51 protein-coding genes, 5 tRNA genes and 1 rRNA gene are annotated in these 57,671 nt (G+C 43.8%); 37 read left to right on the forward strand and 20 right to left on the reverse strand.

Annotated features, from left to right (window positions below; translation table 11 throughout):
• Nucleotides 1-104: ribosomal RNA gene (rrf, locus tag MHO82_RS18490) — 5S ribosomal RNA — on the forward strand; the annotation flags it as partial.
• A 56-nt stretch (nt 105-160) separates the two neighbouring features.
• Here the strand turns inward: rrf and ilvY are convergent.
• Nucleotides 161-1,051, reverse strand: coding sequence for an HTH-type transcriptional activator IlvY (ilvY, locus tag MHO82_RS18495; protein ID WP_239186228.1), 891 nt, complete (start codon nt 1,049-1,051; stop codon nt 161-163).
• 134 nt (nt 1,052-1,185) lie between these two features.
• Here ilvY and ilvC point away from each other — a divergent pair, with 134 nt between their 5' ends.
• A complete protein-coding gene (gene ilvC / locus MHO82_RS18500) occupies nt 1,186-2,670 on the forward strand; it encodes a ketol-acid reductoisomerase (RefSeq protein ID WP_239186230.1) in 1,485 nt (494 codons plus the stop codon).
• A gap of 136 nt (nt 2,671-2,806) precedes the next feature.
• Here the strand turns inward: ilvC and MHO82_RS18505 are convergent, their stop codons facing one another.
• The 4 genes from MHO82_RS18505 to MHO82_RS18520 form a co-directional block, all read right to left on the reverse strand.
• Complete coding sequence (locus tag MHO82_RS18505; RefSeq protein WP_239186232.1) at nt 2,807-3,058, reverse strand: accessory factor UbiK family protein; 252 nt, start codon at nt 3,056-3,058, stop codon at nt 2,807-2,809.
• Between the two features lie 113 nt (nt 3,059-3,171).
• Nucleotides 3,172-6,288 carry a multidrug efflux RND transporter permease subunit gene (locus MHO82_RS18510; RefSeq protein ID WP_239186234.1) on the reverse strand — a complete coding sequence of 1,039 codons (3,117 nt, stop codon included), beginning with the start codon at nt 6,286-6,288 and terminating at the stop codon, nt 3,172-3,174.
• Nucleotides 6,289-6,300: 12 nt separating this feature from the next.
• On the reverse strand, nt 6,301-7,407 hold the full coding sequence (locus MHO82_RS18515; protein ID WP_239186236.1) for an efflux RND transporter periplasmic adaptor subunit: 1,107 nt from the start codon (nt 7,405-7,407) through the stop codon (nt 6,301-6,303).
• 16 nt (nt 7,408-7,423) lie between these two features.
• On the reverse strand, nt 7,424-8,002 hold the full coding sequence (locus MHO82_RS18520) for a TetR/AcrR family transcriptional regulator (protein WP_239186238.1): 579 nt from the start codon (nt 8,000-8,002) through the stop codon (nt 7,424-7,426).
• 165 nt (nt 8,003-8,167) lie between these two features.
• On the opposite strand from MHO82_RS18520, the gene rep reads away from it, so the two are divergent.
• A complete protein-coding gene (gene rep / locus MHO82_RS18525) occupies nt 8,168-10,183 on the forward strand; it encodes a DNA helicase Rep (RefSeq protein ID WP_239186240.1) in 2,016 nt (671 codons plus the stop codon).
• Nucleotides 10,184-10,265: 82 nt separating this feature from the next.
• Here the strand turns inward: rep and MHO82_RS18530 are convergent, their stop codons facing one another.
• Nucleotides 10,266-10,673, reverse strand: a complete 408-nt coding sequence (locus MHO82_RS18530; protein ID WP_239186242.1) for a cytochrome c5 family protein — start codon at nt 10,671-10,673, stop codon at nt 10,266-10,268.
• A 305-nt stretch (nt 10,674-10,978) separates the two neighbouring features.
• On the opposite strand from MHO82_RS18530, the gene MHO82_RS18535 reads away from it, so the two are divergent.
• The 10 genes from MHO82_RS18535 (at nt 10,979) to MHO82_RS18580 (ending at nt 18,653) form a co-directional block, all read left to right on the forward strand.
• A tRNA-Arg gene (locus tag MHO82_RS18535) sits at nt 10,979-11,055 on the forward strand.
• A gap of 34 nt (nt 11,056-11,089) precedes the next feature.
• A tRNA-His gene (locus tag MHO82_RS18540) sits at nt 11,090-11,165 on the forward strand.
• A gap of 55 nt (nt 11,166-11,220) precedes the next feature.
• Nucleotides 11,221-11,297, forward strand: a tRNA-Pro gene (locus tag MHO82_RS18545).
• Between the two features lie 9 nt (nt 11,298-11,306).
• Nucleotides 11,307-11,382 (forward strand) — tRNA-His (locus MHO82_RS18550).
• 52 nt (nt 11,383-11,434) lie between these two features.
• Nucleotides 11,435-11,511 (forward strand) — tRNA-Pro (locus MHO82_RS18555).
• A 490-nt stretch (nt 11,512-12,001) separates the two neighbouring features.
• On the forward strand, nt 12,002-13,717 hold the full coding sequence (locus tag MHO82_RS18560) for an ABC transporter ATP-binding protein (RefSeq protein WP_239186244.1): 1,716 nt from the start codon (nt 12,002-12,004) through the stop codon (nt 13,715-13,717).
• Nucleotides 13,718-13,874: 157 nt separating this feature from the next.
• On the forward strand, nt 13,875-15,428 hold the full coding sequence (locus MHO82_RS18565; protein WP_239186379.1) for an ABC transporter substrate-binding protein: 1,554 nt from the start codon (nt 13,875-13,877) through the stop codon (nt 15,426-15,428).
• 92 nt (nt 15,429-15,520) lie between these two features.
• On the forward strand, nt 15,521-16,498 hold the full coding sequence (locus MHO82_RS18570) for an ABC transporter permease (RefSeq protein ID WP_239186246.1): 978 nt from the start codon (nt 15,521-15,523) through the stop codon (nt 16,496-16,498).
• 2 nt (nt 16,499-16,500) lie between these two features.
• Nucleotides 16,501-17,445, forward strand: a complete 945-nt coding sequence (locus tag MHO82_RS18575; RefSeq protein WP_239186248.1) for an ABC transporter permease — start codon at nt 16,501-16,503, stop codon at nt 17,443-17,445.
• 302 nt (nt 17,446-17,747) lie between these two features.
• Complete coding sequence (locus MHO82_RS18580) at nt 17,748-18,653, forward strand: SPOR domain-containing protein (protein ID WP_239186250.1); 906 nt, start codon at nt 17,748-17,750, stop codon at nt 18,651-18,653.
• 83 nt (nt 18,654-18,736) lie between these two features.
• Here the strand turns inward: MHO82_RS18580 and gorA are convergent, their stop codons facing one another.
• Nucleotides 18,737-20,092, reverse strand: coding sequence for a glutathione-disulfide reductase (gorA, locus tag MHO82_RS18585; protein WP_239186252.1), 1,356 nt, complete (start codon nt 20,090-20,092; stop codon nt 18,737-18,739).
• A 79-nt stretch (nt 20,093-20,171) separates the two neighbouring features.
• A complete protein-coding gene (locus tag MHO82_RS18590; protein WP_239186254.1) occupies nt 20,172-21,011 on the reverse strand; it encodes a 23S rRNA (adenine(2030)-N(6))-methyltransferase RlmJ in 840 nt (279 codons plus the stop codon).
• Between the two features lie 189 nt (nt 21,012-21,200).
• On the opposite strand from MHO82_RS18590, the gene prlC reads away from it, so the two are divergent.
• A complete protein-coding gene (gene prlC, locus MHO82_RS18595; protein ID WP_239186256.1) occupies nt 21,201-23,243 on the forward strand; it encodes an oligopeptidase A in 2,043 nt (680 codons plus the stop codon).
• Nucleotides 23,244-23,363: 120 nt separating this feature from the next.
• Here prlC and asnC read toward each other — a convergent pair whose 3' ends face one another.
• Entirely contained in the window at nt 23,364-23,825 is a 462-nt protein-coding gene (gene asnC, locus MHO82_RS18600) for a transcriptional regulator AsnC (protein ID WP_239186258.1), read from the reverse strand.
• A gap of 161 nt (nt 23,826-23,986) precedes the next feature.
• Between asnC and MHO82_RS18605 the strand changes: the two genes are divergently transcribed.
• The 3 genes from MHO82_RS18605 (at nt 23,987) to MHO82_RS18615 (ending at nt 28,581) form a co-directional block, all read left to right on the forward strand.
• On the forward strand, nt 23,987-27,175 hold the full coding sequence (locus tag MHO82_RS18605; RefSeq protein ID WP_239186260.1) for an ABC transporter substrate binding protein: 3,189 nt from the start codon (nt 23,987-23,989) through the stop codon (nt 27,173-27,175).
• 30 nt (nt 27,176-27,205) lie between these two features.
• Nucleotides 27,206-27,988 (forward strand): class I SAM-dependent methyltransferase, encoded by a 783-nt coding sequence (locus tag MHO82_RS18610; protein ID WP_239186262.1) that lies wholly within the window; start codon nt 27,206-27,208, stop codon nt 27,986-27,988.
• A 113-nt stretch (nt 27,989-28,101) separates the two neighbouring features.
• Nucleotides 28,102-28,581 carry a hypothetical protein gene (locus MHO82_RS18615; protein WP_239186264.1) on the forward strand — a complete coding sequence of 160 codons (480 nt, stop codon included), beginning with the start codon at nt 28,102-28,104 and terminating at the stop codon, nt 28,579-28,581.
• An 87-nt stretch (nt 28,582-28,668) separates the two neighbouring features.
• On the opposite strand, the gene MHO82_RS18620 is transcribed toward MHO82_RS18615, so the two are convergent.
• Together MHO82_RS18620 and uspA are read right to left on the reverse strand one after the other, a co-directional pair.
• The gene (locus MHO82_RS18620; protein WP_239186266.1) at nt 28,669-29,547 is read right to left on the reverse strand and encodes a carboxylate/amino acid/amine transporter; all 879 of its coding nucleotides are present in this window, start codon (nt 29,545-29,547) and stop codon (nt 28,669-28,671) included.
• A 122-nt stretch (nt 29,548-29,669) separates the two neighbouring features.
• Entirely contained in the window at nt 29,670-30,101 is a 432-nt protein-coding gene (gene uspA, locus MHO82_RS18625) for a universal stress protein UspA (RefSeq protein ID WP_239186268.1), read from the reverse strand.
• Between the two features lie 261 nt (nt 30,102-30,362).
• On the opposite strand from uspA, the gene ftnA reads away from it, so the two are divergent.
• The 4 genes from ftnA (at nt 30,363) to MHO82_RS18645 (ending at nt 35,629) form a co-directional block, all read left to right on the forward strand.
• Nucleotides 30,363-30,890 (forward strand): non-heme ferritin, encoded by a 528-nt coding sequence (ftnA, locus tag MHO82_RS18630; protein ID WP_239186270.1) that lies wholly within the window; start codon nt 30,363-30,365, stop codon nt 30,888-30,890.
• A gap of 77 nt (nt 30,891-30,967) precedes the next feature.
• Entirely contained in the window at nt 30,968-31,306 is a 339-nt protein-coding gene (uspB, locus tag MHO82_RS18635) for a universal stress protein UspB (RefSeq protein ID WP_239186272.1), read from the forward strand.
• Nucleotides 31,307-31,459: 153 nt separating this feature from the next.
• Nucleotides 31,460-32,647 (forward strand): NAD(P)/FAD-dependent oxidoreductase, encoded by a 1,188-nt coding sequence (locus MHO82_RS18640; protein WP_239186274.1) that lies wholly within the window; start codon nt 31,460-31,462, stop codon nt 32,645-32,647.
• 495 nt (nt 32,648-33,142) lie between these two features.
• The gene (locus MHO82_RS18645) at nt 33,143-35,629 is read left to right on the forward strand and encodes an EAL domain-containing protein (RefSeq protein ID WP_239186276.1); all 2,487 of its coding nucleotides are present in this window, start codon (nt 33,143-33,145) and stop codon (nt 35,627-35,629) included.
• On the opposite strand, the gene MHO82_RS18650 is transcribed toward MHO82_RS18645, so the two are convergent.
• The 3 genes from MHO82_RS18650 to MHO82_RS18660 all read right to left on the reverse strand — a co-directional run bounded on the left by MHO82_RS18650 (nt 35,626) and on the right by MHO82_RS18660 (nt 38,900).
• Nucleotides 35,626-37,053, reverse strand: coding sequence for a coniferyl aldehyde dehydrogenase (locus tag MHO82_RS18650; protein ID WP_239186278.1), 1,428 nt, complete (start codon nt 37,051-37,053; stop codon nt 35,626-35,628). The two genes, MHO82_RS18645 and MHO82_RS18650, sit on opposite strands and share 4 nt — an antisense overlap.
• A 62-nt stretch (nt 37,054-37,115) precedes the next feature.
• Nucleotides 37,116-37,724, reverse strand: coding sequence for a DTW domain-containing protein (locus tag MHO82_RS18655; RefSeq protein ID WP_239186280.1), 609 nt, complete (start codon nt 37,722-37,724; stop codon nt 37,116-37,118).
• A gap of 129 nt (nt 37,725-37,853) precedes the next feature.
• Nucleotides 37,854-38,900, reverse strand: a complete 1,047-nt coding sequence (locus tag MHO82_RS18660) for a copper resistance protein NlpE N-terminal domain-containing protein (protein ID WP_239186282.1) — start codon at nt 38,898-38,900, stop codon at nt 37,854-37,856.
• A 49-nt stretch (nt 38,901-38,949) separates the two neighbouring features.
• Here MHO82_RS18660 and MHO82_RS18665 point away from each other — a divergent pair, with 49 nt between their 5' ends.
• Nucleotides 38,950-39,420, forward strand: a complete 471-nt coding sequence (locus tag MHO82_RS18665) for an EVE domain-containing protein (RefSeq protein WP_239186284.1) — start codon at nt 38,950-38,952, stop codon at nt 39,418-39,420.
• A gap of 46 nt (nt 39,421-39,466) precedes the next feature.
• Here the strand turns inward: MHO82_RS18665 and MHO82_RS18670 are convergent, their stop codons facing one another.
• Together MHO82_RS18670 and MHO82_RS18675 are read right to left on the reverse strand one after the other, a co-directional pair.
• Nucleotides 39,467-40,267 carry a Cof-type HAD-IIB family hydrolase gene (locus tag MHO82_RS18670; RefSeq protein WP_239186286.1) on the reverse strand — a complete coding sequence of 267 codons (801 nt, stop codon included), beginning with the start codon at nt 40,265-40,267 and terminating at the stop codon, nt 39,467-39,469.
• A gap of 103 nt (nt 40,268-40,370) precedes the next feature.
• Nucleotides 40,371-41,411 carry an alpha/beta fold hydrolase gene (locus MHO82_RS18675; protein WP_239186288.1) on the reverse strand — a complete coding sequence of 347 codons (1,041 nt, stop codon included), beginning with the start codon at nt 41,409-41,411 and terminating at the stop codon, nt 40,371-40,373.
• 146 nt (nt 41,412-41,557) lie between these two features.
• Between MHO82_RS18675 and rhtB the strand changes: the two genes are divergently transcribed.
• From rhtB to MHO82_RS18710, 7 genes are all read left to right on the forward strand, one after another.
• Entirely contained in the window at nt 41,558-42,175 is a 618-nt protein-coding gene (gene rhtB / locus MHO82_RS18680) for a homoserine/homoserine lactone efflux protein (protein WP_239186290.1), read from the forward strand.
• Between the two features lie 155 nt (nt 42,176-42,330).
• On the forward strand, nt 42,331-43,548 hold the full coding sequence (locus MHO82_RS18685) for an HDOD domain-containing protein (protein WP_239186292.1): 1,218 nt from the start codon (nt 42,331-42,333) through the stop codon (nt 43,546-43,548).
• A 100-nt stretch (nt 43,549-43,648) separates the two neighbouring features.
• Nucleotides 43,649-43,996, forward strand: a complete 348-nt coding sequence (locus MHO82_RS18690) for a metalloregulator ArsR/SmtB family transcription factor (protein WP_239186294.1) — start codon at nt 43,649-43,651, stop codon at nt 43,994-43,996.
• Between the two features lie 35 nt (nt 43,997-44,031).
• Entirely contained in the window at nt 44,032-45,033 is a 1,002-nt protein-coding gene (locus MHO82_RS18695; RefSeq protein ID WP_239186296.1) for an ArsJ-associated glyceraldehyde-3-phosphate dehydrogenase, read from the forward strand.
• Nucleotides 45,034-45,045: 12 nt separating this feature from the next.
• A complete protein-coding gene (locus MHO82_RS18700; RefSeq protein ID WP_239186298.1) occupies nt 45,046-45,537 on the forward strand; it encodes a phosphatase in 492 nt (163 codons plus the stop codon).
• 74 nt (nt 45,538-45,611) lie between these two features.
• Entirely contained in the window at nt 45,612-46,829 is a 1,218-nt protein-coding gene (arsJ, locus tag MHO82_RS18705) for an organoarsenical effux MFS transporter ArsJ (RefSeq protein WP_239186300.1), read from the forward strand.
• Nucleotides 46,830-47,105: 276 nt separating this feature from the next.
• Nucleotides 47,106-48,119, forward strand: a complete 1,014-nt coding sequence (locus MHO82_RS18710; RefSeq protein ID WP_239186302.1) for an acyltransferase — start codon at nt 47,106-47,108, stop codon at nt 48,117-48,119.
• A gap of 27 nt (nt 48,120-48,146) precedes the next feature.
• Here MHO82_RS18710 and MHO82_RS18715 read toward each other — a convergent pair whose 3' ends face one another.
• Nucleotides 48,147-48,479 carry a DUF2500 domain-containing protein gene (locus MHO82_RS18715; protein WP_239186304.1) on the reverse strand — a complete coding sequence of 111 codons (333 nt, stop codon included), beginning with the start codon at nt 48,477-48,479 and terminating at the stop codon, nt 48,147-48,149.
• Nucleotides 48,480-48,565: 86 nt separating this feature from the next.
• The gene (locus tag MHO82_RS18720) at nt 48,566-49,435 is read right to left on the reverse strand and encodes a GGDEF domain-containing protein (protein ID WP_239186306.1); all 870 of its coding nucleotides are present in this window, start codon (nt 49,433-49,435) and stop codon (nt 48,566-48,568) included.
• Nucleotides 49,436-49,632: 197 nt separating this feature from the next.
• Between MHO82_RS18720 and MHO82_RS18725 the strand changes: the two genes are divergently transcribed.
• The 4 genes from MHO82_RS18725 (at nt 49,633) to MHO82_RS18740 (ending at nt 52,675) form a co-directional block, all read left to right on the forward strand.
• Complete coding sequence (locus MHO82_RS18725; RefSeq protein WP_239186308.1) at nt 49,633-49,992, forward strand: DUF4145 domain-containing protein; 360 nt, start codon at nt 49,633-49,635, stop codon at nt 49,990-49,992.
• A 978-nt stretch (nt 49,993-50,970) separates the two neighbouring features.
• Nucleotides 50,971-51,603 carry a lysoplasmalogenase gene (locus tag MHO82_RS18730; protein ID WP_239186310.1) on the forward strand — a complete coding sequence of 211 codons (633 nt, stop codon included), beginning with the start codon at nt 50,971-50,973 and terminating at the stop codon, nt 51,601-51,603.
• Nucleotides 51,604-51,702: 99 nt separating this feature from the next.
• A complete protein-coding gene (locus MHO82_RS18735) occupies nt 51,703-51,945 on the forward strand; it encodes a YecH family metal-binding protein (RefSeq protein WP_239186312.1) in 243 nt (80 codons plus the stop codon).
• Nucleotides 51,946-52,084: 139 nt separating this feature from the next.
• Nucleotides 52,085-52,675: a YhgN family NAAT transporter gene (locus MHO82_RS18740; protein ID WP_239186314.1), complete on the forward strand. Its 591-nt coding sequence runs from the start codon at nt 52,085-52,087 to the stop codon at nt 52,673-52,675.
• 49 nt (nt 52,676-52,724) lie between these two features.
• Here MHO82_RS18740 and MHO82_RS18745 read toward each other — a convergent pair whose 3' ends face one another.
• Both MHO82_RS18745 and rsmD read right to left on the reverse strand, forming a co-directional pair.
• Nucleotides 52,725-52,991 (reverse strand): DUF1145 domain-containing protein, encoded by a 267-nt coding sequence (locus tag MHO82_RS18745; RefSeq protein WP_239186316.1) that lies wholly within the window; start codon nt 52,989-52,991, stop codon nt 52,725-52,727.
• The gene (gene rsmD / locus MHO82_RS18750; protein WP_239186318.1) at nt 52,988-53,593 is read right to left on the reverse strand and encodes a 16S rRNA (guanine(966)-N(2))-methyltransferase RsmD; all 606 of its coding nucleotides are present in this window, start codon (nt 53,591-53,593) and stop codon (nt 52,988-52,990) included. The genes MHO82_RS18745 and rsmD overlap by 4 nt, the downstream gene beginning before the upstream one ends.
• An 82-nt stretch (nt 53,594-53,675) precedes the next feature.
• Between rsmD and ftsY the strand changes: the two genes are divergently transcribed.
• The 4 genes from ftsY to rpoH all read left to right on the forward strand — a co-directional run bounded on the left by ftsY (nt 53,676) and on the right by rpoH (nt 57,542).
• The gene (ftsY, locus tag MHO82_RS18755) at nt 53,676-54,965 is read left to right on the forward strand and encodes a signal recognition particle-docking protein FtsY (RefSeq protein WP_239186320.1); all 1,290 of its coding nucleotides are present in this window, start codon (nt 53,676-53,678) and stop codon (nt 54,963-54,965) included.
• A gap of 3 nt (nt 54,966-54,968) precedes the next feature.
• Nucleotides 54,969-55,637 carry a cell division ATP-binding protein FtsE gene (gene ftsE, locus MHO82_RS18760; RefSeq protein WP_239186322.1) on the forward strand — a complete coding sequence of 223 codons (669 nt, stop codon included), beginning with the start codon at nt 54,969-54,971 and terminating at the stop codon, nt 55,635-55,637.
• Nucleotides 55,627-56,565 (forward strand): permease-like cell division protein FtsX, encoded by a 939-nt coding sequence (gene ftsX / locus MHO82_RS18765; protein ID WP_239186324.1) that lies wholly within the window; start codon nt 55,627-55,629, stop codon nt 56,563-56,565. Before ftsE ends, ftsX begins: the two co-directional genes overlap by 11 nt.
• Before the next feature lie 116 nt (nt 56,566-56,681).
• A complete protein-coding gene (gene rpoH, locus MHO82_RS18770) occupies nt 56,682-57,542 on the forward strand; it encodes an RNA polymerase sigma factor RpoH (protein WP_239186326.1) in 861 nt (286 codons plus the stop codon).
• Nucleotides 57,543-57,671: the final 129 nt, after the last annotated feature.

Raw genomic sequence — 57,671 nt, forward strand, 5'->3', positions numbered from 1 at the left:
AGCATTGTGGACCCACCTGATTCCTTGCCGAACTCAGAAGTGAAACGCAATAGCGCCGATGGTAGTGTGGGGCTTCCCCATGTGAGAGTAGGACATCGCTAGGCTTGAATTCTAAAAGGCTTCCCATTGGGAAGCCTTTTTTCGTTTCAGATTTCTATTTTTATGTAGTGAGAAACTTATCTTCAGCTAATTGCCACAGTGCTTTAATCAGCGGGTTATTGAGCTGAGAGCGTTTACAGCAGATCCCTAGTTCAAAAGGTTCAATCGCAGATGTATTGAGTATTTGAATTTTTTCTTTAACCGGGCTGCTTTCTATCACCACATTTGGTGCTATACCTACCCCACAGCCCAAGGCGACCATACTCACGATTGCTTCATGGCCTGACACCTGAGCATAGATGTTTGGTTTTATCTTGTTACTTTTAAACCAACTGTTGGCTCTGTCTCTTGCTGTTCCTGCTTCTGGCACAATAAATGGCACTTTGTCCCATTGAATTGGCGTACTTTGTAGATCAACGCTCAGTCCACTGACCCCTGAAGGACCTATCACTGACAGAGGGATGTTGCTGATGGTTTCAAAAGATAATTTAGCCGGCAGGGATTCGGGCTTGGCTGAGATCGCAATATCCGCTTCATCATTTACGACTTTATCGATGGACTGAGCAGGATCACCTGTAGATAGCTTGATTTCAATTTGAGGGTAGTTGATTCTAAATTCATTGATGAGCTCGGGTAGGTGGCTATAACTGGCAGTAACTGAGCAAAATAATCTAAGTTCCCCTTCCAGCTGTAGAGTGGGCTCTGCGATATCAGATTTAAACTTTCCCCATTCAGATGTCATGTTGAGTGCAATGGGTAATAGCTTCTTGCCTGTACTCGTTAACTCGACGCTGCGGTTATCACGAATGAATAAACTCTGCCCTACTTCCTCCTCTAAACGTTGGATTTGGCGACTGAGTGCAGAAGGGCTGATATGCATGGCTGCAGCTGTTTTACTAAAGTTTTTGCTATCACATAGATGAATGAATAATTGTAAATATTTTATGTTCATTGATGTTGCATTTATTGCAATGATTTGTTGTGAATATAACACTTTAAGCAATGAAAAACCTGCTTTAGTATGAACTCATTCGGTACAGAATAAGATACCGACCTGATGGAAAGAATTTTAACGGAGTTCATAATATGTCTAACTACTTCAATACATTAAACTTGCGTGAGCAATTGGATCAACTAGGCCGTTGTCGTTTCATGGACCGCGAAGAATTTGCAACAGAAGCGGATTTTTTGAAGGGTAAAAAAGTTGTGATCGTAGGTTGTGGTGCGCAAGGTTTAAACCAAGGCCTTAATATGCGTGATTCAGGTCTAGACGTATCTTATGCCCTTCGTCAGGCTGCTATCGATGAAAAGCGTCAATCGTTTAAAAATGCGAGTGAAAATGGCTTTGTTGTTGATAGCTACGAAAATCTAATTCCACAAGCAGATCTGGTTGTTAACCTAACGCCAGATAAGCAGCACACAAGTGTTGTTGAAGCAGTTATGCCATTAATGAAAGAAGGCGCTGCATTGGGTTATTCTCATGGTTTTAATATTGTTGAAGAAGGGATGAAAGTTCGTGATGACCTAACGGTTGTTATGGTAGCTCCTAAGTGCCCAGGTACTGAAGTTCGTGAAGAGTATAAACGTGGCTTTGGTGTTCCAACTCTGATGGCTGTTCACCCTGAGAATGATCCAAAAGGTGAAGGTTTCGAAATCGCGAAAGCGTGGGCGGCAGCAACGGGTGGTCACCGTGCAGGTGTTCTTGAGTCTTCATTTGTGGCTGAAGTGAAATCCGATCTAATGGGTGAGCAAACTATCTTGTGTGGCATGCTACAAGCTGGCTCGATTGTTTGTTATGAAAAAATGATCGCTGATGGAATCGATGCTGGTTACGCAGGTAAGCTTCTACAGTATGGTTGGGAAACCGTGACAGAAGCGCTGAAGTTTGGTGGTGTGACTCACATGATGGATCGCCTATCTAACCCAGCGAAAATCAAAGCATTTGACCTTTCTGAAGAGCTAAAAGACTTAATGCGTCCACTTTACAATAAGCACATGGATGACATCATCACTGGTCACTTTTCTAGCACTATGATGGCTGATTGGGCAAACGACGATAAAAACCTGCTAGGCTGGCGTGAAGAAACGGGTGAAACAGCGTTTGAAAACTACCCTGAAACAGATGTTGAGATCCCAGAGCAAGAGTACTTCGATAACGGTATTTTGATGGTTGCTATGGTGCGTGCGGGTGTTGAGCTTGCGTTTGAAGCCATGACAGCATCAGGCATTATTGATGAGTCCGCTTACTATGAGTCTCTTCATGAGCTACCACTGATCGCAAACACCATTGCTCGTAAGCGTCTATACGAAATGAACGTGGTTATTTCTGATACGGCTGAATATGGTAACTACCTATTTGCTAACGTTGCGACTCCATTACTACGTGAGAAGTTCATGCCAAACGTAGGCACTGATGTGATTGGTAAAGGTCTAGCTGAACCAGGTAATGGCGTAGATAACGCGAAACTAATTAAAGTAAACAGTGTTATTCGTAACCACCCTGTAGAGTTTATTGGTGAAGAACTACGTGGTTACATGACAGACATGAAAACAATTGCTGTAGGCGGTTAAGCCAGCAAATAGTAACAACTCCAGATAAACTGGGGCTCATAAATATAAGAAGTTAAACACAACATAAAAACAAAAGGCTTGGTCAATATTGACCAAGCCTTTTTTATATCTGTTTTTTCAGGAAAAGTCTGAGTGCTTATTTATCGGAAAGCTTAGCTTCTAGATCTGCCAGTTTCTTTTCCATTTCCGTTAGCTTTTGACGTGTGCGTAGTAGCACTTGTGTTTGAACATCAAACTCTTCACGGCTTACCACGTCTAATTTACCCAGTTGACCTTGGATCACCTGACGTACTTTTTGCTCAACATCTACACCTAGATCTTTTACAGGCTTAGGCATTGAGTCATGAATTTGCTTAGCAACTTGCTCTAGTTTTTTTGGATCAAACATGACGACTCCTCTTTAATTGTGATTATTCTATTCAATCCGAGATAGCTTGTCCTGCTTTCAGTTACAAAAAAGGCTGCACGGGGCAGCCTTTGAGTTATGTATCAAAAAACTAATTAGCTTTCTTTCTGCTTAAGTGCGTTACGAGCTTCATCTGCACGTGCTAGCTTTTCCAAATCTTTATCTTCTAGGAAGACAGGAAGAGGTTTGTGCTCACTTGCTAGGTAGCTGTAAATCACAGGAAGTACAAACAGAGTGAAGATAGTACCAATTGCCAGACCAGCCACGATCACAATACCAATACTGAAACGCTGAGCGGCACCTGCCCCGGTTGCGTACATTAGTGGGATTAGACCAGCAATCATCGCTGCGGTTGTCATCAGGATTGGACGTAGACGCACTTTGGCTGCTTCCATTACTGCTGAGGTACGATCTTTCTTGTTATGAAGTTGCTCTTCTTTTGCTACTTCACAAATCAAGATACCGTGTTTGGTGATAAGACCAATCAGGGTGATCAAACCGACCTGAGAGTAAATGTTCATGGACGCTGCACCCCATGCCAGTGCGATTAACGCACCACAAATAGCAAGTGGTACCGAAACCAGAATAACCAATGGATCGCGCAGAGACTCAAACTGAATAGCCAATACCAAGAAAATAATGGCAAGAGCTAAGCCGAATGTCATGTACAGCGCATTACCTTCTGTTACGTATTGACGAGCCTCACCCATGAAGTCGTATTGGTAACCAGTTGGTAGTTTTTCTGCTGCTGTATCGGTAAACCAAGTAATCGCATCACCCATCGCAACTGTTGGTGATGGAACCGCACCGACGGTTGCTGAGTTTAATTGGTTGAAGTGAGGCAGCGAGCGAGGCTCTGCAACCACATCAATCTTAATTAAACTACCTAGAGGAATTGAGTTACCGTCTGCCGCACGAACATAGTAACCATTCATTGATTCAGGGTTAAGGCGGTACTTACGCTCTACTTGCGGGATCACCTCATAAGAGCGTCCGTTTAGATCGATACGGTTTACGTAGCCATCCGCCATCATGGTACTTAGGGTCATACCGATGTCTTGCATGGTTACGCCATAAGCGCCTGCCTTGTCTTTATCAATGTTGATTTTCATGGTTGCTGAGTCGTAGTTCAGATCCAGATCTGAATACACGAACAGCGGGCTTTTTTGTACTGCACTTAGTACATCACTAGCCACTTGGAATAAGCTTTCGAAGTTATTCGGTGTGGTAATAACGAACTGGATAGGCAGACCAGAACCTGCACCTGGTAGCTCAGGCATTTGGAACGCCGTTACCGCCATTTCAGGAATGTCTTTTACCAATTCAGTAACACGTTTCACCACGTCTTCTTGGCTGGCTTCACGCTCACTCCATGGCACCATAGAAGCAATACCAAACGCTTGGTTTGAACTTGGTACACCAGAGAATACCTGTGCGTAGGCAACCTCAGGTTGATCACTTAGCAGATCGTTTACTTCGTTCATGGCGTTTTGGATGTAATCCAAGTTTGCGTTAGATGGCGCTGTACCCATCATCATTAATACGCCTTTATCTTCTGATGGTGCCAGTTCACTAGGAATGAACTTAAACAGCATCGGAAGGCTGGCAAAAACGATAAGAGCAAAAGCGATAAACACTGGGCGACGTTGCATTACTGCAGCCAGCATGTTTGCATAACTGTTGGTCATGCGATCAAGGAAGTTATGAACGGTCTTTTCAAACTTACCAGGCTCTGCATTGGCTTTTAGCATTTGTGCACACATCATTGGCGATAGTGTTAGTGCAATGATGCCTGATACAAATACTGCCCCTGCGAGGGTTAGTGCAAACTCTTTAAACAGAGAACCTGTGATACCACCCATCATGGCGATCGGAGCGTATACCGCGCCCAAAGTTAACGTCATGGCGATAACGGGTACGGCAATTTCACGGGTACCAATGATCGCAGCACGGAATGGTGATTCACCTAACTTGATGTGACGATCCACGTTTTCCAGTACAACGATGGCGTCATCAACCACCAGACCGATGGCCAGAACCATCGCTAGCAGTGTCATTAGGTTCCACGAGAAGCCAAACATCTGCATTACCAACGCAACACCAATGAGCGACAATGGAATTGTGATGATAGGAATTAATACTGCGCGGAATGAACCTAAGAAGATGGTGATTACCACCAGTACGATTAATGCCGCTTCAACGATGGTTTTAATTACTTCGTTGATGGATTCATTGATCGCGATGGTGGAATCGTACATCACGTTCATGTTGATGTTGCTTGGTAAGTTTTTCTCTAATTGAGGTAATAACTCCAAAATATCAGCAGCGATGTTGATTGGGTTAGCACTTGGTGCGGCATTGATTGCAGCAACAACCGCTTCTTGACCATTCGCGCTTGCACGGTAAACGTCATGGCTCTTTTCTAGAGTGACTTTAGAAATGTCACCTAAGCGGATTACCTGACCTTCTTTGGTTGATACAACCAGTTTTTCCAGTTCATCCGTGTTACTTACCTGTGTGTCCGCACTGCCGTTGTACAGCACAAACTCACCAACTGCCTGGCCTGTTGCCGATTGGTAGTTGTTGGCATTTAACACGTTCATGATGTCGCTGGCGGTGAGGTTGTAAGCGGCCATTTTGGCAGGATCCAGCCACACACGCAGTGCGTACTTCATACCACCGTATAGGTCGACTTTTGATACACCGTTAACCGTAAAGAACTGTGGGTTAATTACACGTTCAAGGTAGTCGGTTAGCTGGCTTGAAGCGAGCTCATCACTGGTGAAACCAATGTACATAACCGCGGTTGTCGAACCGGTCGACATGGTTACCGTTGGATCTTCAGACTCTTTTGGAAGCTGAGAGCGAACCGAGTTGGTTTTTGCCAGTATATCGGCCAGAGCCGCATTTGGATCGGTGTTCAGCTTCATGTTCACGGTGATGGTAGACGTACCCAATACACTGGATGAGGTCATAAAGTCGATATTATCTGCCTGAGCGACGGCTTGCTCTAAAGGCTGAGTAATAAAGCCTTGGATTAAGTCGGCACTGGCACCATAGTAGCCGGTTGTCACGGTGACTACGGTGTTGGTCATGTCTGGGTATTCACGAACCTGCATCTTAAAGATTGCTTGAAGGCCAAGCAGAGCAATTAAGAAGCTGATCGAAACTGCCAGTACAGGACGTTTAATAAAAACATCAGTAAAGCGCATGTTTCCTCCCAATTACAGCATTGGTGTTTCTGCTGAAGGTTTCAGAGCATCACTTTCGACAATGCGTACTTTAGCGCCGTTACTTAAACGTACCTGACCAGAGGTAACAACTAAGTCATCCGGGCTAACACCTTCTAAGATATGAGCAATATCGCCAGTTCGCTCACCGACTTTGATCACAGATTGACTCACGCGCTTCTCACCATCTTTGTCACTGATGATGTACACGTTGTCGCCGTACAGTGTGAAGGTAATTGCGGTTTGTGGCAGAGTGATCTGATCTTCGATGGTTGGAAGAATGATGTGAGCACGTGCAAACATACCCGAACGTAGCTGACCCTCATTGTTTGGAATATCAGCTTGAACTTGGATTAAACCACTTTGTAGGTTAACCGCAGGCTCAATAGCACTGATGGATCCTTGGAATGCAGTATCTGGGTAAGCATCAACAAAAATATCTACTTGTTGATCTAAGTGAATCTTCGAGATGTCTGTTTGAGGAACCGTAAAGCGTAAACGCATTAAGCTTGTATCTTCTAAACGAACGATTTCAGTGTCAGGCTTGATGTATTGACCTAGGAATACATTACGTAGACCAACTACACCATCAAACGGTGCTTTGATTTCACGTCGAGCAATCGTCGCTTTTAAGCTCTCAATATCGGCAGCAAGAGAGTAGTAAGACGCTTCTGCATCATCGTACGCTTCTTTTGATATTGAACCTTTTTTGTATAGGCCTTGGTAGCGCTTATATTTGGCTAAGGCGGCTGGCAGTTTTGCTTCTGTACTCTTTAAGTTGGCTTTTTCAACAGTAGAGTCAAGGTGAACCAATGGCTGACCCGCTTTAACAGCGCTGCCTGATTCAAAATCGATACGTTCGATAATACCGTTCACTTCCGTGGTTAGTGTTACCCCTTGGTTTGGTTCAATAAAACCAATCGCTTCAATGGTTGGCACCCAGTCTGTAGTCTCCACTTTCATGGCTGTAACAGGAAACTCTGGCTCTGGCATGTTCGCCATATACTCTGCGATTGCCTTTTGCTTGAACATGTTAAAGCCGATCACACTGCCAAATAGCAGGAGTGCGATGACTAGCATGGCGAAGGTCCACTTTTTCATTATTATTAGTGCTCCGTTAATGTTTAATAATTGCATCCCAACTGGCGAGAATGGCCGCTTCTATTGCCTTCTCATCCAACTGATACAAGCCTTGAGCGTGTTTACGAGCGAGGGCTACGCTTGCTTCCAGACTTAGGCCGATCAAAATTTTGTTATCGAGTAGTTTGAACAATCCAGCTTGCTTACCATCGGTAAACAGCTGATCTACTTTGGCAAACATTTTTTGTTCGAGTTCCCGGAACTGAGCATTATCTTTGGTAGGTAAACACTCGTATTGATTGCGGTTTAGTAAGGTATTGCAATCAGAGGACGCTAAATGCCAAATGTTCAGCCACATTGTCCGATACCTTTCTTGCAATGGCATGTCATTGTCGACATTCAGCTGTATGGCTGTCGCGATTCGGGCTAGGACGTGGTATTTCAATTGTTCAATTAGATCATCTTTATCTTCAAAATAACGATAGATCGTGCCAGCAGCGACTCCTGCTTGCTTGGCTACCATTTGCATGGATAAGCCATGAAAGCCTCTTTCTGCCAGCAATAATTCCGTTGCTTCGAGGATTTGTTCTCGTTTATCCGTCATGTTAAAAACCATCGTGAATGAACGTTCATTCATTATTGTATGGGTGGATATATTTTACGCAAGTGTTTCTTTGTCAATATTTGGAAAATTATCTTGTCACTGCATGGTGATCTTAGTCATCATATTAGGGATTCATCGCAATATGTGTTCTTTATCTGATACTCGTTAGGATACCTTATGAAACTCAACCCTCGTCAAAACGAAGCCGTTAATTATGTCTCTGGCCCCTGCTTAGTCCTTGCTGGTGCTGGTTCAGGCAAAACGAGGGTGATCACCAACAAAATTGCTTATTTGGTTCAACAATGTGGCTACAAAGCTCGAAACATCGCGGCTGTAACGTTTACGAATAAAGCGGCTCGTGAAATGAAAGAGCGTGTGGGGCAAACTTTAGGCAAAAAAGAAGCGCGTGGCTTAATGGTTTCGACTTTCCACTCACTGGGTTTAGATATTATCCGTCGTGAGTACAAAGTGTTGGGGTTAAAGGCTGGTTTCTCGTTGTTCGATGATCAAGACCAGTTGGCATTGTTAAAGGAGTTAACGGAAAAACAGATTGATGGCGATAAGGATCTACTGCGTCAGTTATTGAGTGCTATTTCAAACTGGAAAAATGACATGCTGACGCCAGCACAGGTAAAAGGCATGGCCAGTTCAGAGCAAGATCAGCTGTTTGCTTTTTGCTTTGAGATGTACCAGACCCAAATGAAAGCGTACAACGCCTTAGATTTTGATGACTTAATCTCCATGCCAGTACAGTTATTGAAAAATAATAAAGAAGTACGGGATCGCTGGCAGAGTAAAATTCGTTATTTGCTGGTGGATGAATATCAAGATACCAATACCAGCCAGTATGAAATGGTCAAATTGCTGGTGGGTGAACGTGGCCGCTTAACCGTGGTAGGGGATGATGATCAGTCGATTTATTCTTGGCGTGGCGCAAGGCCACAAAACTTAGTGCTGCTCAATGAAGATTACCCAAACCTTAGAGTCATCAAGCTGGAACAGAACTACCGTTCAACCAGCCGTATTTTACGCTCAGCCAATATCTTGATTGCGAACAACCCGCACGTGTTTGAGAAAACTCTTTTCTCTGAAATTCCAGACGGTGAAATGCTAAAGGTACTTACCGCCAAAGATGAAGAGCATGAAGCCGAGCGTGTGGTGGGTGAGATGATTGCTCATCGGTTTATGAACCGCACCGATCATAAAGATTACGCGATTTTATACCGAGGTAATCATCAGTCTCGCTTGTTTGAAAAAGCCCTGATGCAAAACCGTATCCCTTATAAAATATCGGGCGGAACGTCTTTTTTTGCTCGTGCTGAAATTAAAGACATCATGGCTTACCTGCGTCTCTTAACGAATCATGATGATGACAATGCGTTTTTACGAGTGGTGAATACGCCGCGTCGTGAAATCGGGCCTGTGACATTAGAGAAACTAGGCAGCTACGCGAACATGCGCGGTAAGAGCTTGTTTGAAGCCAGCTTTGAAATCGGGTTAGAGCAAACTTTATCTGGACGTGGATTAGAATCGTTACGTCGTTTTACACGTTGGGTGGTGGAGCTGGCGGATAACGCAGAGCGTGGCAATACGGTTGATGCGGTGCGTTCTCTCGTTCGTGATATTAATTACGAGGATTGGTTGTATGAAACCTCGACCAGCGGTAAAGCGGCAGAAATGAGAATGAAGAATGTCTCTGATCTGTACAGCTGGATCGTGAAAGACTTGGAAGGCGATAATTACGATCAAGAAGAGAAAACATTAAAAGAAGTGGTACAGCGATTAACCTTGCGTGACATGATGGAGCGCGGTGAAGATGACGACGATGCTGATCAAGTTCAATTGATGACCTTGCATGCATCTAAAGGGCTTGAATTTCCATACGTGTATTTGATTGGGGCCGAAGAAGGGATTTTGCCGCACCAAACCAGCATTGATGAAGATAACGTCGAAGAAGAACGTCGATTAGCGTATGTGGGTATCACACGGGCTCAAAGGGAGCTGACCTTTACGTTATGTAAAGAGCGCCGCCAGTATGGTGAGCTTATTAAGCCTGAGCCAAGTCGTTTTCTAGAAGAGCTACCTTTTGATGATTTGGAATGGGAAAGTCAAAAACCAAAGCAAACCAAAGAAGAGCGCATGGAACGAGGGCAAGCGCATATTGCTAATTTAAAAGCGATGTTTAAGAAATAGCGGGTTACATCGCTTGTTATGAAGAACAAATAAAAAGGGGTTGGCGAATGTTCGCCAACCCCTTTTTTCTAAATGGGACCTTTTAGATGTCTTTGATCATGTGCTCGATGGCTGCCACGATTTCATCGTCTGAACAATCCATACATGAACCTTTCGCTGGCATCGCGTTAAATCCGTTGATGGCGTGGTCTTTTAGAACATCGTTACCTTGTGCGATACGAGGAGCCCATGCGTCAGCGTCACCTGATTTAGGCGCACCTGCCACACCTGCGCCATGACATGCGATACAGAATGTGCCATACACTTGAGCACCAGTACGAGGGCCTTTTGGTTCGTTAGAGACTGGCTCACTACCAGCAAGGTAGACTTCGCCGACAGGTTTAATGCGTTCTGCAATAGCATCGTGTGACATATCTGCTGCAATAGAAGCTGTGGAAAAAGTTAATGCTGCAATAGCTGGCACGATGATACGACGTAGAGATATATCCATTAAGCTCACTTTACACTCCCGGATTTGATTGGCTGATGTCTTTATGTTTGTTTTTCAGCGGTTATTTTGTTTTTCAGGGTGTTTACCGAGGTGAAACCTGAGAAAAAAGCGGTTCAGAGTTAACTCCGTGTAAACATTGGGTGATTATATCGTCTTCGATTGTTGCAATAAACCATTAGTATCGCTCTTAGTTGGCTTTATTGTGCGCGAATTGTCGAAAAAGAGACCAAACGATAAAAAAAGTAAAAAAAGTACTAGACGAGGGTGGGTGATATCCGTATTATTCCTCTCCGCCGATAGGGCATGCGCCTGTAGCTCAGCTGGATAGAGCGTTGGCCTCCGGAGCCAAAGGTCGAAGGTTCGAATCCTTTCAGGCGCGCCAACGGAGTAAAATATTGGCAAAGTAACAAACATTGGTGGCTATAGCTCAGTTGGTAGAGTCCCGGATTGTGATTCCGGTTGTCGCGAGTTCAAGCCTCGTTAGCCACCCCATATTTAGGTAACATTAGTTCCCTGTTTTGACGTAGGTCGAAACGAAACCTTAAGTCGGTGAATAGCGCAGCTTGGTAGCGCATCTGGTTTGGGACCAGAGGGTCGGGGGTTCGAATCCCTCTTCACCGACCACTTACATTGGTGGCTATAGCTCAGTTGGTAGAGTCCCGGATTGTGATTCCGGTTGTCGCGAGTTCAAGCCTCGTTAGCCACCCCATATTTAGGACGTTGACTATATTCAATATCCTTGGCGAAAGCCTAAACTGTCTCGGTGAATAGCGCAGCTTGGTAGCGCATCTGGTTTGGGACCAGAGGGTCGGGGGTTCGAATCCCTCTTCACCGACCACCTTAAAAGCCCGCTCTGATGAGCGGGCTTTTTTTGTTTAAATATTCCACTGCTCTCTATCTATATATCAAACGTAACCACTGCTTTTTTTTATTTACCCGGCTTATAACTTCAAATATTTATTTAATATTGGAATTTATTGCTATTATGTTAATAGGCTGGTGGCATAAAAATTCATTTTTCTATCTTATCTTATTTATAAAAAACTAGTAGCAAGGGGTTTTTATGGTGTTAGATCCTTAATATACCTTGGCTTGCCCTTGTTTTTGTTCCTGTGAATATTTTCTCTCATTATGCACATTTGACTCTCTGCGTGATTTTTTATGCGTTAACCCTCCTTTTGCTAGTTTTTTAAACTTGCTTTGTTGCTTTTATGTGAATTTTTTGCCAAATTGATAGGCGAGCGAATTATCAGTGCATTGTGCTGATAACTGAATGGAATCAATTTTGCAGACAGGGCAGAAAACTGCCGAGCAGTAGAGGTCTGATAATGTCATTATTAGAAGTTAAAAATCTTCGAATCGAATACCCATCGCGCCACGGTATTCATGCCGCAGTGAAATCACTGTCGTTTTCTATTGAGCGTGGTGAAATTGTGGGCGTCGTTGGAGAGTCTGGTGCTGGTAAATCAACAGTAGGGAATGCTGTTATCGATTTATTAAGCCCTCCAGGACGAATCGCAAGCGGTGAGGTTTATTTAGATGGTGAAAAAGTATCGGGCTTAACTTCCGAAGAAATGCGCTCTGTTCGTGGCTCAAAAATTGGGTTTATTTTTCAAGATCCAATGACATCTCTTAACCCTCTTTTTACTGTTGAGCAGCAATTAACAGAAACTATTTTAGCGAATTTAAATGTGAGTGCCGAAGAAGCGGTTCAGCGAGCACTGACATTAATGGATCAGGTCGGGATACCTGAGCCACAACTTCGTATTAAGCAATTCCCTCATCAATTCTCTGGTGGTATGCGACAGCGTGTGGTTATTGCCATTGCGCTGGCTGGTGAGCCAGAACTCATCATTGCGGATGAGCCAACCACCGCGCTGGATGTTTCTATCCAAGACCAAATTTTGAATTTGATCCGTGAATTGTGTATTCAACGCAACGTGGGTTGTATGTTAGTTACCCATGACATGGGCGTTGTGTCTAATGTCACCGATAAAGTGGCGGTTATGTACCGTGGTGACTTAGTCGAGTTTGGCCCAACAGGAAAAGTGCTTGGTGATCCTGATCATTCTTATACGCGTAGTCTTATTTCAGCAGTTCCGCGTTCAGATGTGAAGCTAGAACGCTTTCCATTGGTGAGTTACATCGAAGAAGCTCATGAAATGGAACCGCTGGATGTCAAAAATCATTGGCTGGGGCAAAGTGAAGATCAACGAGGTTATTCCGGCCCATTGTTGAACGTTGAAAATGTCAATTTACGCTTTGTGACGAAAGATTCGTTTTTTGAAAGTCGTCGTGAGTATGTACAAGCCTCTAATAATGTGAGCTTTGAAGTTCATGAAGGGGAAACATTTGGTCTTGTTGGTGAATCAGGATCGGGTAAATCGACTATTGCTCGTGTGATTGCGGGTTTGTATCCACCAAATTCAGGGCGTGTGACGTTTGAAGGGATTGATCTAACGGCATTGAAATCGGAAAAAGAGCGTCGTCCGCTTCGTCGTCAGATGCAGATGGTGTTCCAGAACCCATACACATCGATGAACCCGAGAATGAAGATCGCAGACATCATTTCAGAGCCTATTCGTTTTCATAAGCTTGCCAATTCAGAAGGTGAAATTCGTCAGATCGTCAATGACTTATTGGATCATGTTGGCCTTGGAAAAATGGCGGGTGTGAAATACCCACATGAATTTTCAGGTGGTCAGCGTCAGCGTATTTCGATTGCGCGCGCGTTGGCCACTCGTCCACGTTTGCTCATTTGTGATGAGCCAACATCAGCTCTGGACGTCTCGGTTCAGGCACAAATCCTCAATCTTCTTAAAGACCTGCAAGATGAGCTGAATCTGACCATGTTGTTTATCAGCCATGATTTACCTGTGATCCGCCAAATGTGTGATCGTATTGGCGTGATGCAAAAAGGTACTCTGTTGGAAGTGTCTCCTACAGAGCAGCTGTTTAATAACCCACAACATGAATACAGTAAACACCTTGTTTCTTTAATGCCTGAATTCACGGGTTTAAGAGAATATGTAAAAACGGCTTGAGCCGATTTATTTAAAGGCATTGCCTGACAATAAATAAGATGCACACACAACACAAACTAGGGATAGCTATCCCGCATAAGGAGTTATGCAGATGAGTATGAAAACCAAGATTGCCGTCGCTGTTGCAGCAGTGGCTGCAGGTGGTATCTATTTTGCGATGCAACCAAAAGAAGAAAACGTGGTTGAGCAAGAGACAGCTAAAATTGAGCAGTCCGCATCACAAGAAGTAACACTGAAAGTGGCTTACGATGCTGATCCAGTATCTTTAGATCCACATGAGCAGTTATCTGGTGGTACGCTTCAGATGTCGCATATGGTGTTCGACCCTCTAGTGCGTTACACCCAAGGTTTAGATTTTGAATCTCGTCTAGCGGAAAGCTGGGATCGTGTCGATGAGACGACGTTCCGCTTTGTTTTACGTAAGGGCGTAAAATTCCATTCAGGCAATGAGCTGACCGCAGATGATGTGGTGTGGACATTCAATCGTCTTAAGAGCTCACCAGATTTTAAAGCCATTTTTGACCCATACGAAAAGATGGTAAAAGTGGATGACTACACCGTTGAGTTAGTATCTAAGGGCGCTTACCCACTTGTGCTGCAAACGGCGACTTACATCTTCCCAATGGACAGTAAATTTTACACAGGTAACACCGCTGACGGTAAAGATAAAGGAGAAGTGGTTAAGCACGGTAACTCTTTTGCCTCGACCAACGTTTCTGGTACTGGCCCGTTTGTTGTTAAATCGCGTGAACAAGGTGTAAAAGTTGAGTTTGAACGCTTCGATGATTACTGGGACAAAGAGACTGGTAACGTTGATAAGCTGACTTTAGTACCAATTAAAGAAGACGCGACTCGTGTTGCGGCATTGCTTGCTGGTGATGTTGATATGATTGCACCAGTGGCTCCAAATGATCACAAACGTGTAGAAAGCGCATCAAATATTGATTTGGTTACTTTATCTGGTACACGCATTATTACTTTCCAAATGAACCAAAATAGCCACGAAGCATTGAAAGATGTGCGTGTTCGTCAAGCTATTGTTCATGCTATCAATAATGAAGGTATTGTTGAAAAAGTCATGAAAGGCTTTGCAACGGCGGCTGGTCAGCAAGGTCCTTCTGGGTACGCAGGCTATGATGAAGCACTTTCACCTCGATTCGATCTGGAAAAAGCCAAGCAACTCATGAAAGAAGCGGGTTATGAAAATGGCTTTACGCTTTCGATGATGGCACCAAACAACCGTTATGTTAACGATGCAAAAGTGGCACAAGCAGCGGCAGCAATGCTGTCTAAGATCGATATTAAGGTTGATCTAAAAACCTTGCCAAAAGCGCAATATTGGCCGGAATTTGATGTTTGTGCGGCTGACATGATGATGATTGGCTGGCATTCAGATACGGAAGATTCTGCGAATTTCTCTGAGTTCCTAACCATGACTCGTAACGAAGAAACGGGTAAAGGTCAGTACAACTGTGGCCATTACTCTAACCCTGAAGTAGACCGTTTAGTGGCTGCGTCTAATGTGGAAACGGATCCTACCAAGCGTTCTGAATTACTAAAGAAAGTCGAAACGACCTTGTATAACGACGCTGCTTTTGTGCCTCTGCACTGGCAGAACCTAGCGTGGGGTGCAGCATCTAATGTTGACATCAAGCCGATTGTGAACGCAATGAACTACCCATACTTCGGTGATTTGGTGGTTAACAAGTAAGTACAGTCGCTAACAAGCGAAGAAACACCAGTGCCTAGCTCTCCATTAGTAGGGGTAGGCACTATTTTCATGGATAGATAGAGGGGCAAGGAATGTTTACGTTTCTGGTCAAGCGCCTGTTTCAGGCTCTGATAGTGATGTTTGTGATCAGTCTGGTGGCGTTCGCCATTCAGGATAACCTGGGCGACCCGTTGCGTGAGCTCGTTGGACAGTCTGTTTCTGAATCGGAGCGTCAAGCGCTGCGGGATGAACTGGGCTTAAATGATCCATTTGTAACTAAATACAGCCGTTTTATTAGTAATGCGGTTCAAGGGGATTTAGGTACATCGTATTTCTTTAAGCGACCCGCTGTGGATGTCATTTTAGACAAGCTGGTGGCAACACTCGAACTGGTGTTTGGTGCCGCGCTGATTATTGTTGTTGTGTCAATCCCACTCGGGGTTTATTCGGCTATTAACCCTAATAGTGCATTAACCAAAGCGATTATGGCCTTCAGTAGTATCGGTATTTCTATACCAGTTTTTCTTACCGCTATTATGTTGATGTATGTCTTTTCAGTTGAGTTAAATTGGTTACCTTCTTATGGGCGGGGTGAAACCGCCAACGTATTAGGTTGGGAGTCGGGATATTTTACGGTTGATGGCCTACAGCATCTTATTTTGCCTTGTATTTCGTTAGCTTCCATCATGCTGCCATTGTTTATTCGTTTGGTTCGTTCTGAAATGTTGGAAGTACTGAGTTCGGAGTACATTAAGTTTGCTAAAGCAAAAGGCTTAGCAAGCAATAAAATCTATTACCAACACGCGCTAAAAAACACCATGCTGCCAGTGATCACCGTGGGTGGGGTTCAGATTGGTACTATGGTGGCTTACACCATTTTAACGGAAACGGTTTTTCAGTGGCCGGGAACCGGCTTTCTTTTCCTCGAAGCCATTAATCGTGTCGATACACCTTTGATCACAGCCTACGTTATTTTTGTAGGTTTGATTTTCGTTGTGACCAACACCATTGTCGATCTGTTGTATGGCCTAATTAACCCAACCGTAAACCTTACTGGTAAAGGAGCGTAAGCATGAGCACAACAACTACTGCACACATTCCTAGCCGTTGGGAACGTTTTAAAAATTCAGACATTGTGTACTACTTTCTAAAAGACAAAGTGGCAATGTTCAGTTTTGCCGTCTTTTTGGTTTTCTTACTCAGCGCATTACTGTCACCATTGATTGCGCCAACCAATCCGTACGATTTGGCTTCGGTTGATATCATGGACTCAGAGCTACCGCCATCATGGATGGAAGAAGGAGATGAACGTTTTCTTCTTGGTACGGATGATCAGGGCCGTGATATTTTTTCGACCATTCTTTATGGTGCCCGTTTATCGCTGACCATTGGTTTTTTAGCCGTTGCAGTTCAGCTTGTTCTGGGTATCGTGATTGGGTTGTCGGCGGGGTATTTCGGTGGCCGTATTGATAGCTTTTTAATGCGCTTTGCTGATGTTCAGCTGTCGTTTTCTACCATGATGGTAGCAATCATTGTGTCGGCCATTTTTAAAGCCAGCTTTGGTACGGAATTTTACAGTCAGTATGCCGTGCTCATGCTGGTGGTGATTATTGGTATTGCGGAGTGGCCACAATACGCGCGTACTGTGCGTGCTTCCGTTCTAGCAGAGAAGAAAAAAGAGTACGTGGAAGCCGCTCAGGTGATGGGCTTTAAAGCGCCGCGTATTATGTTCCGCCATATTTTACCAAATTGTTTATCGCCAATCTTAGTGATTTCAACGGTACAGATCGCCAACGCCATTATGTCGGAAGCGGCATTGTCATTCCTTGGTTTAGGTTTGCCTGTTGATCAGCCTTCACTGGGTTCTCTGATTAGTATCGGCTTTAACTACATTTTCTCTGGCTCTTGGTGGATCACGGCTTTCCCTGGTTTAGTTCTAGTTAGTTTGGTTTTGGTTATTAACCTATTAGGCGACTGGTTGCGTGATGTGTTTAACCCAAAAATCTATAAAGGTTAATTTGAGTTAATTCATTCACCTATCCCATTAGTTAAGAGCTGCTCTGTATGAGTGGCTCTTTTTTTATCCTTTATTTGGGTTGTTTATAAATAGAGGAATATTATTTGCATAAATAAGGGGTTAAGAGAAACCGACCTTTTCTTCGGATGCGATCGCAAAATAGGTTGGTTTTTACTTTTATTTCACTGCTGCTCACTTATTTTATACGGAGTTACCTGTATTCTGAGTGGTAGTTGCCAAGTTTAATATGTATCGGTTTTGCCGATAAGCATGACACCAAAAGAGTAATAGAAGTTCACATCATGAAAAATACGTGGCTGAAACAGAAGAGTCGTTGGATAAGTGTTGCTGGGATTTTTGTGGGGTTAAGTGGATTTTCTTCTGCGACTTTTGCCGCTGCGCCCATCAACCCGGAGTGCCTTCCTGGCACAACGCAAGGTAATGTATTGGCAGCATCTTGCCCTATAGGTCATGGTTTATGGGGAAGCAAACAGCCACAGAAGCTGGATAGCCAGTACTGGATTCAATGTGGCATGCTAAAAAACAAACCGTCTTCTTATGTGTTTGAGCAAATAAATAAAAAAGTGTCGGCGAAAGCTTGGGTGAAAAAAGAGCCCGCGGGCTATCGCTGTTTAATTGGCCCTTATCAGCACTATCAAAATGCCAAAACGGATCAAGTCACGCTGCGTTCTGATAACTCGTTCCGTGGTGCGATCATCCGTGAAGTACTGATGAATGAGAACAACATCGCTATTGTTGCAGGCACAGAAACGGCAGCAAAATCGGCTCCAATAAAAAAAGTGCCCAAAGCACCGAAGGTAGAGAAAAAAGTCTTTACTGCTGATCTGGATATTAAGCAAATTTTGACAGCAGAAGATGTGGAGATCCGACGCTCTGCAACTATCGACAATAAGAGTTACGCCATTCCTTTCTTGCTCGATAATAACGACAGTTTCTACATGGAAAACGAGATTGCGTGGAGCCGGGCAACGTTCGATGCTTCTAGCCTTGCCTGTGATCATTTGAGTATGCGTTTGATTACTGTCGAAGAGTGGCAGACACTGCGTCAGTCTGGGGTGATGGAGCAAGAAAAATGGCCACAGCATTTGCCTTACTGGGGTGAGAAAAAACAGGCTATGTTCTCTAATGGCACTACCCGAAAACTGAATGATTCTTCGCTATTGAACGTGATTTGTGTGAAGAGTTAGCACTTATTGACATCGTACATCGAAAGAAAAAAGCCCTGTGTTATATAGCACAGGGCTTTGTGTTTATAGCATAAGCGGTGTGCTTATCTCATGGTAACAAACTCTTCAGAGCCTGTTGGGTGGATCGCAACCACAGAGTCAAAGTCTTCTTTGGTGGCACCCATCTTCATGGCAACACCAAAACCTTGGATCATTTCATCAACGGCGAAACCGATACCGTGTAGGCCAACCACCACTTCGTTGTCGCCCGCACAAACCAGTTTCATCTTACATGGCTGGCGGTGTTTCGTAACAGCTGTGTACATGGCGGTGAAACCAGATTGGTACACTTTCACGTTATCTTCACCGTATTGTTCAATGGCTTCTTGCTCGGTAAGACCAATAGTGCCGATTGGTGGGTGGCTGAACACAACGGTTGGGACTAAGTTGTAATCCATTTTTGCGTTGGTCTTGCCATTAAACAGACGCTCAGACAACTGGCGGCCTGCTTTAACTGCAACAGGTGTCAGCTCAATACCACCTTCCATGATGTCGCCCACACAGTAAATGCCTTCCACGTTCGTTTGTTGGAATTCATCCACTTTGATGTAACCACGATCATTAGTTTCCACACCAGTAGACGCTAGGTTAATGGCATCGGTAGTTGGGTGACGGCCAATAGCCCAAATTAGGGTATCAACATTCTGGCTTTCACCGTTTTCTAGGTGCAGTGTTAGGCTGCCATCCTCTTCTTTGATTACTTCTTTTGGCACAGAATGGGTGTGAAGAGTTGGGCCTTCTGCTGCCATGACTTCTGTGAGGGTTTCAATGATCATTGGATCAAAGCTGCGCAGTGGCGACTCTTTACGTACGTATAGGTGTGTTTCTGTACCTAATGCATTTAATACGCCGGCGATCTCTACCGCGATGTAACCTGCACCTACAACGGCAACGCGTTTTGGTTGTTCCGTTAGCTCAAAGAAGCCGTTTGAGTCGATGCCGTATTCAGCACCTGGAATGTTTGGAATGGTCGGTCGGCCACCAACAGCGATGAGGATATGATCCGCCGTGTAATGCTCGCCATTAACTTCCACTGTTTTCGCATCAACAAACTTAGCGAACCCTTTGATCACATTAACCTTGTTGTTACCAAGAACACGATCATAAGATTGGTGGATACGGCCGATGTAAGCTTGGCGGCTTTCAACGAGCTTACCCCAGTCTAAGCTTTTTACATCAACATCAAAGCCGTAATCTTCAGCGTATAGATTCATCGCTTCAGCTACTTGAGCACCATGCCACATAACCTTTTTAGGTACACAGCCTACGTTTACACAAGTACCGCCTAAATCTTGAGCTTCAATGAGGGCTACTTTTGCGCCATACATAGAAGCTCGGTTTGCAGAGGCAATACCGCCGCTACCACCACCAATACAAATGTAATCAAAGTGTGTTGTCATTACTTTCTCCCTTTTTCGCTATTTTGCCCAGTAGTGTGAGCTTCTGGGCAAACAACGATATGATTGTTTTTTAACTTTATTATTCTGGAACAATCCAGTCTACTTTTACATGACCGGTTGCTGGCGCGATGGCATCTTTCAGATAAGGCAGAATTTCTTTCATCTGGCCTTCTAGCTTCCATGGCGGGTTGATGACGATCATGCCTGATGCCGTCATGCCGCGCTCGTTGGTATCTGGAGAGACGCCTAGCTCAATTTGAAGAATTTTACGAATGCCTAAGCTTTCTAGCCCTTCGATCATGTCTTCAATGTCGCAGCGGTTAACCACAGGGTACCAAATGGCATAAACCCCGGTTGCCCAGCGTTTGTGACTATCGCGAATAGCGCGAACCACGTCGTTATATTCTTTAGCAAGCTCATAAGGTGGGTCGATTAAGACCAAGCCTCTGCGCTCTTTTGGTGGCAAGCTTGCTTTTAAGCGCTCAAAACCGTCTTCTTTGTAGATCTTAACTTGGCGATCATGGTGAAACTCTTGCTCAAGCAGTGGGTGATCACTGGGATGAAGCTCTGTGAGTACCATGCGATCTTGCGGGCGTAAGTGAGCATGAGCAACACGTGGTGAACCTGGGTAGTAACGCAGTTCGTCACTGTTATTGAGGGTTTTTATGGCATCGAGATAGCTGATGATGTCTTCGGGAATGTCTTTTTGCTGCCAAACCCGTGCGATGCCTTGTTTGTATTCGCCCGTTTTTTCAGACCATTCATGGGTTAGATCGTAACGACCCACGCCGGAGTGTGTATCGTGGTAAACAAAGGGTTTTTCTTTCTGTTTTAAAGCATTAAGGATTAAGCTTTGAACGATATGTTTAACCACATCGGCATGGTTGCCAGCATGAAAACTGTGACGATAACTAAGCATGGAATGACTCTCTGATATTGAATAGCTGCATTATGGCGCATTGTATTGCCGGATGCAGCTTTATTGCACATTCTTCAAACTAAGATTAAGCAGTTTAGGGTGTAGTACGCGGCAGGGTATTGATTCGCTATTGAATTTATTGCCTGTCGCCTACATTTAAATAAGGACAACATAAATAAGGAACAGACGATGTCGAACCCATTATTGACCTTTACGGACTTACCTCCGTTTTCGCAAATCCAACCAGAACACATTAAACCAGCAGTAGAAAAAGCGATTGCTGATTGCCGCGCAAACGTAGAACACGTTCTTGCTCAAGACAGCGCACCAAGTTGGGCTACCATTTGTGCGCCTCTGGCTGAAACGGACGATCGTCTAAGCCGTATTTGGTCACCTGTGGGTCACATGAACTCTGTGGTTAACAGCAGTGAATTGCGTGACGCGTACGAAAGTTGTTTACCGCTCTTGTCGGAATACGGCACTTGGGTTGGGCAACACAAAGGTTTGTATGAAGCGTATAAAGCCATTAAAGCCAGTGATGAATTTGCGACATTAAGCCAAGCACAAAAGAAAACCATTACCGATGAGCTGCGTGATTTTGAATTATCGGGGATCGGCTTGCCTGCAGATGAGCAACATCGTTATGGTGAGATCAGCAAGCGTTCTTCTGAATTAGCTTCTTCATTCAGCAATAACCTGCTGGATGCCACCATGGGCTGGCAAAAACACGTGACCAATGAAGCTGAGTTAAGTGGTTTGCCAGAAACGGCGCTTGCGGGTGCAAAAGCAGCGGCAGAAGCGAAAGATCTGGACGGTTGGTTACTCACACTGGAAATGCCATCGTATTTGCCAGTGATGACTTACTGTGACAATCAAGCGCTGCGTCATGAAATGTATGAAGCATTTGTGACTCGTGCTTCGGATCGTGGGCCAAATGCTGGCAAGTGGGACAACTCAGAAATCATGACCGAAGAACTGCAACTTCGTCATGAAATTGCCCGCTTGCTTGGTTTTACTTCTTACAGTGAAAAGTCACTGGCTACTAAAATGGCGGAAAACCCAGGCCAAGTGCTGAGTTTTTTGAATGATTTGGCGGTGAAGGCGAAACCACAAGGTGAACGAGAAGTGGCTGAGCTGCGTGCTTTTGCGAAAAAAGAGCACGGTGTGGATGTGTTGAATCTGTGGGATATTGCTTACTACTCAGAAAAACTAAAACATCACCTATACAGCATTTCGGATGAAGAACTGCGCCCATACTTCCCAGAAAACAAAGTGATTTCAGGCTTGTTTGAAGTACTAAATCGTCTGTTTGGTATGAATGTTAAAGAGCGCAATGATGTCGACGTGTGGCATGAGTCAGTGCGCTTCTTTGATATTTTTGATGCAAATGGCACCTTGCGTGGCAGTTTCTATCTGGATCTGTACGCTCGTGAAAACAAGCGTGGTGGTGCGTGGATGGACGACTGCCGTGTACGCCGAGTGACCGTTGACGGCGAATTGCAAACGCCAGTGGCTTACTTAACGTGTAACTTCACTAAGCCTGTGGGTGACAAACCTGCCTTATTTACTCATGATGAAGTGGTCACCTTGTTCCACGAATTCGGTCATGGTATTCACCACATGCTGACGCAAATTGAGGTGTCTGCTGTCTCTGGTATTAACGGCGTGCCTTGGGATGCGGTGGAGCTGCCAAGTCAGTTCTTAGAAAACTGGTGTTGGGAAGAAGATGCCTTAGCCTTTATTTCAGGTCACCATGAAACGGGTGATCCATTGCCAAAAGACATGTTAGAAAAAATGCTGGCGGCGAAAAACTTCCAATCGGCGATGTTCATTCTGCGTCAGTTAGAATTGGGCTTATTCGATTTCACGCTGCACACGAATTACGATCCTGAAGTGGGTGCGCGTGTATTAGAAACGTTGGCGGAAGTAAAAGCAAAAGTGGCGGTACTGCCAAGTGTGGAATGGAACCGTTTCTCACACAGCTTTGGTCATATTTTTGCAGGTGGTTACAGCGCGGGTTACTACAGTTATCTGTGGGCCGAAGTGCTTTCTTCGGATGCGTTTTCTCGTTTTGAAGAAGAAGGGATCTTTAACACAGAAACAGGTCAGTCTTTCCTAAATAACATTTTGGAAATGGGTGGCAGTGAAGAGCCGATGGAGCTGTTTAAACGCTTTAGAGGTCGTGAGCCACAAATTGATGCGTTGCTGCGTCATTCTGGGATTAATGCGTAACGTTACGCGTTTCTAGTTCTGTCCCATATTAAGAAGCAGAGGTTTGATGGCCTCTGCTTTTTTATGGGTAGCTTGTATATGAGTCGATCATCGCGCTGGTGGAGGAGCAGCGATAACAGTTTAGGGGATCACGTTACGATTAATGGGGTTTTGCAATGAAATCAGAGTTTCTGTGGACTGAACTTCATCAATGGCTTGCAGCTTATCAATCAAAACGTATTGCAATTCTTCAATGGATTTACACATCAGTTTGACAAAAATATTATATGCACCAGTGGTGTAGTACGCCTCAACCACTTCATCAAGGGCATTGAGCTTTCGTAAGGCGGAATGATAATCTCGAGCTGCATTTAAATTGATGCCGATAAAGCAACATACGTCATAACCTAAGATTTTTGGGTTAACGACCACTTTTGTGCCTTCAATAATTCCGGCGGACTTCATTTTTTCGATACGAACATGCACAGTTGCAGGGCTTACATCAAAGCGTTTGGCAAGCTCAGCATAAGGAGTGCGAGCGTTGGTCATTAAGGCTTGCAGTATGTCGCGATCCAAGTCGTCAATTTTCGCGTGAGGGGTCATTATGTGTTATCCGCTCATTGGAGTTTATGCTGATATCTTATTGTCTTACGTGAAGTAATCAAGCTAAGTCAAACTTATCTCATACGGTATAATTATAGGGTATTCGAACTAACTGATGTTAAAATAACCTATTAAACCGTTAATAAATTGTGAGGAAATGAATGCGTCGTATTTTGTTGCTACTTATCGTGATGTTTAGCTCGCTGGCTAGAGCTGGTAGCAACGATGTACTGGTGATTCACTCCTATCACCAAGGCTTTTTATGGACCGATAAATTCCAGGCTGGGCTCGAAATTTCCTTGGGTAAAGGCGTGTATCCTATGCGAGTTTCTTTTCTCGATAGTAAACGTTATCAAACTCCTGAATATATGGAACACCTTCGTGAGCTGTATCGAACGGTCCTCACTTCTGACTCTTTTCGTGCCATCGTGGTCAGTGATAATAACGCCTTAGCGCTAATGAACAGCTTGGCGGAATACGTGGGGGATACCCCGGTTATTTTTGGTGGCGTGAATAACTACAATCCAGATCTGCACAGTCAACTTCGTCGTGTTACAGGGGTGAAAGAAGAGGTGGATCTCGTTGGTAATTTTGAGCTGATCCGTAAACTTCAACCTAATATAAAAACGATTCAGGTTGTGATTGATGATTCTGTTACTGGTAAAGCCAACAAAGCGCAGTTAGAGCGTTATTTTCAAGCTTACCCTTCTAGCCGAGAATGGGTGAAGTTGGTTTCACCGACCAGTTTTAATGATTTACTGTATATCGTTTCTAATTTGCCATCAGACAACGCGGTTTTTTTCTGGCTCTATTATCGTGCTCACAATGGCGATTACCGAAGCGTGCCTGTTTGGCATCATTTGTCTGAAAGATCGAGTGTACCTGTGTATTCCCCAAATGTAGCACTGTTAGATTATGGTGTCGTTGGTGGCGTCATGGTGGATGGTTTTGAGCAAGGCAGCAACGCGGGCGAGTTGCTCAAAAAAGCACTGCGATACCCACAACAACCGCTTCCTGCCGTGCAAGACAGTCCTAACCGATTAATGTTTGATTTTAACGCCTTGTCAAAATGGCGTTTAGACGTTGATCAAGTGGACAGTTCCACCTTTTTAAATCACCCGCCTTCTTACTGGGAAGAGCACGCTGATGAATTACGGGTATTGGCATTAACTGTGCTGTTGTTTACGCCCATTATTATTTTGTTGTTGTCTAACCTTGCTCGCATTCGTAAAAGTGAACGCAAACTTACCCAGAGTCAGGCGTTGTTTGAGGCGGTTTTTGATCAGAGTTACCAGTTGATAGGGATTTTAGATAAGGAAGGCCGTCTCATTTCAAGTAATCAAAAGCTGCAAGAGTTGTTTTCGAATCAAAGCTTAGATCTGGACCGTCCGCTTTGGCAGTTTAAAGGGTGGGACAGTGGCTCTGCTCAAGAGTTTTCGAACGTGTTTGGCTCCATTAAAAATGCAGGCTTGATCCGGTTTGAAGCGGAAATGACCCACAGCAGCTACGGCCCTTGTTTGTTGGAAATCTCACTCAAAGTGATGCCCGCCAACGTCAGCAGCGATGTGCAATACCTGTTTGAAGCTCGAGACATCACGACTCGCAAACTCACGGAAGGTAAGCTGATGGAGCGAGAGGTGAGCTTTCGTTTGCTGTATGAACAACAGCCCGTCATGCTATTGACGTTAGACAGTCGTTCACGCATTCAGGCCGTAAATCAGTTTACCGCTGATTTGTTGGGTTACGACAAAATGGATTTATTAGGGCATAAGGTTTCGGACTTTTATTTAAATGAACGATCGTTTGTGCCACAGCAAGTGTTGCTGCAACCTCAGCGGGATTTTAATCAGGTGTGGCGACGCGATGTGGAGTACCGCTCTGAAGACGGCAAAGTGGTGTGGATCCGAGAAAATATTCGTCCTATTTCTGAAACTAAGCAGTTGCTTATTGTGGGTGAAGACATAACAGAAGCAAAACAGCTGGCGAAGCAGTTGGAGTATCAGGCCCAGCATGATCTATTGACGGGAGACTTTAATCGTAATCAGTTTGAGTGTGATTTAGAGCAGTCCTTAAATGAGGTGCAAAGCCATTTTCGAACTCATGCCATGTTGTATCTTGATTTGGACCAATTTAAGGTCATTAACGATACCGCAGGTCATGAAGCGGGTGACGAAGCCATTAAACACACGTCATATCTATTAGCGGGCATTTTGCCTTTTAACGCCACCTTGGCACGTATGGGGGGGGATGAATTTGCCATCTTGCTGCGTGATTGCAATGAAAGTCAGGCCTTGGTGTTGGCCAAACAAATTATCTTAGGCATTAATAACAGTAAATTCCTCTGGAAAGACTTGCACCTTAACTTAAGTGTTTCGATTGGTATTCGCCTGATCGATCACACTGCCACTACACCACAAATGGTACACGCTCAGGCAGATACAGCTTGCTATGCCGCCAAAGAAGAAGGTCGGAACCGCTATCATTTATACCATCCAGATGATGAGCAGCTTAAGCGCCGTGAAATGGAAATGGAATGTGTGAACCAAGTGCATGATGCTTTAGCTCACCACCGTTTAGAGCTGCACGCACAGCGCATTCTTGGTCTTGCCAGTAATGAAAATAACTTAATGTATTTCGAAATTTTGGTGCGCATGCGTGACGATCAAGGTGAGTTGGTGCCTCCTGGCATTTTTATGCCCGCATCAGAACGGTATAACGTGGCACATTTGGTGGATCGTGAGGTGGTGGTACAAACGTTGTCGTGGTTCTCTGAACGACCAGCGGTGTTGGATAAGTTAGGTATGTGCTCGATTAATTTATCGGGGCAGTCGATGGGGAATAAAGATTTTACCCGTTTTTTAATTGAATCTATCAATCAAAGCGCGGTGCCTAGCCATAAAATTTGTTTGGAAATTACCGAAACCGCCGCGATAGGCAACATGAATGAAGCGATCAAGTTATTCGGTAAGTTGAAAGAATTAGGGTGTTTGATCGCCTTGGACGACTTTGGCTCGGGTTTATCTTCTTTTGGTTATTTAAAGCGATTACCGGTTGATATCGTGAAAATTGATGGTTTGTTTGTGCGTGACATTGATGTGGATGAAATGGATCACGTGATGGTGCGTTCTATCAATGATTTAGCGAAACAAATGGGCAAGAAAACAGTCGCAGAATTTGTGGAAAACACAGCTATTGTGAATAAGCTGCTGGAGCTTGGGGTCGATTATGGCCAAGGGTATTTGATTGGTCGCCCGAAGCCATTGCCAGAATTAGTGGATGAGTTAATGGAAGAAATCAGCCTTGCTGGTGAGTCAGTGATATACTCGCCTGCAAACGGTGACAATACTTAGCGTACGCTGATTAATCCAATGGAGAACTTTGTGCAATTAGCCCTTATTTGTGAAGCGCCCGATCGTCAACATGAGTTAGAACAACTCGCAGAACGCTGGCAGTTAACTCATCATGAAGAGAGTGATTTTGCGTTGGTGCTGACGCAAGAGCGTTTAGAGCTGATCAAACGTGACGAGCCTAAGCTAGGTGCTATTTATGTGGATTTGATCGGCGGTGCTGTAGGGCACAGGCGTAAATTTGGTGGTGGTAAAGGCCAGTCTATTGCCAAAGCGGTTGGTTTGAATAAAGGGGCGACACCTACGGTTCTTGATGGTACCGCGGGCCTTGGCCGTGATGCTTTTGTGTTGGCTTCTTTAGGTTGCAAGGTGCAAATGGTAGAGCGCCACCCGGTGGTAGCGGCGTTATTGGATGATGGATTAACGCGTGCGAAACATGATCCTGAAATCGGTGGTTGGGTTGGAGAGCGCATGTCGTTATTGCACGCTTCAAGCCACGATGCTTTAGAGCAATTAAGCCAAGATCCAAATTTTGAGCAGCCAGATGTGGTGTATTTGGATCCTATGTACCCACACCCTGTGAATAAGAAAAAGTCGGCGTTGGTTAAAAAAGAGATGCGGGTATTCCAGTCTCTTGTTGGTGCCGATAACGATGCTGATGCCTTGTTGGCACCGGCTATGGCGTTGGCAACAAAACGCGTGGTAGTGAAAAGGCCAGATTACGCAGAATGGTTAGACGAGAGTAAGCCAAGTATGGCGATTGAGACCAAAAAAAATCGGTTTGACGTGTACGTTAAAGCAGGCATGAACAGTTAAAAAACACTTCAAAAATGCTTGGGTTTCTCATTTGTTTGACAGAAGGCTTGATTCTGTCAAACTTCCTCGCTATATCTAAATGGTAATTGTTATTAGTATGATTTGAGATGTATATGGCCAAGAGTTTATGTAAGTACAATCGACACAGTATTGCCAGTAACATGGGCACTATTCATCAGATCATCAGCTCACCAAAATACGTTTGTTCAAGCTGTGCTCGCTCTGCATCTGGTTCTGAATATCTGTGTAAACCATCCCCGTTGCCGCCAGCAGCTTGTGTGGCTAAGGTCACTGCTCTTTCTCGTGACGAGGGCGTGGCCATAGCGGCAGATCCTAAGAAAGACACGGGATGTGCGGTATTGGATCAGGTGATTAACCGAGATAAGAAAAAATCTGAAAGCAAAGAGAAAAAACGCATTAAGAAAGCGTTGAAACGCCAGAAAAAGTACAAGAAAAAACTAGAGAAGATGATCAAAAAGCAGAAAAAAATGCTTAAAAAACAAGATCAGCTGACGAAGAAGTCCCAGTTACTCGATAAGCGTGTTGAGCTGACAAAAGATAAGATTGAACAGCAGCCAGCGTTAATGCATTAATTGAACGACTGCTTTCATTCGTGCCTCATGTAAAAAGGGCCTCAGAGCGTGTGCGCTGTGAGGCCCTTTTACTGTATGAAGCAGTTGTTATGAAGTTTGAGCTACGCGGTTTATGCGCTTTTTGACCCAAGTTTCATTAAACCAAAGTGAGAACATGATGATGGCGCCACCAATGAATAAACGAGGTAAATCCACATCTCGGTTCCAAATGACGATATTCACGACAAGGCCCGCAGGAACCAGTGCGTTGTTCATTACAGCTAGTGCGCCCGCATTGACTAAACATGCCCCTTTATTCCAAATGAAATAACCTAGGCCGGAAGCAATCACGCCAAGGTAGATCAAAATGCCCCATTGCAGTTCAGTGGTTGGCAGTTTGTCGGTATTTCCAAATAAGAAAAACGCAGGCAGGGCGATACACAATGCACCTAAATAAAACAGACCAAATACCGTGTGTTGTGGTAATTCGGTTGGCTGTTTCTCCATGACGTATTTGTAACTGACTTGGCCAATAGCAAAACAAAGATTCGCGCCTTGTACCACCAAAAAGCCCAGTAAGAAGTTGTCGTTAATGCCTGCAAATTTGATCACACAGGCTCCAGCTACCGCGATAGCTGCGGTGACTAAATACCATAATGAAAATCGCCCTTTGAGTAAGTCATAAATAATGGTGACGTACAGCGGGGTAAACACAGTAAAGAGCAGGACTTCAGGCACGGAAATCAGCAAGAAAGATTGGTAATAAAAGCAATACATCAAACCGAGCTGAATACCACCAATGGCCATGAGCTTCAGTGCCAATGGTGGGCTAATTTGTCTGAATTTCAGAAATGGCAGAAATACAATGCTGGCCAGCACAACACGAATTAATACCGAAAACCAAGCATCAACTTGGCCAGCTAGGTAGACCCCAATGAGACTAAATGAAAAGGCCCATAATAGGGTTACAGCGGATAGATACGTCATTTTTTTGTTCTGATAATGAAAATTAGCCGCAGTGTACCTTAACTCAGAACGATGATTGGAGCCCAAAGTACGATTATCTTAATTAGGCTCCTGTTTTTGAGAACATGCTGGAGGCGAAATTTTTACGCTTCGCGTTCCAAAGGCACCACAAGCAAATCAACCGGCGACGTGTTTATCAGTTGGCGGGTTGATGAAAGGAGTTTGCTCCAAAAATCTTGGTGATGGCCACACACCACTAACTCCACATCAAGGTTATGAATGGCTTCACACAGTTCTTCGCTTAAGTCGCCACTACCGACTAAGGTGCGGTTGATGGGGTAATTGGCATGATCCGCTAATCGCTGCATTTGCTGTTGCGCTTCTTCAATCGCGCGGTGCTGGGTTTCCGCTAAATTAATGTCGATCAAGCCGGTGTAGAGCTCTGCGTAGTTCACATCAATATGGATTAAAGACACTTTGGCCTCTAATGCTTGGGCTAAAGTGACGGCTTTATTAATTAAGGTTGTGCTGTCGTTAGATAAATCAATAGCAACCAGAATGTGCTGATAACTCATATTCAATGCCTCCAGTCCGTTGAATTAGTTCAAGCCTAGCACTCTTGTTTTAGAAATAATGTCAATTTGATCCCAACTCATGGAGCAAACGTATAGGAATTGGAGTTATTCATATTTGACCACGAAGTTGTTATATATAATAAATAGTTAACTCAATTAAATAGTATACTGCGTGATGTATTAGGGGTGGTTGTAAATTCATCACTGTCACGTAACAATGGTATAGTGAACTGGCTTAGATAATCTATGAGGAAGCGTCCGATGTTAGCGCAAGCTATGATTGATAAATTGAATGAGCAAATAAATTTAGAGTTTTTCTCTTCCAATCTATACTTACAAATGAGTGCTTGGTGTGAGGATAAAGGTTTTGAAGGTGCCGCTGAGTTTTTACGAGCTCATGCAACGGAAGAAATGGAGCACATGCAACGTTTATTTACTTATGTGAGTGAAACGGGTGGTTTGCCTCTTTTAGGTGCGATTGATGCGCCTGAGCATAACTTTGAAAGCCTTGGTGAGGTATTTCGTAAAACGTACGAGCATGAACAAATGATCACTGAAAAGATCAATAAGCTTGCTCACGTTGCTTTCTCTACTCAAGACTACTCAACGTTTAATTTCCTTCAATGGTACGTTGCGGAGCAACATGAAGAAGAGAAATTATTTAAAGGGATTTTAGATAAGCTAGAGCTGGTTGGTGAAGATGGCAAAGCGCTGTTCTTTATTGACAAGGATCTAAGCGCATTGGCGAAGTCAGGTTCATCGTCAATCATGGATACGACGGCAGAGTAATGTTCAGCCATTACTAGATAATACCCTGATCATTTTCTGCTTCTTAGTGTATCCGGTCGTGATAGTAGGAGGAGAAGATGATCAGTGGAGATGCGATCCTATTTGCATTAATCTTAGTCACAACCATCAATGTGGCTCGTTATGTCAGCACCTTAAGAACACTACTCAGTGTGATGCGTGAAGCACATCCGTTACTGTATCAACAAGTGGATGGCCGCGGCTTTTTTTCAACTCATGGCAACGTCGCCAAACAAGTCCGACTGTTCCACTACATACGTAGCCAGGAATATCAACATCATCATGATCCGGTATTTATTATTAAATGTAATAAAGTCCGGCAACTGTTTGTGATCTCCAGTACTTTAGTCATGACTACCGTAATTATGCTGTTTACTGTCGCCTTTTTAGGTATTTAGTTACCAATCTTTTATTAGGTCAACAGCATTTTGAATGGGTGATAACAACAATGGTTGGCACTCATTGCTTACATGGGTAAAATAGCGCCGTGTTGTGCAAGGGATGTACTATTTATGAGTACATCCCTTTTTATTTATTAGGGCAAAAAGAACATGGCAAAAAAGTTTGATGTAGTGATCATCGGCGCTGGGGCGGCTGGATTAATGTGTGCAGCAGAAGCAGGTAAACGTGGACGCTCTGTGCTGGTGGTGGATCACGGCAAGAAGCCCGGTCGAAAAATTCTGATCTCCGGTGGTGGCCGCTGTAACTTCACCAATTATGATGTTGCTGCTAATAACTTTGTTTGTCGTAACCCTCATTTTGTTAAATCTGCTTTATCTCAGTACACTCAGTGGGATTTCATTGCCATGATTGCAAAGCACAACATTGCCTTTGAAGAGCGTTTGCATGGGCAATTATTTTGTGAGGATTCAGCAAAAGACATTGTCGCCATGTTATTGGCAGAATGTGATTTACCAACGGTTGAGCAGCGTTATCGTTGTGATGTGCATGACATTGAAAAAACAGAAAATGGCTTTTGTTTAAAACTGAATACAGACGCGATTGAGTGTGAGTCGTTGGTGATTGCCACGGGCGGACTTTCGATGCCAAAACTGGGAGCAACCCCCTTTGGTTACCAAGTGGCCGAGCAGTTTGGGTTGAAAATGGTGCCGACCACCGCGGGTTTAGTACCATTTACGCTGCATAAAGAAGAGAAAGAGGCATTTGAGTCTCTATCTGGTATTGCCATTCCTGTCGTGGTGGAGTCGGAAGACGGCAGTAATTTTAAAGAGAACTTATTGTTTACTCACCGCGGTTTATCGGGGCCTGTGATTTTGCAAATTTCATCGTACTGGACGCCAGGGCAAAAAGTGATGATTGATTTATTGCCTGATCTCGATTTAGCGGAAACGCTAACGGCCATGCGTGAAAAACACCCGAACCAAAGTTTGAAAAATTCGCTATCACGATTATTACCAAAACGTTTTATTGAAGTATTAATTGAACGAAAAGACATTACGGATAAACCATTAAAGCAATACAACCCAAAAGGCATCACGGAGCTGGCAACGTATTTCCATCAGTGGTCTGTGGCCCCGAATGGCACAGAAGGTTACCGCACCGCCGAAGTGACCCTGGGTGGGGTCGATACCGATGAGCTGTCTTCTAAAACCATGGAAGCGAAAAAAGTGCCGGGCTTATATTTTGCCGGTGAAGTCATGGACGTGAGTGGCTGGCTCGGAGGCTATAACTTCCAATGGGCATGGAGCTCTGGGTATGTGGTAGGTCAAAACGCCTAAATGTGTTGAGGCCATAAGATATAGAAGGGACCTTTGTCTGCTTAATGCTGTTCTGCCTAGTTTGATAAGGGGCTGAACAGCATCATTTTTTGTTTTCGTTAAACTGAGTCACTTATCTCACGGTCTCGCTGCAATTGCATTTTTATAGTGCGATTTATGCCACTTTACTGGCCAGTATTGGTATTTATTGTTTCGAATGACCATCGTGTCTTTGTAGCTTTGAATCGTGAGCTTTTTCCCTTTCGTTACATCTCCTGATTTTCTTATTTGATCTTGGTATAAGACTTATAGCGTCAAGTTAGGCATCTTCTGACATATAGGATATCTTATGGAACGTTTGCCATACGATAAGTGATGAGTGGCTGAAAATAGCGAGGTCACTAACGTTATTTATAAAAAGAATATCACTCTACTTCCAACGTATTGCATACATACCCTAATTTATGCATAGTTGGCCCAGTTTTACCCATTTTACAAATTGAGAAGTGAGAATTCATGCAGACGGTCGCAACAACGGTTTCTGATGTAGGCCAGTTGATTCATTGGTGCCAGCAGTTTCAATGTCAGCGTAATGAACAAATATTAATCCAAGTTTTTTCTACTCAATCACAAGAACAGGTAAAACAGTACTACCATATAATGACTGATTTTTGGCCAAACAGTACTATGATTGGTCAAAGTGCTAGTAGTACGTTTATTCAAGCCAATGTCTCCAATAGCGGCACGTTAATTTCCGTTTCTTTTTTTCAAAGCACGCAGTTAAACAGTGCGTTAGTACCTATATCTGAGCAAAAAGAAGCCACTGGTTTTTTGTTGTGTGAGCAGCTTAAGGTATCCCGTTGTACTAAAGCGATCATCTGTTTGGCGGATGGGGTCACTGCGGCGGATTATCCATTGTTTAATGCCTTTTCTCAATTACCTTATTTCATCCCCATTGCTGGAGGTGCCGCAGGGAAAGGGGAAAGTGAAAGTTGGATTATGTTAAATGGTGAGTTTGGTGAACAGTGCATGGTAGCTGTGGCATTGGAATCCGATTGCCTGCAAGTTTGGTACGACGCCTTTGTTGAATGGCATCCTGTTGGTAAGCGTTTTCGTGTAACGAAAGGTCATGGGAATGTGATTGAATCAATCGATAATGAGCCTGCGTATGATGTCTATTGTAAATATTTAGCCAATGGGAAGTCATTGTCTTTTCATCAGGTTCAAGCGTTCCCATTGATGACATCAGAAAATAAAGGCCAGGGCGTTGTTGGGGTTGAGAAAATATTGGGGAACGGCGCGTTAGAACTTGCGGTGGAAATCCCTGTTGGCGACGAAGTTCGTTTTTGCTATAGCCACCCATCATTAACTCAAGAACAAGTTCAGTATGGTGTGGAGCAATTGGTGGATCATCATCCTGAGTCTATTTTTATCTATAATTGCGAATCTCGACGCGATTTTGAACATGGCGATAGCGAGTTAAAACCGTTTGCAGAAGTCGCACCCACTCAAGGGGTGTACTGCATGGCAGAATTATTTCGCCATCCTGATCGTCAACGTGTGTTACACCACAGTTTAACGTACTTGGCTTTACGAGAAAGTACGCAGGTCGATAGCCATCATAAAGTCACCGTACAGAACCATCAGCACGCGTTGACCCCCTTGTTTTCTTTGATCCGAAATTCATTGGCAGATTTAGATGCTATGACCATGCAGATGGAGAAGAAGCTCAGTGTTCAAGCGGAAAAATTGGTTGAGAGCTATCGAGTGGATCGACGTACTGGGTTACTAAACCGAGTGGTATTGAAAGAGCGTTTAGCGCACCTTACTGGTTCAGAGCATTTACTCACCGTAAAACTGACTAACCTCAGTGTGATTAACGATAAATACGGTTATCAAACGGGCGATCGGCTCCTGCGTGATCTGAGTATGTACTTTTCTGAGCACCTGATTTCACAGTTTAATCAAACGACTGAGTTGTACAGTGTCGGCATCGGAGAGTGGGCCGTGGTGTTTCGCTCGGATCTGAGCAGCGATGAACTAAAACAGCATTTTTTGGTGTTTACGGATCAATTAGAGCAGGTGAATTTTGAACCTTATGGTTTGCCAGATATTGACCATTTGTCGGTGGCGATTTCTGGTGGCTTGCTGAGTAAGCGAGACTTTCATTGCACTTCACCTGACGACATGATTTTGAAAGCAATTGAAGCTCGTCGGGTTGCCATGAACCGCAATTGTCATTTGTGTGATGCCCGTGATGTGATTGAAGAAGAGCAAAAGCGCCACAGTCAGATGAGGTGGTTAACCTGTGCCAATCGCGCGGTGTTGCAACAAGGGGTTGTGGTGTATGTTCAGCCGATTGTGAACGCTCATGATCATTCACTGGCATCTTATGAATGTTTAATGCGGATTGCTGAAGACAACCACGTGTATGCTCCGGGCTTATTTTTACCTGCCGTGGAAGGAACTCATCTTTATACGGGGTTAAGTCGTCAGATGATCCAGCGCAGTTTCGAGTTAATGAAAGATCGTAACGAATCCTTTTCGATCAACTTGTCTCCTCAGGATCTTATGAACGACAGAACCTTAGATTTATTGGAGCAGTCGTTAAGTACGTTGGATGACCCATCTCGGGTGGGACTGGAAGTGCTAGAAACGGAACAAATTCAAGATTACGGCCGTATGATTGAAGTGTGTGATCATTTCCGGCGCTTTGGGGCTCGTATTATCGTGGATGATTTTGGGTCGGGGTATTCCAATATTGATGAAATCGTCAAATTAGAGCCGCAAATCATTAAGTTGGATGGCAGCTTAATTAAGAACATTGATAAAGATCGCCGCCAGCGCTTAATTGCTCAGCAAATGGTGCAGTTGTGTAAAGTATTAGAAGTGAAAACGGTGGCGGAGTTTGTTCATAACCAAGAGGTGTGCGCCATTGCCAAAGACATTGGTGTGGATTACCTACAAGGCTATTATCTTGGTGAACCCCGCTTATTGAGCTAACGCAAAAACAGTTTCATGGTTAAGCGATGCAGCCAGCCGTACGGAGGCATCATCAATCTAGTGGGGTAAAACTTGCCCCGCTGCAAAATGGTTTTTGCTTTTGAAAACGTCAGGAACCCTTCGTGGCCGTGGTAATGTCCCATTCCTGATGGTCCTATTCCCCCAAATGGAGCGTCTTCTGCAGATACATGCACTAACGTTTCATTGATGCATACCCCACCAGAATGTGTGTGCTCAACGATGCGCTGTTGCAGGGCTTTATTATGGCTGAACACATAAAGAGCCAGTGGCCGTGGGCGCTGTTGAACATAGCTAATGGCTTGGTCTATGTCTTCGTATTCAATAATTGGTAAAAGTGGGCCAAAAATTTCTTGCTGCATAACAGTCATGTCATCAGCGGGGTTTGTTACTAAATGCGTCACCATTTTTTGTTGTTCGTCATTATGACTAATGGTATGCGCAGGGATCACATGAGCACCACCTTGTTGAGCTTGCTGACACCATTGTTGCAGGCGCTGGTAGTGGTGCTGATTAATCACGGCGGTGTAATCTGGGCTATTGGCCCCTTGCGGATACATGGCGGCAAATTGCTGTTGATACGCCGAAACAAACTCTGTCGTTTTTCCTTTCGGGAGTAATACATAATCTGGGGCGACACAAATCTGCCCCGCGTTTAAACATTTACCATAAATAAGCTTCTGTACCGCTTCTTTCATGGATATATCGGCGGCAACCAGCACTGGTGACTTTCCACCAAGCTCTAATGTCACGGGCGTTAGGTGCTCTGCAGCCGCTTTCATGACGTGGTGGCCAACTTGGGTTGAACCAGTAAATAATAAGTGATCAAAAGGCAGTGCAGAAAAGGCACTGGCTATTGTGCTCTCTCCTTCTACGGTAGCGACTTCCTCATCAGAAAAGGCTTCAGTCAATAACTGGGTTAAGATGGCATTTGTATGTGGTGTAAACTCACTGAGCTTGATCATGGCCCGGTTACCCGCAGCAAGGGCGGTAATAAGTGGGCTGATACTTAACATTACGGGAAAATTCCATGGCACCATGATCCCAATGACCCCTAGTGGTTGATATTCCACTCGAACCTTGGCGGGTGCTAATAGTAATCCTGCGTGACGCTTGGAAGGCTTGAGCCATTTGTTGAGGTTCTTCTTGGTGTACTTGAGTTGTTGTAAGCAAGGCAAAATATCACTAATTAGAGTGTCGTATTGACTGCGGTGGTCATAATCTTGGTGCAAGGCCTCACACAAGGCTTGTTGGTGGTTGAGCAGGGCCGTTTTAAGCTTATTCAGCTGGTGTAAACGATGGTCCAGTAAGGGCATGGGGTTTGCTAAAAAGGCGGTTTGTTGCTGCCTTAGCTGTTGCTGCATGGTGACAATTTCATGGTTGCCGTGGGAAAGTGAAGCTGTCATTAAAAGTATCCTTACTGGTTTTTAACACTCGTTTTCAGGTGAGATGTTTTGTTATGCCTTGGTCATTTTTGGTAACGGTGACCGCTTTTGTCTGCATGAAAAACAGAAATGAAGTGTGTGAAGTAAGTGTGCAGTTGTTCGGCGTCTTGGCTTTGGCCCAATAGGTTCAGTAATTCAATGCCGACTTCACAGGTACACAGATTCCCTTCTTGTTGGTTGCGCCTGAGCTGGTAACTGGAAGGGGCGGTATTGGTTAACACTAAGCAAGGTAAGTTATTTAACCATTTGCTTTTTCTAAGCATTTTTTTTGCTTCTTGCCATGTAGCATCCAGCAAAATAAACAGTGGCTGAATGTTTCCATCACGTGGTGTTGTCTGCGCGCGAAATTGTTCGCCAGTAATGGCCTCATCATGGGGAAACACGACCCAAGGTTGATAATTTTTATTGGCGATCAGATCAAGCAAGGCTTGTGGTGGCTCCACTCGGTTCCAGGTGTATTGCTCACAATGGGGAAGTGAGTGCTGCATTAATTTGCCAGTATTGGTGTCTTTGTGTTGTTCGTTTGGATGCTGTAACAACACAAAATGAGCTTGGCTTTGTAGTGTTGGGCACTGGTCGCAAATGCAGTTATGAGTAAAGCCACATTTAGGGCATGCTGGAGTCGTGGTCATGATCGAATATTATATTATGGTTAAGTTGCTATAACGTAGAACCACAGAGGCGAATGCTTCACCTCTGTATTGATGCGATAAGGCTAATGGGTTACCAGAGCCCTCCGCGTTATCTTATCATTGAATGGATCAGTTGTTTTGATCTAAAAATAGCGTGACTCCGTCGGTGCCCAGTCCATACACCTTACCATTTACCTTTTCTTTTGATGCGGTGATCTTATTGCCTTCTCGGGTAAAAATACGCTCTGCAATCAAGAACTGGCGTTGATGGCGACTCATTAATACATGCACTTGATTGGCATTGATTTGTTGCCAGACTCCCGACTCAATTAAGCTTGGCTCGTTGGTTTGGTAATCGTAGCGGGTCGTTGCGGTGTGATCGGCGTTTAATGTGACACTAATGGTTAGCCCTGAATTTGCAGCGGAAGGACTATGGCCTTGATATTGGCCTACCCAGTTTTGAGTGGCATCGGTATTGGCTAACGTTGCACAACCTTGGTATTTAGTTTGATGCCACTGAACAGTCGATCGCCAGCCATACAAGCTGTCACTCATACCATCATTACATTGTGCTTGTGTGATGGTGAGCTGCGCATTACTGGCTGAATATTGATGTTGTTTGAGTTTGATGTCTTGCTCTTTAATGGCTTGTTTCTCGCTTTGCTCTCCCATTTTAGTAAAAGAAAGCTGTCCCTTTTGAGTACTGATGTTCCAAAAGGGTTCCGTTCCGAAAGCTTTGGTTGGTTGGGGGGCTCGCTGGCAACCCGATGACATCTCTGCTGATAAGAGGTTGATTTGAGTGACGACAAGCTGAGCCGGAAAATCAGAGGCCAACCCTGCATGTGGCGGTGCTTTAAAATATCCGATCAGCTCACCATACATGGGTTGATAGGGTTTTCGGGTTAATTCATTAAAGGTCTTTTTTTGCTCTGGCGTTAGTTTCAGCCAGTATTGCTGTTTACTGCCACAGGGGGTTATCGTTTGAGTTTCATGGCCTACGGTAACATCTCCGCGTAAAATGAAGCTTTGTGGCGTTACTTCTGAGTTGTTCGTTAATACGGCATTTTGAATGGGCTGTGGTTCGGAAGAAGGCATAGGGGCATGGCTGCATGCGGTGAGGGTGATGACACTGAATAACGAAATCGGCTTCCACATGGTTTTCCACGATGAGTGCATGAAAACATCCTCTTCATAAAGACAAACGATAATTTGGGTAAGAAAAATAATGGCGTATTGGTTATTTAAAACAGAACCGGACACTTTTTCAATTAACACACTGTGGCAGCAAGGAACATCATGCTGGGAAGGTGTGCGTAACTATCAAGCCCGTAATATGATGAGAGATCAAGTAAAACTGGGTGATTTAGTATTGATCTACCATTCATCATGTAAACACGTTGGTGTGGCAGGCATTGCGAAAGTGTGTAAAGAGGCGTACCCCGATCATTTTCAATTTGATCCGGAGAGTGACTACTTCGACCCAAAATCTAACCCGGAAGATCCTCGTTGGATTATGGTTGATGTGGAGTTTGTTCGTAAAACCAAGCGATTGATCCCATTGGCGAAGTTAAAATCTATGCCGGAGCTGGAAAACATGCCGTTGGTAAAAAGAGGGAATCGTTTGTCGATAATGCCAGTGAGTGAGCAAGAATGGCAGGCGATTCTCGATCAGGAGGAGTTACCAAAAAGGTCATGATAAATTAAAGAGGCAGTAAGGTATTATTTTACTGCCTCTATTATTTTTACTTTAGGAATAACTCATTGAGGTAATGGGCCACGGCTTCGTGCTCGTGTGAGCCAATCACTTCGTTACTTGGTAAGGCTTTTTTCACTTTTTCATGAGAAGTGGCCATTACCAAGCCTTTTCCTGCCATTGACAGCATTTCAACGTCATTCATGCCATCGCCAAAGGCAATACAATTTTCCAAGCTATGCCCAAACGACTCGGCCACTGCTTTTAGAGCTTCCCCTTTAGACACATTTGCCGCCATGACTTCTAGGCACCATGGGGTAGAGAAAGCCACGGTCACACTGTCCCCTAATGTTTCGTTAAACAGGGTTTCGTACTTGACGAGGTAATCATGATCCGCATGCGTGACAAAAATTTTCGCAATGCCGTCGGTGGGTGGTTGCTCGTCGTCAAACAGTGTGTAGCTAAACCCAGAGTCTTTATGGAAGTGGTCGAGTTTTTTATCTTCACGGTTGAGGAGCCATTCGTCATTACGATAGATGTGAACAAACAGGTTAGTATCATCTTTAACTAAATCAATCAGCGGTTTAACTGAGTCTGGCTCAATGTTACGGCTAAACACTAAGTTGTTATTTTCATCATGAACGCGCGCACCGTTTGAGGTGATCATAAACGCAGGAATGCCCACCGTATCGCGGATATGGTGAACATCAACGTGGTGTCGACCAGTGGCAAAAATAAATCGTATCCCTTTTTCGTGTAGGGATGTTAGTACTTCTTTCGTGAAGTCAGCGACTTGGTGTTGTGGTGTTAGTAAGGTGCCATCGAGATCGGATGCGACAATATGGATCATAGTTTCCTCAACATGAAGTCAAACAGGGAAATCATCTATTTTTATAAGACAAATCTTAATCCAGTTTGAGCCGCAAAAAGAGGGTAAAGTTAGTTTTCCTCTTTTATTTCGGTGCGCTGTGTTGATTAAAAAAAGCGAAAACGGCATTCAGAGACTGGTTACGATATTTATCTTGTTCGAATAAAAGTTCGTGGCGAGCGCCGTTAATGACGATCTTTTTACACTGCTGGCCTGATTGAGCCATGGCGTAGCAGAATTGATCGTGAGCGCTGTTATCAATGATTTTATCGGCACTGGCTTGCATTAATAGTGTGGGAATGGTGAGTTTATCCGTGCTGGTTCGACACGCTCTGGCGGCTCTCATGCCTTGCCAAATCCAGCGTGAACTTGGCCCACCTAACTTCATCTCAGGCTTTTGTTCGTATAAGTCTCTAAACCAGCGGTAACGAGTTTGGCTTTGACACAGTGGGTTATTGGTAAATGGCTTGGCGTAATAGCCCACTTGACCTGGTGCGTAAGTCGGCTTTGGGCTGATCAAGTCTAAGATTTGCGCGAGCGGGTAGACAATCGGGCGTAACCAACGACTGACATGAATGCCATACATAGGTGCACTTAAAGCCAAGGCACTAAAGGGATGCTTGTATTCTTGTAAATAACGAGTGGCAATAGTGCCTCCCATGGAGTGCGCAAGCATAAAACAATGTTGGTAGGCCGTAGAGTCAACGATGGTTCTGACAAAGGTATTGAGATCGGCAAAATAGTCATCAAAGTGATCAACGTGGCCAAGTTGGCTGTTGTCCGTTAATCGATCGGAAATGCCTTGCCCACGGTGATCAAGCGCGTAAACATCGTAGCCTTGCTGATAGAGTTCGTAAAATAATTCTTGGTATTTCCAATAACTTTCCACACGCCCATTCACCACGACAATAGCACGCTGGTGGCGTGAGTTTACCATTCTCATCCATTTGATGGTGGCGTTGCCTTGGCCGCTAAATTCACCTTCTTCACGTTGTTTCCAGCACGCTAAAATAGCGCCTTTCATGGCGTCGGAAAATTGATCTTCTTGTATAAAGGAATGGGTTTTGTGTTGTGAAGTTGTCATGTTTGGTGAATTTGCCTGAAGAATAAGTGTGTTATCGGTCATTAGAATATCATGTAGACCGTACCGCTGTTTACTTTTCAATGACATAAAGCTTTTTATCAGTATATTATTTATCCACACATATCGTTGGGTGAATTTTCTATACTGGCGTATGATGTGAGCTAATAACCTATATAAAGGAGTTTAGGATGAGTCTGGATATTTGGTTAGCTTATTTGGTCACCGCGGTGGTATTTAGTTTTGCACCGGGATCAGGCACAGTGAATTCCATTAGTAATGGCATGGTGTATGGCGCTAGGAAATCCATGGCTTCTATTCTTGGGCTTCAAGCAGGGATGGCGGTACATATTGTCCTAGTGGGGGTTGGATTAGGCACGTTAGTTGCACAGTCTGAAATGGCATTTGCCGTTATTAAATGGATTGGTGTGGTATACCTCGTGTGGTTAGGTGTTCAAAAGTGGCGCGAGCACGGCGCTTTAGATTTAAATGACGTTAATCAGAATGTGTCTTCTGGTTCTTTATTTAAACGCGCGGTGTTTATTAATTTGACCAATCCGAAAACCATTGTGTTTTTAGTGGCACTCTTCCCACAATTTATTGATCCGGCTTTGCCACAGTTACCGCAATTATTGGTTTTAGGGGTAACAACATTAGTGATTGATATGTTAGTAATGGTGTTTTATGTGTCATTGGCCGCGAAAATGAGTCGTTTTATTCGCTCAGAAAAAATGATGTCGGTGTTAAACCGTGTCTTTGGTAGCATGTTCATCGGCTGCGGAGCTTTACTTGCTACAGCAAGGAGTTAGCGGCAGGATAAAGTGTTGTTAACATGAATATGGCGCTCTATACCTTGAGGTAGTGGGCGTTATCTTTTAGTATTCTTGTAACATTTGTTTTTTTAGTCTATTGCCTTCGGTGAGTTAGTGCAGCCGTCGTAAATATTGGGAAGTCGTCATTTCTTATGTATGCATACGTAGCTCGCCAACCTATTTTAAATCGTCAGCGTAATACAGTTGGTTATGAATTACTGTTTCGGGATGGAGAGAGTAATGCATTTCCTCATATCGAAGCCAACCAGGCAACCAGCCGTTTAGTGGTTGAAAACTTTATGGCTGTGGGGCAAAACCCCGCACTGAAGGCCCCTCGCTGCTTCATTAATTTCCCTTACGAAAGCTTAATTCACCTTATTCCTACCATGTTGCCAAAAAACAAAATTGTGGTTGAGGTGCTGGAAACGTGTACGCCAGACGATGAGCTGTTTTCGGCGATTAAGCACTTACATCGTATGGGGTATACCATTGCATTAGACGATTTTAACCCTAATCCGGGCTGGGATCGTTTCATCCCTTATGCGCATATTGTTAAGCTTGATCTGATGCAGTTAGGCGTGGAAGAAGCCTGTAAATTTGTTGATAAACAGGTCGCTGGCGGAGCAAAATGTAAGTTTTTGGCGGAGAAAGTCGAAACGTATGAAGACTTTAATATTGCGAAAGCGGCTGGCTTTCACTACTTTCAAGGCTACTTTTTCAGTAAGCCCGAGGTGCTGAAAAATCGTGCAGTGAAACCGGAACAGTTAACGACATTACAATTGTTCCAAGAAGTCAGTAAACCGTGTGTTGATTTTAAAAAAGTAGAAGAGATCATCATGTTGGATGTCTCTCTTTCGTACCAGCTATTGCGTTTTGTGAATACCGCCACGACACGTCTTGAAGCCCCCATTTCTTCCTTTAAACAAGCACTGATTTATTTAGGTGAAGATAAACTAAAAATGTTTGTCTCATTGGTGGCCACGGCTCATGCGGCGATAGATAAACCACAAGAGTTGTATAAGTTATCTTTACTGCGAGCACGTTTCTTTGAGCTGTTAACGCACAAATCTAATTTACATGCAGTGCATGACCAAGCGTTTATTACAGGGCTTTTCTCGTTATTAGACTCGCTGCTGGATCACCCGATTGAACAGTTGATTGATTTGCTGCCATTGAGTACTGAAATTCAAAATGCGTTATTGCGTCGCCAAGGGATGTTAGGTGAATTACTCGGACTGCAAGAAGCGTATGAACGTGCAGAGTGGGAAAGAGTAGAGCATTACTGCGAACTTTTGTCTTTAGATGGTGGCTCTGTGAAAACCTTTTATACGCAAGCGGAAACGTGGAGTAACGAATTTAAGTTGAAATAAATGAGTCTTTATTAAACTTTTATGACACCAAAAGCGCACGCCTTGACGTGCGTTTTTTTGTGCTTAATATATATGGATATTCATATATTGAGATTTAACAATGTTGCCGCATCAATTTTTTAAAATGTTATCTGACGAGACGCGGCTGCGCTGTTTGTTGCTGGTGGCTCGTGAAGGAGCGTTATGTGTGTGTGAACTCACCGCTGCACTGGAAGAAAGCCAGCCGAAAGTATCGCGTCATCTTGCTTTATTACGCTCAAGTGGCGTGTTAGTGGATGAGCGTGTGGGCCAATGGGTTTATTACCATATTTCATCAGAGTTACCCGGATGGCTTCGAAAAGTCATTCTAGGGTTAAAAGAATCTACGTGTTTGCAAGCTCAATACAGTGCAGACATCGAGCGTTTACACACGATGCCTAATCGACCGTGTGCCAAGCTGGCTAAGTAACGTTCATCATCATATTTTTAATAAAGGATAATCACATGACAATTAAAGTAGGTATTAACGGGTTTGGCCGTATTGGTCGTTTGGCATTGCGTGCTGCGTTTGATTGGCCTGAAATCACGTTTGTACAGATTAATGATGTGGCTGGCGATGCGGCTACCTTGGGGCATTTACTGGAATTTGATTCGGTGCAAGGTCGTTGGAATCATGAAGTGAGTGTGGAAGGCACTGATATTGTGATTGGCGATCAGCGTATTGCTTGTTCTCAAGAAGCGGATATTGGTGCCGTTGATTGGTCTGGTTGTGATGTGGTGATCGAAGCGACAGGAGTTAACCGTAAAAAAGCGAAGCTTCAACAATACTTGGATCAGGGCGTAAAACGTGTGGTGGTTTCTGCTCCGGTGAAAGAAGAAGGTGTTGCGAATATTGTGGTTGGGGTGAACGACGATATTTTTGAACCAGAGTTGCATCGTATTGTGACGGCGGCTTCTTGTACCACCAACTGTATTGCTCCTGTGGTGAAAGTGATCCATGAAAAATTAGGTATTGAGCAATCTTCTTTTACGACGATTCATGATTTAACGAACACACAAACGATTTTAGATGCGCCGCATAAAGATTTACGCCGTGCTCGTGCGTGTGGAATGAGCCTTATCCCAACCACTACCGGTTCTGCGACCGCCATTGTTGAGATTTTTCCTGATCTGAAAGGAAAAATTAATGGTCATGCCGTACGTGTTCCACTGGCTAACGCCTCTCTTACCGACATTATTTTTGATGTGAGTCGTGATACGACAGCAGAGGAAGTAAATGCGTTACTGAAAGAAGCCTCACAAGGGGAACTAAAAGGTATTTTAGGGTTTGAGGAAAGACCGCTCGTGTCCATTGATTATCGTGGTGATCAGCGTTCAACCATTGTGGATGCTCAATCGACGATGGTGGTGGGGACTCGTATGGTGAAAATTTATGCTTGGTACGATAACGAGATGGGTTACGCCACACGTACTGCTGAATTGGTACGTAACGTTGGTTTGGCATAAGGAGTACTGAAAATGACACATCCCACTTGGCAATTGGATCTTGAGCAAGGTGCGCTAGTGCTGACTCCGTGCCCTGGCACGAAAGGGGTTGATTTAGAAGCGTCACTGACTCAGCTTAAACAGCAAGGTGTACAAGCCATTGTAACTGCGCTGGATAACACTGAACTGGCAAGCAAAGACGTTTCTCAGCTTGGTGCCAAGGCAGAGAAACTGGGTATGCAGTGGTTTCAGATTGAAATTGAAGATGATTGCGCACCCGGTGATGAATTTGCCACGAAATGGCAGCAAGCGAGCCCAGCATTGCACCGCATCGTGGATCACGGTGGCAAAGTCGCTATGCATTGCATGGGCGGTTCTGGTCGCACGGGGTTGCTGGCTGCGCACTTATTGTTAGAAAAACAGTGGCCACTGAGTCATATCGTAAAAGAAGTGCAGGCCTTGCGTCCGGGCGCATTTACTAAGTTTATTCAGGTCGATTACATCAACGCGGTTGCAGCGAAATAAACAGCGAATAGAGCTTTTGGATCATGGGTGTCCAAAAGCTTTGATGGCTGCACACAAGAAAAGTTAGGTTCTCTATGATTGCAAATCTGAGTAAGAGCGTTCGTCAGTATATGTTAGTGACGTTCAATTATTGGAACTTCACGATTACAGACGGTGCTTTGAGAATGCTGGTGGTGCTGTATTTCCATGATCTGGGCTACAGCACATTAGAAATTGCTTCGCTGTTTTTGTTTTACGAGTTTTTTGGTGTTGTGACTAACCTAGTTGGTGGTTGGTTGGGTGCAAGACTTGGGTTGAACAAAACCATGAATTTGGGACTGGCGATGCAGATTGTCGCACTGGCGATGCTTGCTGTACCGAATGCATGGTTGACCATTCCTTGGGTGATGTTGGCGCAGGCTTTGTCTGGAATCGCGAAAGACCTTAATAAGATGAGCGCTAAGAGCTCCATTAAAACCCTAGTGCCTAATGAGCAGCAAGGGGCGCTGTATAAATGGATAGCGATTCTAACTGGATCGAAAAATGCTCTAAAAGGGGTTGGTTTTTTCATTGGTGGTTTGCTTCTGTCACTGATTGGCTTCAAATACGCAGTGTTGCTGATGGCTGGGGTGCTTACATTAGTTCTTATTGGCAGCTTGATCGGCCTAGATAGCGATTTAGGCAAAGCCAAAAATAAGCCGAAGTTCAGTCAGATTTTTTCTAAGTCGAGCTCCATCAATATTTTGTCTGCGGCACGCATGTTCCTGTTTGGTGCACGAGATGTTTGGTTTGTCGTTGCCTTACCAATCTACTTAGGCAGCGTGTTTGGTTGGGATCACCTGTGGGTTGGAGGGTTCCTTGCCACTTGGGTTATTGCATATGGGGTTGTTCAAGGTTTTGCTCCGAAAATTACTGGTAAAGCTCAAGGTAAAGTACCGGATGGTAGTGCCGCACTATTTTGGGTTGGACTATTAGCCATTATCGCCGCAGGCATTGCTTATGGGGTGCAAATAGGCTGGCAGCCACAACTGGTAATTGCTGTTGGTTTGCTGATCTTTGGCGCTGTGTTTGCGGTCAATTCGTCTTTGCACTCGTATCTGATTGTCAGTTATGCCAAAGATGATGGCGTTTCTTTGGACGTGGGTTTTTACTATATGGCCAATGCTATGGGACGATTGATAGGTACTGTGCTTTCTGGGCTAGTGTATCAGTGGGCTGGTTTAGCCGCATGTTTATGGGTGTCGTTTGGGTTCCTTGTTCTTACGAGCGTGATTTCTATTGCGTTGCCAAAACATGAACAAGCGACGGTGTAAATGGTTTATAAAACGTGCATGAGTTCATCAGTAATGAAAGGGCAGTCAGCTTAGGTTCAGTAACCTGTCGTATAGTTGCGAGTAGGGACTAGCAAGCATTGATCGCATCCCCTCCACTACAGGATTGTTTTATGTGATCATCTTTAATCGCTTTTTATACCGAGGTACTGTGGCCTCGGTTTTTTTTGCCTGTCATTTCTCTTCGCTTATTTTTTGGGTTAACTGCTATATTGGTTGCTATGTGAATAGTGAAATCATAGAGATAGTTAGGTCTGAATGAGAGAACGTGTTTTTTTCTTTGATGTATTGCGCTGCATTGCGGCTTTGGCTGTTGTTGCCATTCACGTTCTTGCGCCATATCGACATGGCTTAGACATTATCCCCTTTGATCAGTGGTTCACCGCCGTAACCGTGAATGGGGCAAGCCGCTGGGCTGTGCCTGTGTTTATTATGATTACTGGTGCTTTAATGCTGAGTGATTCTCGTCCTTTTGAGCTCGGTTATTATTTGAAGCGCCGAGTCGGTAAAGTGGTGGTGCCTTTTCTGATTTGGTCGGTATTTTACGCGTTACTATCGGCTTGGAATATTGCTGGGTTTGATTTCCAGTTTTCTCTTGCGGTTTTGGCCGATCTTCCCTTTCAAGAAACCTATTATCATTTAGGCTTTTTTTATTACTTTATTCCTCTTTATCTGGTTGTGCCGTTTTTACGAATGTTCGTACAGCAGGATGATAATGGTGCAACGTACGCGCTTTTAGGGGCTTGGTTTATCACATGTGGATTGTTTCTTGCGGAAATCGAAGGAATATGGAATACAGAGCTGTGGCTGTTTAGTGGTTATCTGCTGCTGGGTTATTTACTTTTTCAACGTGTCGCTATCAGCCCAAATAGACTGTGGGTCTCTGCTGTGATTGGGGGAGGTGCCATTGCGGTGAGTGTCGGTATGGTTGTAGCAAACAGCGTTGATCTTAAAGGGTACGATTCTGGTCGGTGGTTTTCCTATAACAGCCTAAATACGGTGGTGATTGCCGCGACGGTATTTTATGTGTTTCGAGGCATTGCTGAGCAGGTGCCTCAGAGCTGCCGAACTGCGATTGTGTTTATGAGCCGACATAGCCTAGGCATTTATTTATTACACCCTCTCTTTTTATGGCCGATGAAGACGTTTGCTTGGTATCAGGGGCACCCTGGTTGGTTAATTCCAATGTGGGTGCTGCTGTCGGTTGTTGGCTCATTACTGCTCAGCTGGGTTTTATCTTTATCGAATAAAACCAAGTGGCTAGTGCCGTAGTGAAAGATTGCGATTAAGAGAGGGAGGCTAATCGCGTTTCATGGCAAAGTGATGAAATGTCGCGCCTTGGTAAGTTAGTGTTCCTTTATCACCAGGGTTGAGGGCGTGAAAGTAGTGTACTCCGACTTGAAACTCGCGTTTAGGGCCAAATTTCCCTTTTTGCACATAAATCCAAAATTCTTGATCTTCCTGACCTGGTTGTGCGTTTGGAATGTCTACGATCTGTTTATCTAATACCGTGACGTCGACTTTTTGTTCTGGCGCATTATCGCCATTTATGTGCTTGCGGTAGAAATGAGAAAAAGACCAAGCGCCTGCGCAGATCAGAATAATAAGAGACAGCAGTAGAGTGAGAGGCATCGTTATTCCTTAAACGAAGTGGTGTGATGCCATTATTTTAAAGAAAAAAATTAGTTGGGGGAGGCTTTGACAAATAAAGCGTGATCTCACTCGGTAGCTGGTGTTCGTAAATGTTTATCGTGATACATGTATTGGTCGGCCAATGCTAAGACGCGATCGGGTCTTTCAAGCTCCTGATATTGGTAAGAGTAATAACCTGCGCTGATCCCTATTTGGTAATGTTGAGTTAAAGGTGCACTCAGTTGGTGCAGCTGTTTTATCCAGTGTTGGGGGTTGGTTGTTGGTGGTAATACCGTAACAAACTCATCCCCTCCTAAACGAAAAGTGGCATCGTTGTGGTTATGTTTGAGTAACAATGCGGCCATCTCTTTTAGAGCCTTATCGCCTTGCTGGTGGCCAAAATGATCATTGAGGTGTTTAAAATGGTCAAGATCCATATAGACAAGGTGGCCATTTTGCTGTGCTGAAAGCTGATCTTGTAGGTAGATAAACAGTGCTCGGCGGTTTTTAAGGCCTGTGAGCTCATCATGATTGGCCAGAAAATATAAATGTTGTTCAAGAGATTTATTGTGGTCGATTTCTTTATGCAGTTCAGTGATTAAATCATTTCGCCCAGCCAACATTTTTAAAAAGCAGAAGCATATGAGAAATAAGCCAATGTATTGGAGTGGATCATCGGCATTTTCAATCAGTAGTGAATTTTCTAAATGTGGGAATTCGTCTAGAACATCAGCGATAAGCCCCAGTCCATAGCAACCCCACGCAAGATAGAACCAGCGTTGCAGTTCTTTGTTGGCTGACTCCCTGATTTCTTTGATCATGCACAGGATCAGAACCAACATAAATAGGGTTGCAGCACTTTCTGCAAAGCTGTCGAGGGAAGAGAACAGAGACAGCGTTATGCCAAAGGTTATGGCGACCACCCATTTTGTCGATAATGAAGACATTTTGGTCATACTGATACCTCTCTTATGGTATTGAATGTTGTCTCATTTTTTACTGCCAATGTCGAGAGTTGCTTAATTTTCTTTACAAAAGTACATCAATGAAGCAACTTTTGCAGAGGGTTGGTACAAAAATTTGATAATAAACGTCTAATTTCATATCTCTTTTGGTTAGGATAGTAATAGGGCAATCGTATTTAGGAGGGGAAGTGTCTGACATTGAATATGTTGTTGTGCGTACCCGAAAGCTAGAGCGTTTATTGAGGGTTCAATACCATGCGGATGGAAAGGGGCTTCATCAGTTGATCACAAGCTGCGAAGAGCGTTTACCTCATGATGTGATTAAAAAGTTACGTTTTATCGCTACGGTAAGAAATAAAACCGTTCATGAAGATGATTATCAGTTAGATGATAAAAAAGGTTTTAAAAGGGCATGCGATCAGTGTGAAAAGGAGCTCACTCCACGAGCAAGTCGGTTTATTTGGGGGCTTGCTGCTACTTTAGTGCTAGCGGTGACTTTTTTGGCAATTTGGTTCTACAGTTCTCATTGGCAGAATATTTCATTTTGATAGCGGTCATTCTTCTATTAATGAGAACTAACTCTCAATTATAAGTATGTGCTTGATTTCACATATAAACAAAAACGGACGCATTTGCGTCCGTTTTTGTTTATATGATTTTTTACAGATGAATTAGTACATCATTGGCAGTGTCATTAGGCCAACAACAACAGCTATCATCATAAGTCCTTGTTTTTGAGATGGTGTAATCATAACACTGCTCCTTTAAAAGTTGATTTAATCTGTTGACAATTAGAATAGCACTTATTTTGGGGTTTGATCAAGGGTTTGCTGTAAAAAGATTTAAAAAACATACTTTTGTTGGGCTTTAAGTGTGTTTATTGGAGGTTTTTTCTATGTTTTTTGCTTGTCTAAAAAGTGTCTTTATTTGTGTCCTTGTGGTTTTTTTGTTTTAAGTTATTGATTTTATTTGTTTAATTTTGGTTTTTTTTAGTTTGTTTTTTGCTCTCTTATTTTTATTGTTTTTTATTGGTCTGTTCTTCCGTGACTATATTTTCATGTGTTTTATATGGGTATCTTGTAGTTGTTATTTCTCCAGTGTTGATTATTTGTGCTTGAATGGCAGTTTATCTAGGGGAACGAAGTAAGAGAGCTTTATGAATTGAATATAAAATTTAGATGATATTTATTATCATTTGTGTGCTTTTGGTTTTTGTTTTTATAAGCATTTGATTTTAATTGTTTTTGTTGTTTTTCTTATTATGGTTTTAAAGGTGTTATAGATCTTGTTATCGAATAATAAGCAATTTTAAAGAAAGAAAGGCAAAATCAAAGGTAAACGTTTGCTATTTTTTGTTTGTGATTTTTTTGCTCATAAGCAGCTTGAAGCATGTAATTTCAGTTAGTGTGAGTGAGCGCAACTCCAATTGTTGATTATTCCGGTCAGATCGACTTATCAGATAGAGTGACTAGACATTACTATTGGTCTCCCTAAACTTGCCGAGCACAAATGATGAGGTGAATACTATGTGGAGTTGGTTAGCCGTTTCTTTATCGGGCTTATTACACATCTCGGCAGCAACCCAAGGCCCCAAATGGCAGTTTTATTTTTTTAAACCTTTTACCATTTTTCTTATGCTTGTTTTGCTTATTCAGACAGGTGGGGAGAGTGCTTATGTGTGGCTGATCGGGGCGGGTTTAATTTTCTCTATGATTGGTGATGTGTTTTTGATGTTGCCAAAAGATAGGTTTTTATTTGGCCTTGCCAGCTTTTTGGGCGCTCATGTTTTGTATAGCTGCGCGTTTTGGTCGCAGTTATCAGGTAGCATGGTGTGGTGGCTACCTGCGATTTTATTTGCGGCGGGGATTATTATCTTTCTGCTTCTTTTGCCTAATCTTGGCAATATGGCTTTACCAGTCCTTGGTTATATTTTGGTCATTGCTCAAATGACTTGGGCTGCGGGAGAAGTGTGGTTAACGAGCCGAACAGGTGTGAGTTTATTGGCTTTTTCTGGGGCGTTAATGTTTATGCTATCTGATGTTATTTTGGCATTTGATCGCTTCAAGCACAGCTCTAAATTATCTACGACCATGGTGATGGGCAGTTATTATGTTGCTCAAGGCTTAATTACAGCATCGGCGATTGCTTTTCAGGCTTAAGTTTGAATAAATTGTTTAAGAGCGGTTTTGTTGCTTTGCATCAACACCGCTTTTTTTGTGGCTGTTGTAATGATGTTTTTACGATCATAGAGGCAAACCATGGCGAAGACGATTCATGCACACAATATTCTTAATATGCTTTCTCAGTCGAGTGCAGTATTTACTCAAGAGTCGTTAGCGGCGGCGGTGTGCACCAAGTATGGTTCTGATGTTAGGTTTCATACCTGTAGCAAAGAAGGGTTAAGCTTATCTGATTTGTTGGCCTTTTTTCTTGAGCGTGGGAAGGTTTTTGAACATCAAGGTACGTTAATCGCTGATCCTAGCCGGATGTGTAAACACTGATTATTTTTTCGATTAGTACTCGCTAACTTGGTGTGTTATTCGCCAAGTTAGTAAGCCATTGTTATACTTCTTTTTAAGAACTGTTCTGGTTTCTTTCACTTTTTAATCAATTTATTACCTTATTCTATGAGGGCTGCTAATGGAAATTATCTCAGCCGCGGTCATGCTGTTTTTAATCATGGACCCGCTGGGCAATTTGCCAATTATTTTATCGATTTTACGTCACTTAGAGCCGAAACGTCGTCGTAAGGTTCTGATCCGCGAGTTGTGTTTTGCATTAATTATCTTGCTGTTGTTTTTGTTTGCAGGTCAGAAAATGCTGGCTTTTTTGCATGTGAAAACGGAAACCGTGAGTATTTCTGGCGGAATAATCTTATTCTTGATTGCCATCCGAATGATCTTTCCTCAGCCTGGGGGAGTGACAGGGCTAGCGGCAGGTGAAGAGCCATTTTTGGTGCCAATGGCCATACCTATGATCGCAGGGCCTTCGGTGTTGGCTTCATTATTGTTGCTATCCAATCAAGAGCCGGATCGATTGGGAGACTGGACCATTGCGGTGTTATTGGCTTGGGGAGCAACCTTCATTATTTTGATGTTTTATGAAGTGTTTAACCGTCTGTTTGGAGAGCGAGGGCTAAAAGCCATCGAACGCCTGATGGGGTTAATGCTGATCATGATTTCAACCCAAATGTTCTTAGATGGTATTAGCCAGTATTTAAAAAACGCATAAAAAAAGCCGCCAAATCATTCTGGCGGCTTTTTCATTTTATTGGGTGTGACTACATCATGTGCTTGCGGCGAATATCAAGCAAAGCAAAGATACCGAAAATGAGGATGGACCATCTTTCCCATTTACTCATGTTTATCTTATCGCCAAATGCGCCAATGAAGATCAGCATCTGTAAACCATGCATGGCAAATAAGAACGCCGTCATGATGTACAGTGCCATGGCAGCAACACCAGGGAATGGGTAAACAATATTAATTAGCAAAATAAGCCAAACAAAAGCAATGGCCGCTTTAGCTAATAAAATTAAATGTTTCATAGTTTTTCTCTCTCATATAATCGATAACAGACTTGGCCAGCAATTTTTTCACGATGCAATCGCCAATGTTCTGGGGTTTCGATAGCGCTTAATTCTTTTTCTGTCTCAATGTAAATCATGGCATTGTCGGTAAGCCAGCCATTATTCTCAAGTTGAGTGATGGTATTTGTAAGTAAATCTTTGCGAAAGGGTGGATCGATAAAAACCACATCAAAGGGAGTGCCCGGGTTGGTGAGATAACTTAGGGCGTCGGTATTAATGGCTTCGACATCGCTTGATTGTAGTGTCTTGATATTATTAACTAATTGCTGGTGTGCTTTTTTATCAAGCTCTAACATCACCACTTTTTCTGCTGAACGAGAGAGAGCTTCAAAACCTAAGCCACCGCTCCCAGCAAAAAGATCCAAACAACGAGCGTGAGGAATATCTTGGGCCAACCAGTTAAATACAGTTTCTTTGACTCGGTCTGTTGTTGGTCGTAACCCTTCAACATCATGAACAGGAAGCTTGCGGCCACGCCAGCGTCCGCTGATTATTCTTACAAATCCACCTCCTGATTTTGGTGATGAAGATCGATGAGTTTGTTGTCGACGTCTTACCATGATTTTTTGACCGTTAAGAAAATGATAGTATACACAAGTTTATGGATGGCAAATTGTACCAATCAAATTCTAGGATTTCCCGATGGCAGGTAAAAAGAAGCGTGGATTATTATCCTGGCTAGGTTTTGGCGATAGCGACCAAGCCGAACAGCAAGTAAAAGAGAACCAAAAAGTTGACCAAAACCAGGTTGATGAGGAAGCGGTAAAAGAGCAAGAAGAGGCAGCTGTTAGTACAGAAGCGCCTGTTGAATCAGCTCCAGCGGAAACTGAACAGGCAGAAATTGAGTCTGTTGAGAAAGAGACAAAGACTGAGCAAGAAGAAGTGGTAGCAGCTTCTGAGCCAAAAGAAGAACTTGTTGCTGAATCGGAACAAGCAGACGTTGAGAAAACAGAGCCTGAAGTTGAACCGCAGCCAGAGGTTGTCGTGGTTCAAGAGCAAGAAAAGCCAACCGAAGGTTTCTTTGCTCGCTTAAAACGTAGTCTACAGCGTACTAAAGAGAACATCGGTGCTGGTTTCTTTGGCCTGTTTAGCGGTAAAAAAATCGATGATGATCTGTTTGAAGAACTAGAAGAACAGTTATTGATTGCGGATGTGGGTATGAACACCACCACCAAGATCATCGATAATTTAACCGATAAAGCCAGCCGTCGTGATCTTAAAGACGGTGAAGCGCTGTATGGTCTATTAAAAGAAGAAATGGCTGATATTTTGAGCCATGTTGAGCAACCACTGGAAGTTGATACCACAAAAACGCCTTACGTTATCTTAATGGTTGGCGTGAACGGGGTGGGTAAAACCACCACCATTGGTAAGCTTGCAAAGCAGTTCCAAAATGAAGGTAAGTCTGTCATGTTGGCCGCTGGTGATACGTTCCGTGCGGCGGCGGTTGAGCAGCTGCAAGTTTGGGGTCAGCGTAATGAAGTGCCAGTGATTGCGCAGCATACTGGTGCTGACAGTGCTTCCGTGATTTATGATGCCATTGAAGCGGCAAAAGCGCGTAAAGTTGACGTTGTTATAGCTGATACCGCCGGTCGTTTACAGAACAAGAGTAACTTGATGGAAGAGTTGCGTAAAATTGTTCGTGTGATGAAAAAGATCGACGACAGTGCCCCTCATGAGATCATGTTGACCTTAGATGCTGGCACCGGACAGAATGCGATCAGCCAAGCGAAATTGTTTAGCGAAGTCGCGCCAGTGACAGGGATCAGCTTAACTAAACTCGATGGCACTGCAAAAGGTGGCGTTATTTTTGCGATTGCTGATCAATTTAAGATCCCAATTCGTTATATTGGTGTAGGTGAAGGCATTAATGACCTGCGCCCATTTGTTGCACACGACTTTATTGAAGCGTTATTTAGCCGCGAGGAATAAACAGTGATCAAGTTTCAACAGGTAACAAAAGCGTATCGTGGTGGCCGCCAAGCGCTACAAAAAGTAGATTTTCATCTTGAACGAGGTGAGATGGCTTTCTTGAGTGGTCATTCTGGAGCGGGTAAAAGTACGCTGTTGAAACTGATCTGTGCAATAGAGCGTCCGAGTGATGGCCGTATCATGTTTAATGGGCACGACATTACTCGGATTTCGAACAGTGATATTCCTTATTTACGTCGTAATATCGGTATTGTTTTTCAAGATCACCGATTATTAATGAATCGTTCTGTGTATGACAACGTGGCATTACCGATGCGCGTAGAATCGGCCAGTGAAAATGAAATCAAACGACGTGTTTCTGCTGCGCTAGATAAAACGGGGTTATTAGATAAAGCTCAATGTCTGCCGACGCAATTGTCGGGTGGTGAGCAACAAAGAGTGGGTATTGCTCGTGCTGTGGTAAATAAACCTATGTTGGTGTTGGCGGATGAGCCAACGGGTAATTTAGATGCTCAACTATCGCAGCAAGTACTAAGGTTATTTGAAGAATTTAATCGAGTGGGTGTTAGTGTCTTAATGGCCACTCATGATATGTCATTAATTGGTAGTCGTGGTTATCGTCGATTCGATTTGCAACAAGGGTATTTGCAAGAGGTGAAAAATGGCTACTAAACAGCGCTCCAATCATGATGGCTTTTATGCTCAACATAAAAAGCAGGCCATGCAAGCGCTAAAAGAAATGATGCGCAGACCTCTTGGCAATGCATTAACGTTAGCGGTTATTGCCATGTCGTTAGCCTTGCCAAGCAGCCTGTATTTAGTGGGAAAAAATTTATCGATTGTTGCTGACTCATGGCAAGCACCTTCACAAGTCAGTTTGTATTTAGAAGTGGGCTTAAGTGAAGAAGAAGCCACGTCGCTGCAAGACGAAGTTCGGGGTTGGTCGGAAACATCAGACGTTCTTTATATTTCTCCTGAGCAAGGGTTAGCGGATTTCAGTCAATTGTCTGGTTTTGATCAAGCTCTGACATTATTGGATGAAAACCCACTACCAGCGGTATTAATAGTGACACCTGTGGTTGAGTGGCAATCAACAGACAAAGTGAAAGAGTTAGTACGTCGTCTTCAAGCTCAGCCTGATGTTGCTGAGGTTCGTTTAGATGACGATTGGTTACAACGATTGGATGCACTGCGTGATTTAGCGGTAACGGTGGCTTCGGTGTTGGCTGTATTGATGTTGTCCGCGGTGTTTTTGATTGTGGGTAATACATTGCGTTTAAATGTGTTAGCTCATAAAGAAGCGATTCAAGTGATGAAACTGGTCGGCGCGACCGATGGCTTTATTCTGCGTCCGTATTTATACACGGGTATGTGGTATGGCTTTTGGGGCGGGATCTTCGCTTGGATCTTAACGGCGATCGTGACTGTGTTACTTAACGGCGCAGTAGATACGTTGGCTTTATTGTATAACAGCCACTTTCGTCTTGTGGGGCTGACATGGGATGAAAGTCTACTATTATTGATGATGGCTGCCTTTTTAGGGGTATTGGCCGCACGCTTGTCTGCCTCAAAACATTTAAAAGAAATTGAACCTGTCTAGCAGATCTTTGTCTTTAAATATGGATAATGGATAGCTTCGCTTGCAGTTTGTTCATATTCAGTACATGATTGCGAGGTAAAATCGCTTACAAACCACGAAATACGACGAGGATTTGAATGTCAAACGAGATGTATTCAATGGCTTTAGTTACGCAAGATAGCTTAGATAGCTACATTCGCTCAGTGAACAGCTACCCAATGCTGACGGCTGAAGAAGAGCGTGATTTAGCTGAACGTGTACACTATAAAAGTGATATCGATGCCGCAAAAGGCTTGATTTTACCTCACTTACGTTTTGTTGTTCATGTTGCTCGTGGTTATTCCGGTTACGGCTTGCCAATGTCTGACCTTGTTCAGGAAGGTAACATTGGTTTGATGAAAGCCGTTAAACGTTTTAACCCTGAAGTGGGTGTGCGTTTGGTGTCTTTTGCGGTTCACTGGATCAAAGCTGAGATCCATGAATACGTGTTACGTAACTGGCGTATTGTGAAAGTCGCCACGACAAAAGCACAGCGTAAGTTGTTCTTTAACCTTCGTAAATCTAAAAAACGTTTAGGTTGGTTCAACAACAGTGAAGTGGAGACGGTCGCGGAAGCGCTTGGTGTTGAGCCTTCGGAAGTTCGTGAAATGGAAGCGCGATTAGCTGCCCAGGATGCGACGTTTGAAGCACCAACGGAAGATGATGATCGCAGTGGTGATTTTACGGCACCTGTTTTTTATCTTGAAGATAAGCAATCAGATATTGCAGCTTCCGTGGAAGCGGATAACTGGGAAGCACACAATACCAATTTATTATCGAATGCGATTGCATCACTTGATGAGCGTAGTCAGCACATTGTTCGCTCTCGCTGGTTAGATGACAATAAAGCGACATTGCAAGAACTGGCTGATTACTACAGTGTGTCTGCTGAACGTATTCGCCAATTAGAAAAAAACGCCATGAAAAAGCTGAAAGAGGCTGTCGGCGATATTTTCTAGCTAAGATTTTAATTTAAAGTAAAAAGCCGAGATCTAATGATCTCGGCTTTTTTCGTTTTTGGCCCATGATCTCTTTTTTATTTATGCACAGGTGGATGATCGTTGTGGGTAACTGACCGTGTGAGTAAG

Origin of the sequence: Vibrio sp. Of7-15 (genome assembly GCF_022347565.1) — a bacterium.
In the GTDB taxonomy this organism is placed as follows: domain Bacteria; phylum Pseudomonadota; class Gammaproteobacteria; order Enterobacterales; family Vibrionaceae; genus NORP241.

What these genes read in the sequence shown, in the direction of transcription:
- MHO82_RS18670 (WP_239186286.1), bottom strand. Translation starts at nt 40,267, where the DNA reads ATGATCCATATTGTCGCATCCGATCTCGATGGCACCTTACTAACACCA.
- ftsY (WP_239186320.1), top strand. Translation starts at nt 53,676, where the DNA reads ATGGCAGGTAAAAAGAAGCGTGGATTATTATCCTGGCTAGGTTTTGGC.
- MHO82_RS18745 (WP_239186316.1), bottom strand. Translation starts at nt 52,991, where the DNA reads ATGAAACATTTAATTTTATTAGCTAAAGCGGCCATTGCTTTTGTTTGG.
- MHO82_RS18730 (WP_239186310.1), top strand. Translation starts at nt 50,971, where the DNA reads ATGTGGAGTTGGTTAGCCGTTTCTTTATCGGGCTTATTACACATCTCG.
- MHO82_RS18575 (WP_239186248.1), top strand. Translation starts at nt 16,501, where the DNA reads ATGAGCACAACAACTACTGCACACATTCCTAGCCGTTGGGAACGTTTT.
- MHO82_RS18590 (WP_239186254.1), bottom strand. Translation starts at nt 21,011, where the DNA reads ATGCTTAGTTATCGTCACAGTTTTCATGCTGGCAACCATGCCGATGTG.
- MHO82_RS18510 (WP_239186234.1), bottom strand. Translation starts at nt 6,288, where the DNA reads ATGCGCTTTACTGATGTTTTTATTAAACGTCCTGTACTGGCAGTTTCG.
- ilvC (WP_239186230.1), top strand. Translation starts at nt 1,186, where the DNA reads ATGTCTAACTACTTCAATACATTAAACTTGCGTGAGCAATTGGATCAA.
- MHO82_RS18515 (WP_239186236.1), bottom strand. Translation starts at nt 7,407, where the DNA reads ATGAAAAAGTGGACCTTCGCCATGCTAGTCATCGCACTCCTGCTATTT.
- arsJ (WP_239186300.1), top strand. Translation starts at nt 45,612, where the DNA reads ATGATTGCAAATCTGAGTAAGAGCGTTCGTCAGTATATGTTAGTGACG.
- MHO82_RS18655 (WP_239186280.1), bottom strand. Translation starts at nt 37,724, where the DNA reads ATGACCACGACTCCAGCATGCCCTAAATGTGGCTTTACTCATAACTGC.
- rep (WP_239186240.1), top strand. Translation starts at nt 8,168, where the DNA reads ATGAAACTCAACCCTCGTCAAAACGAAGCCGTTAATTATGTCTCTGGC.
- MHO82_RS18685 (WP_239186292.1), top strand. Translation starts at nt 42,331, where the DNA reads ATGTATGCATACGTAGCTCGCCAACCTATTTTAAATCGTCAGCGTAAT.
- MHO82_RS18605 (WP_239186260.1), top strand. Translation starts at nt 23,987, where the DNA reads ATGCGTCGTATTTTGTTGCTACTTATCGTGATGTTTAGCTCGCTGGCT.
- uspB (WP_239186272.1), top strand. Translation starts at nt 30,968, where the DNA reads ATGATCAGTGGAGATGCGATCCTATTTGCATTAATCTTAGTCACAACC.
- MHO82_RS18695 (WP_239186296.1), top strand. Translation starts at nt 44,032, where the DNA reads ATGACAATTAAAGTAGGTATTAACGGGTTTGGCCGTATTGGTCGTTTG.
- MHO82_RS18620 (WP_239186266.1), bottom strand. Translation starts at nt 29,547, where the DNA reads ATGACGTATCTATCCGCTGTAACCCTATTATGGGCCTTTTCATTTAGT.
- MHO82_RS18735 (WP_239186312.1), top strand. Translation starts at nt 51,703, where the DNA reads ATGGCGAAGACGATTCATGCACACAATATTCTTAATATGCTTTCTCAG.
- prlC (WP_239186256.1), top strand. Translation starts at nt 21,201, where the DNA reads ATGTCGAACCCATTATTGACCTTTACGGACTTACCTCCGTTTTCGCAA.
- MHO82_RS18520 (WP_239186238.1), bottom strand. Translation starts at nt 8,002, where the DNA reads ATGGTTTTTAACATGACGGATAAACGAGAACAAATCCTCGAAGCAACG.
- ilvY (WP_239186228.1), bottom strand. Translation starts at nt 1,051, where the DNA reads ATGAACATAAAATATTTACAATTATTCATTCATCTATGTGATAGCAAA.
- rsmD (WP_239186318.1), bottom strand. Translation starts at nt 53,593, where the DNA reads ATGGTAAGACGTCGACAACAAACTCATCGATCTTCATCACCAAAATCA.
- MHO82_RS18570 (WP_239186246.1), top strand. Translation starts at nt 15,521, where the DNA reads ATGTTTACGTTTCTGGTCAAGCGCCTGTTTCAGGCTCTGATAGTGATG.
- MHO82_RS18740 (WP_239186314.1), top strand. Translation starts at nt 52,085, where the DNA reads ATGGAAATTATCTCAGCCGCGGTCATGCTGTTTTTAATCATGGACCCG.
- uspA (WP_239186268.1), bottom strand. Translation starts at nt 30,101, where the DNA reads ATGAGTTATCAGCACATTCTGGTTGCTATTGATTTATCTAACGACAGC.
- MHO82_RS18675 (WP_239186288.1), bottom strand. Translation starts at nt 41,411, where the DNA reads ATGACCGATAACACACTTATTCTTCAGGCAAATTCACCAAACATGACA.
- MHO82_RS18650 (WP_239186278.1), bottom strand. Translation starts at nt 37,053, where the DNA reads ATGACAGCTTCACTTTCCCACGGCAACCATGAAATTGTCACCATGCAG.
- MHO82_RS18715 (WP_239186304.1), bottom strand. Translation starts at nt 48,479, where the DNA reads ATGCCTCTCACTCTACTGCTGTCTCTTATTATTCTGATCTGCGCAGGC.
- rpoH (WP_239186326.1), top strand. Translation starts at nt 56,682, where the DNA reads ATGTCAAACGAGATGTATTCAATGGCTTTAGTTACGCAAGATAGCTTA.
- MHO82_RS18640 (WP_239186274.1), top strand. Translation starts at nt 31,460, where the DNA reads ATGGCAAAAAAGTTTGATGTAGTGATCATCGGCGCTGGGGCGGCTGGA.
- MHO82_RS18505 (WP_239186232.1), bottom strand. Translation starts at nt 3,058, where the DNA reads ATGTTTGATCCAAAAAAACTAGAGCAAGTTGCTAAGCAAATTCATGAC.
- MHO82_RS18615 (WP_239186264.1), top strand. Translation starts at nt 28,102, where the DNA reads ATGGCCAAGAGTTTATGTAAGTACAATCGACACAGTATTGCCAGTAAC.
- MHO82_RS18700 (WP_239186298.1), top strand. Translation starts at nt 45,046, where the DNA reads ATGACACATCCCACTTGGCAATTGGATCTTGAGCAAGGTGCGCTAGTG.
- MHO82_RS18720 (WP_239186306.1), bottom strand. Translation starts at nt 49,435, where the DNA reads ATGACCAAAATGTCTTCATTATCGACAAAATGGGTGGTCGCCATAACC.
- MHO82_RS18580 (WP_239186250.1), top strand. Translation starts at nt 17,748, where the DNA reads ATGAAAAATACGTGGCTGAAACAGAAGAGTCGTTGGATAAGTGTTGCT.
- MHO82_RS18690 (WP_239186294.1), top strand. Translation starts at nt 43,649, where the DNA reads ATGTTGCCGCATCAATTTTTTAAAATGTTATCTGACGAGACGCGGCTG.
- MHO82_RS18530 (WP_239186242.1), bottom strand. Translation starts at nt 10,673, where the DNA reads ATGGATATATCTCTACGTCGTATCATCGTGCCAGCTATTGCAGCATTA.
- MHO82_RS18560 (WP_239186244.1), top strand. Translation starts at nt 12,002, where the DNA reads ATGTCATTATTAGAAGTTAAAAATCTTCGAATCGAATACCCATCGCGC.
- asnC (WP_239186258.1), bottom strand. Translation starts at nt 23,825, where the DNA reads ATGACCCCTCACGCGAAAATTGACGACTTGGATCGCGACATACTGCAA.
- gorA (WP_239186252.1), bottom strand. Translation starts at nt 20,092, where the DNA reads ATGACAACACACTTTGATTACATTTGTATTGGTGGTGGTAGCGGCGGT.
- MHO82_RS18645 (WP_239186276.1), top strand. Translation starts at nt 33,143, where the DNA reads ATGCAGACGGTCGCAACAACGGTTTCTGATGTAGGCCAGTTGATTCAT.
- MHO82_RS18710 (WP_239186302.1), top strand. Translation starts at nt 47,106, where the DNA reads ATGAGAGAACGTGTTTTTTTCTTTGATGTATTGCGCTGCATTGCGGCT.
- MHO82_RS18660 (WP_239186282.1), bottom strand. Translation starts at nt 38,900, where the DNA reads ATGCACTCATCGTGGAAAACCATGTGGAAGCCGATTTCGTTATTCAGT.
- MHO82_RS18665 (WP_239186284.1), top strand. Translation starts at nt 38,950, where the DNA reads ATGGCGTATTGGTTATTTAAAACAGAACCGGACACTTTTTCAATTAAC.
- MHO82_RS18565 (WP_239186379.1), top strand. Translation starts at nt 13,875, where the DNA reads ATGCAACCAAAAGAAGAAAACGTGGTTGAGCAAGAGACAGCTAAAATT.
- ftnA (WP_239186270.1), top strand. Translation starts at nt 30,363, where the DNA reads ATGTTAGCGCAAGCTATGATTGATAAATTGAATGAGCAAATAAATTTA.
- rhtB (WP_239186290.1), top strand. Translation starts at nt 41,558, where the DNA reads ATGAGTCTGGATATTTGGTTAGCTTATTTGGTCACCGCGGTGGTATTT.
- ftsX (WP_239186324.1), top strand. Translation starts at nt 55,627, where the DNA reads ATGGCTACTAAACAGCGCTCCAATCATGATGGCTTTTATGCTCAACAT.